The 54229-nt window shown below is 68.3% G+C and carries 59 protein-coding genes (2 of these 59 running past the window's edge); 33 read left to right on the forward strand and 26 right to left on the reverse strand.

The annotated features are described in order from the left end of the window. The 3 genes from recJ to KB221_10095 all read right to left on the reverse strand — a co-directional run. Positions 1–1242, reverse strand: the 5' portion of a protein-coding gene (gene recJ, locus KB221_10085) for a single-stranded-DNA-specific exonuclease RecJ (GenBank protein WIY68445.1). 561 nt of this gene lie to the left of the window's left edge; 1242 of the gene's 1803 nt are visible here — the first part of the coding sequence; the start codon lies at positions 1240–1242; its stop codon lies off the left edge, out of view. After that, positions 1242–2198 carry a class II fructose-bisphosphatase gene (glpX, locus tag KB221_10090; GenBank protein WIY68446.1) on the reverse strand — a complete coding sequence of 319 codons (957 nt, stop codon included), beginning with the start codon at positions 2196–2198 and terminating at the stop codon, positions 1242–1244. Before glpX ends, recJ begins: the two co-directional genes overlap by 1 nt. A gap of 63 nt (positions 2199–2261) precedes the next feature. Next, positions 2262–2705, reverse strand: a complete 444-nt coding sequence (locus tag KB221_10095) for a hypothetical protein (GenBank protein WIY68447.1) — start codon at positions 2703–2705, stop codon at positions 2262–2264. An 88-nt stretch (positions 2706–2793) separates the two neighbouring features. Between KB221_10095 and phaC the strand changes: the two genes are divergently transcribed. The 3 genes from phaC to KB221_10110 are packed head-to-tail and all read left to right on the forward strand — an operon-like array spanning position 2794 to position 6335. Continuing rightward, on the forward strand, positions 2794–4752 hold the full coding sequence (phaC, locus tag KB221_10100; protein WIY68448.1) for a class I poly(R)-hydroxyalkanoic acid synthase: 1959 nt from the start codon (positions 2794–2796) through the stop codon (positions 4750–4752). Next, a complete protein-coding gene (locus KB221_10105) occupies positions 4749–5129 on the forward strand; it encodes a hypothetical protein (protein ID WIY68449.1) in 381 nt (126 codons plus the stop codon). Before phaC ends, KB221_10105 begins: the two co-directional genes overlap by 4 nt. Before the next feature lie 45 nt (positions 5130–5174). Next, positions 5175–6335, forward strand: coding sequence for a serine hydrolase (locus KB221_10110; GenBank protein WIY68450.1), 1161 nt, complete (start codon positions 5175–5177; stop codon positions 6333–6335). Positions 6336–6339: 4 nt separating this feature from the next. On the opposite strand, the gene msrB is transcribed toward KB221_10110, so the two are convergent. The 5 genes from msrB to rplM form a co-directional block, all read right to left on the reverse strand. Next, entirely contained in the window at positions 6340–6834 is a 495-nt protein-coding gene (gene msrB, locus KB221_10115; GenBank protein WIY68451.1) for a peptide-methionine (R)-S-oxide reductase MsrB, read from the reverse strand. 192 nt (positions 6835–7026) lie between these two features. Continuing rightward, positions 7027–7974, reverse strand: a complete 948-nt coding sequence (argC, locus tag KB221_10120) for an N-acetyl-gamma-glutamyl-phosphate reductase (GenBank protein WIY68452.1) — start codon at positions 7972–7974, stop codon at positions 7027–7029. 8 nt (positions 7975–7982) lie between these two features. Then, positions 7983–8363, reverse strand: a complete 381-nt coding sequence (locus KB221_10125; protein ID WIY68453.1) for a VOC family protein — start codon at positions 8361–8363, stop codon at positions 7983–7985. A gap of 100 nt (positions 8364–8463) precedes the next feature. Next, a complete protein-coding gene (gene rpsI, locus KB221_10130) occupies positions 8464–8985 on the reverse strand; it encodes a 30S ribosomal protein S9 (protein ID WIY68454.1) in 522 nt (173 codons plus the stop codon). Between the two features lie 2 nt (positions 8986–8987). Next, positions 8988–9464, reverse strand: a complete 477-nt coding sequence (gene rplM / locus KB221_10135) for a 50S ribosomal protein L13 (protein WIY68455.1) — start codon at positions 9462–9464, stop codon at positions 8988–8990. Between the two features lie 264 nt (positions 9465–9728). On the opposite strand from rplM, the gene KB221_10140 reads away from it, so the two are divergent. Then, positions 9729–10187: a RidA family protein gene (locus tag KB221_10140; GenBank protein WIY68456.1), complete on the forward strand. Its 459-nt coding sequence runs from the start codon at positions 9729–9731 to the stop codon at positions 10185–10187. Next, positions 10184–11332, forward strand: coding sequence for a GNAT family N-acetyltransferase (locus tag KB221_10145; protein ID WIY68457.1), 1149 nt, complete (start codon positions 10184–10186; stop codon positions 11330–11332). Before KB221_10140 ends, KB221_10145 begins: the two co-directional genes overlap by 4 nt. A 3-nt stretch (positions 11333–11335) precedes the next feature. Here the strand turns inward: KB221_10145 and KB221_10150 are convergent, their stop codons facing one another. Continuing rightward, positions 11336–11698 carry a phage holin family protein gene (locus tag KB221_10150; GenBank protein WIY68458.1) on the reverse strand — a complete coding sequence of 121 codons (363 nt, stop codon included), beginning with the start codon at positions 11696–11698 and terminating at the stop codon, positions 11336–11338. A gap of 103 nt (positions 11699–11801) precedes the next feature. Between KB221_10150 and KB221_10155 the strand changes: the two genes are divergently transcribed. Then, positions 11802–12239, forward strand: coding sequence for an HIT family protein (locus tag KB221_10155; protein ID WIY68459.1), 438 nt, complete (start codon positions 11802–11804; stop codon positions 12237–12239). 61 nt (positions 12240–12300) lie between these two features. Further along, positions 12301–13344 (forward strand): 2OG-Fe(II) oxygenase, encoded by a 1044-nt coding sequence (locus tag KB221_10160; protein WIY68460.1) that lies wholly within the window; start codon positions 12301–12303, stop codon positions 13342–13344. Here KB221_10160 and KB221_10165 read toward each other — a convergent pair. Beyond that, on the reverse strand, positions 13341–15191 hold the full coding sequence (locus KB221_10165) for an ABC transporter transmembrane domain-containing protein (protein WIY68461.1): 1851 nt from the start codon (positions 15189–15191) through the stop codon (positions 13341–13343). The genes KB221_10160 and KB221_10165 overlap by 4 nt on opposite strands. Before the next feature lie 132 nt (positions 15192–15323). On the opposite strand from KB221_10165, the gene rpmE reads away from it, so the two are divergent. Next, positions 15324–15548 (forward strand): 50S ribosomal protein L31, encoded by a 225-nt coding sequence (gene rpmE, locus KB221_10170; GenBank protein WIY68462.1) that lies wholly within the window; start codon positions 15324–15326, stop codon positions 15546–15548. 208 nt (positions 15549–15756) lie between these two features. Continuing rightward, positions 15757–17280, forward strand: a complete 1524-nt coding sequence (locus tag KB221_10175; GenBank protein WIY68463.1) for a L,D-transpeptidase family protein — start codon at positions 15757–15759, stop codon at positions 17278–17280. A gap of 12 nt (positions 17281–17292) precedes the next feature. On the opposite strand, the gene KB221_10180 is transcribed toward KB221_10175, so the two are convergent. From KB221_10180 to KB221_10190, 3 genes are all read right to left on the reverse strand, one after another. Beyond that, positions 17293–17655, reverse strand: coding sequence for a hypothetical protein (locus KB221_10180; GenBank protein WIY68464.1), 363 nt, complete (start codon positions 17653–17655; stop codon positions 17293–17295). Further along, positions 17652–18167, reverse strand: a complete 516-nt coding sequence (locus tag KB221_10185) for a DUF1465 family protein (GenBank protein ID WIY70905.1) — start codon at positions 18165–18167, stop codon at positions 17652–17654. The genes KB221_10180 and KB221_10185 overlap by 4 nt, the downstream gene beginning before the upstream one ends. Positions 18168–18274: 107 nt before the next feature. Then, positions 18275–18478 carry a DUF1192 domain-containing protein gene (locus tag KB221_10190; protein WIY68465.1) on the reverse strand — a complete coding sequence of 68 codons (204 nt, stop codon included), beginning with the start codon at positions 18476–18478 and terminating at the stop codon, positions 18275–18277. An 83-nt stretch (positions 18479–18561) separates the two neighbouring features. Between KB221_10190 and KB221_10195 the strand changes: the two genes are divergently transcribed. Continuing rightward, positions 18562–19533 (forward strand): NAD(P)H-quinone oxidoreductase, encoded by a 972-nt coding sequence (locus KB221_10195; protein ID WIY68466.1) that lies wholly within the window; start codon positions 18562–18564, stop codon positions 19531–19533. 3 nt (positions 19534–19536) lie between these two features. Here KB221_10195 and KB221_10200 read toward each other — a convergent pair whose 3' ends face one another. Next, a complete protein-coding gene (locus KB221_10200; protein ID WIY68467.1) occupies positions 19537–20139 on the reverse strand; it encodes a beta/gamma crystallin-related protein in 603 nt (200 codons plus the stop codon). Positions 20140–20356: 217 nt separating this feature from the next. Between KB221_10200 and KB221_10205 the strand changes: the two genes are divergently transcribed. Beyond that, the gene (locus tag KB221_10205) at positions 20357–21031 is read left to right on the forward strand and encodes a DUF1013 domain-containing protein (GenBank protein WIY68468.1); all 675 of its coding nucleotides are present in this window, start codon (positions 20357–20359) and stop codon (positions 21029–21031) included. A 73-nt stretch (positions 21032–21104) separates the two neighbouring features. On the opposite strand, the gene KB221_10210 is transcribed toward KB221_10205, so the two are convergent. After that, positions 21105–21278 carry a DUF465 domain-containing protein gene (locus KB221_10210; GenBank protein ID WIY68469.1) on the reverse strand — a complete coding sequence of 58 codons (174 nt, stop codon included), beginning with the start codon at positions 21276–21278 and terminating at the stop codon, positions 21105–21107. Between the two features lie 173 nt (positions 21279–21451). Between KB221_10210 and KB221_10215 the strand changes: the two genes are divergently transcribed. The 3 genes from KB221_10215 to KB221_10225 are packed head-to-tail and all read left to right on the forward strand — an operon-like array spanning position 21452 to position 22743. Beyond that, positions 21452–22021, forward strand: a complete 570-nt coding sequence (locus tag KB221_10215; protein WIY68470.1) for a UbiX family flavin prenyltransferase — start codon at positions 21452–21454, stop codon at positions 22019–22021. Next, on the forward strand, positions 22018–22482 hold the full coding sequence (locus KB221_10220) for a TIGR02444 family protein (protein ID WIY68471.1): 465 nt from the start codon (positions 22018–22020) through the stop codon (positions 22480–22482). Before KB221_10215 ends, KB221_10220 begins: the two co-directional genes overlap by 4 nt. A 36-nt stretch (positions 22483–22518) precedes the next feature. After that, positions 22519–22743, forward strand: a complete 225-nt coding sequence (locus KB221_10225; GenBank protein WIY68472.1) for a DUF465 domain-containing protein — start codon at positions 22519–22521, stop codon at positions 22741–22743. 7 nt (positions 22744–22750) lie between these two features. Here the strand turns inward: KB221_10225 and KB221_10230 are convergent, their stop codons facing one another. Beyond that, positions 22751–23314, reverse strand: a complete 564-nt coding sequence (locus KB221_10230) for a GGDEF domain-containing protein (protein ID WIY68473.1) — start codon at positions 23312–23314, stop codon at positions 22751–22753. 125 nt (positions 23315–23439) lie between these two features. Between KB221_10230 and purE the strand changes: the two genes are divergently transcribed. Both purE and KB221_10240 read left to right on the forward strand, forming a co-directional pair. Beyond that, entirely contained in the window at positions 23440–23931 is a 492-nt protein-coding gene (purE, locus tag KB221_10235; GenBank protein WIY68474.1) for a 5-(carboxyamino)imidazole ribonucleotide mutase, read from the forward strand. A gap of 91 nt (positions 23932–24022) precedes the next feature. Further along, the gene (locus tag KB221_10240; protein ID WIY70906.1) at positions 24023–25036 is read left to right on the forward strand and encodes a 5-(carboxyamino)imidazole ribonucleotide synthase; all 1014 of its coding nucleotides are present in this window, start codon (positions 24023–24025) and stop codon (positions 25034–25036) included. Here KB221_10240 and KB221_10245 read toward each other — a convergent pair. Next, positions 25033–25719: a COQ9 family protein gene (locus KB221_10245; GenBank protein ID WIY68475.1), complete on the reverse strand. Its 687-nt coding sequence runs from the start codon at positions 25717–25719 to the stop codon at positions 25033–25035. The two genes, KB221_10240 and KB221_10245, sit on opposite strands and share 4 nt — an antisense overlap. Positions 25720–25907: 188 nt before the next feature. On the opposite strand from KB221_10245, the gene rpsU reads away from it, so the two are divergent. Next, complete coding sequence (gene rpsU, locus KB221_10250; GenBank protein WIY70907.1) at positions 25908–26162, forward strand: 30S ribosomal protein S21; 255 nt, start codon at positions 25908–25910, stop codon at positions 26160–26162. A gap of 246 nt (positions 26163–26408) precedes the next feature. Here rpsU and KB221_10255 read toward each other — a convergent pair whose 3' ends face one another. Continuing rightward, on the reverse strand, positions 26409–27797 hold the full coding sequence (locus tag KB221_10255; protein ID WIY68476.1) for an ABC transporter permease: 1389 nt from the start codon (positions 27795–27797) through the stop codon (positions 26409–26411). Beyond that, positions 27794–28753 (reverse strand): ATP-binding cassette domain-containing protein, encoded by a 960-nt coding sequence (locus KB221_10260; protein WIY68477.1) that lies wholly within the window; start codon positions 28751–28753, stop codon positions 27794–27796. Before KB221_10260 ends, KB221_10255 begins: the two co-directional genes overlap by 4 nt. A gap of 146 nt (positions 28754–28899) precedes the next feature. Here KB221_10260 and KB221_10265 point away from each other — a divergent pair, with 146 nt between their 5' ends. From KB221_10265 to phoB, 6 genes are all read left to right on the forward strand, one after another. Continuing rightward, positions 28900–30303, forward strand: coding sequence for an ATP-binding protein (locus KB221_10265; protein ID WIY68478.1), 1404 nt, complete (start codon positions 28900–28902; stop codon positions 30301–30303). Positions 30304–30440: 137 nt separating this feature from the next. Then, positions 30441–31883 carry a phosphate ABC transporter permease subunit PstC gene (gene pstC, locus KB221_10270; GenBank protein ID WIY68479.1) on the forward strand — a complete coding sequence of 481 codons (1443 nt, stop codon included), beginning with the start codon at positions 30441–30443 and terminating at the stop codon, positions 31881–31883. Continuing rightward, entirely contained in the window at positions 31876–33162 is a 1287-nt protein-coding gene (gene pstA, locus KB221_10275; protein ID WIY68480.1) for a phosphate ABC transporter permease PstA, read from the forward strand. Before pstC ends, pstA begins: the two co-directional genes overlap by 8 nt. Before the next feature lie 4 nt (positions 33163–33166). Then, the gene (gene pstB, locus KB221_10280; GenBank protein ID WIY68481.1) at positions 33167–34030 is read left to right on the forward strand and encodes a phosphate ABC transporter ATP-binding protein PstB; all 864 of its coding nucleotides are present in this window, start codon (positions 33167–33169) and stop codon (positions 34028–34030) included. Further along, complete coding sequence (gene phoU, locus KB221_10285) at positions 34030–34752, forward strand: phosphate signaling complex protein PhoU (protein ID WIY68482.1); 723 nt, start codon at positions 34030–34032, stop codon at positions 34750–34752. The genes pstB and phoU overlap by 1 nt, the downstream gene beginning before the upstream one ends. 16 nt (positions 34753–34768) lie before the next feature. After that, entirely contained in the window at positions 34769–35458 is a 690-nt protein-coding gene (gene phoB, locus KB221_10290) for a phosphate regulon transcriptional regulator PhoB (protein ID WIY68483.1), read from the forward strand. Here the strand turns inward: phoB and KB221_10295 are convergent. After that, positions 35434–35790 (reverse strand): hypothetical protein, encoded by a 357-nt coding sequence (locus tag KB221_10295; GenBank protein WIY68484.1) that lies wholly within the window; start codon positions 35788–35790, stop codon positions 35434–35436. The genes phoB and KB221_10295 overlap by 25 nt on opposite strands. 173 nt (positions 35791–35963) lie before the next feature. Here KB221_10295 and KB221_10300 point away from each other — a divergent pair, with 173 nt between their 5' ends. Together KB221_10300 and KB221_10305 are read left to right on the forward strand one after the other, a co-directional pair. Next, positions 35964–37796, forward strand: coding sequence for a gamma-glutamyltransferase family protein (locus KB221_10300; GenBank protein ID WIY68485.1), 1833 nt, complete (start codon positions 35964–35966; stop codon positions 37794–37796). Then, positions 37796–38212 carry a hypothetical protein gene (locus tag KB221_10305; GenBank protein WIY68486.1) on the forward strand — a complete coding sequence of 139 codons (417 nt, stop codon included), beginning with the start codon at positions 37796–37798 and terminating at the stop codon, positions 38210–38212. Before KB221_10300 ends, KB221_10305 begins: the two co-directional genes overlap by 1 nt. 3 nt (positions 38213–38215) lie before the next feature. Here KB221_10305 and KB221_10310 read toward each other — a convergent pair whose 3' ends face one another. Continuing rightward, the gene (locus KB221_10310) at positions 38216–39142 is read right to left on the reverse strand and encodes an Hsp33 family molecular chaperone (GenBank protein WIY68487.1); all 927 of its coding nucleotides are present in this window, start codon (positions 39140–39142) and stop codon (positions 38216–38218) included. Between the two features lie 150 nt (positions 39143–39292). On the opposite strand from KB221_10310, the gene KB221_10315 reads away from it, so the two are divergent. The 5 genes from KB221_10315 to KB221_10335 all read left to right on the forward strand — a co-directional run bounded on the left by KB221_10315 (position 39293) and on the right by KB221_10335 (position 47728). Beyond that, on the forward strand, positions 39293–40699 hold the full coding sequence (locus tag KB221_10315; protein ID WIY68488.1) for an SDR family oxidoreductase: 1407 nt from the start codon (positions 39293–39295) through the stop codon (positions 40697–40699). A 53-nt stretch (positions 40700–40752) separates the two neighbouring features. After that, positions 40753–42645 (forward strand): phosphoglycerate dehydrogenase, encoded by a 1893-nt coding sequence (gene serA, locus KB221_10320; GenBank protein WIY68489.1) that lies wholly within the window; start codon positions 40753–40755, stop codon positions 42643–42645. Positions 42646–42735: 90 nt separating this feature from the next. Further along, positions 42736–44547, forward strand: a complete 1812-nt coding sequence (locus KB221_10325) for an SGNH/GDSL hydrolase family protein (GenBank protein WIY68490.1) — start codon at positions 42736–42738, stop codon at positions 44545–44547. Positions 44548–44761: 214 nt separating this feature from the next. Then, on the forward strand, positions 44762–45376 hold the full coding sequence (locus tag KB221_10330; GenBank protein ID WIY68491.1) for a M23 family metallopeptidase: 615 nt from the start codon (positions 44762–44764) through the stop codon (positions 45374–45376). Between the two features lie 69 nt (positions 45377–45445). After that, positions 45446–47728, forward strand: coding sequence for a response regulator (locus KB221_10335; GenBank protein ID WIY68492.1), 2283 nt, complete (start codon positions 45446–45448; stop codon positions 47726–47728). A 9-nt stretch (positions 47729–47737) separates the two neighbouring features. Here KB221_10335 and KB221_10340 read toward each other — a convergent pair whose 3' ends face one another. After that, positions 47738–47947 carry a hypothetical protein gene (locus KB221_10340; GenBank protein WIY68493.1) on the reverse strand — a complete coding sequence of 70 codons (210 nt, stop codon included), beginning with the start codon at positions 47945–47947 and terminating at the stop codon, positions 47738–47740. A gap of 11 nt (positions 47948–47958) precedes the next feature. Continuing rightward, complete coding sequence (gene aceA, locus KB221_10345; GenBank protein WIY68494.1) at positions 47959–49239, reverse strand: isocitrate lyase; 1281 nt, start codon at positions 49237–49239, stop codon at positions 47959–47961. Between the two features lie 154 nt (positions 49240–49393). Here aceA and KB221_10350 point away from each other — a divergent pair, with 154 nt between their 5' ends. Further along, positions 49394–50821, forward strand: a complete 1428-nt coding sequence (locus tag KB221_10350) for a short-chain fatty acyl-CoA regulator family protein (GenBank protein WIY68495.1) — start codon at positions 49394–49396, stop codon at positions 50819–50821. A 36-nt stretch (positions 50822–50857) separates the two neighbouring features. On the opposite strand, the gene KB221_10355 is transcribed toward KB221_10350, so the two are convergent. Next, positions 50858–51121 carry a hypothetical protein gene (locus tag KB221_10355; protein WIY68496.1) on the reverse strand — a complete coding sequence of 88 codons (264 nt, stop codon included), beginning with the start codon at positions 51119–51121 and terminating at the stop codon, positions 50858–50860. A gap of 185 nt (positions 51122–51306) precedes the next feature. On the opposite strand from KB221_10355, the gene KB221_10360 reads away from it, so the two are divergent. Both KB221_10360 and KB221_10365 read left to right on the forward strand, forming a co-directional pair. Then, positions 51307–51543 carry a hypothetical protein gene (locus KB221_10360; GenBank protein ID WIY68497.1) on the forward strand — a complete coding sequence of 79 codons (237 nt, stop codon included), beginning with the start codon at positions 51307–51309 and terminating at the stop codon, positions 51541–51543. A 344-nt stretch (positions 51544–51887) separates the two neighbouring features. After that, the gene (locus KB221_10365) at positions 51888–52328 is read left to right on the forward strand and encodes a hypothetical protein (protein WIY68498.1); all 441 of its coding nucleotides are present in this window, start codon (positions 51888–51890) and stop codon (positions 52326–52328) included. A gap of 251 nt (positions 52329–52579) precedes the next feature. On the opposite strand, the gene KB221_10370 is transcribed toward KB221_10365, so the two are convergent. After that, entirely contained in the window at positions 52580–54010 is a 1431-nt protein-coding gene (locus tag KB221_10370; protein WIY68499.1) for a M1 family aminopeptidase, read from the reverse strand. Between the two features lie 216 nt (positions 54011–54226). Then, on the reverse strand, positions 54227–54229 hold the 3' portion of the coding sequence (locus KB221_10375; GenBank protein WIY68500.1) for a WYL domain-containing protein. Its footprint extends 981 nt past the window's final position; the window shows 3 of its 984 coding nt (coding positions 982–984); its start codon lies beyond the right edge, outside the window — the gene reads right to left on this strand; its stop codon occupies positions 54227–54229.

Here is a 54229-nt window from a genome sequence, read left to right on the forward strand (position 1 = left end):
GAGGCCATTCACCGCATCGACGCCGATCACCACCACAGGCTTGCGCCAGCGTTCGCGCAGGCGGCCCGCCACGATGCCGACCACGCCCGGATGCCATTCGTCGCCCGCGATCACCACGACAGCCGAGCCGTCGGCATGGGCACCGGTCGCCTCGACCATGCGGGTGGCCTGATCGGTGACCTGTTTCTCCACCTCACGGCGGGCGATGTTCAGGGCATCCAGTTCCTGCGCCAGCGCCGCGGCCTCGACGGGGTCGTCGGTCGACAGCAGGCGCGCCCCGAGGTCCGACTTGCCGATCCGTCCGCCGGCATTGATGCGTGGTCCGAGGATGAAGCCCGCATGGTTCGACTTGGCCGGCCCCGGCTCGGCGCCCGCTGCCGCCAGCAGGGCCCTCAGCCCCGGATTGCCCCAGTCCGACATGACCCGCAGCCCCAGACTGGTCAGGGCCCGGTTGAACCCGGTCAGGCCGGTGACGTCGCAGATCGCGCCCATGGCGGCCAGATCCAGCCACTGGCGGATGTCCGGCTCCTTGACGTCCGCAAACATCCCGCGCCGACGCGCCTCGCGGTTCAGCGCCGCCAGAAGGACGAACACCACCCCCGCCGCGGCCAGATTGCCCTGCCCCGAGTTGCAGCCGGGCCGGTTCGGATTGACCACAGCGGCGCAGACGGGCGGATGTTCGCGCATCATGTGGTGGTCGATGACCACGACCTTCAGCCCGATCGCCGCCGCATGGGCCACGGCCTCATTGGCCGCCGCGCCGCAATCGACCGTGATGACCAGATCGGCACCCGAGGCCTTCAGTGTGTCGAAGGCCCGCGCGCTGGGTCCGTACCCCTCCGTCACGCGGTCCGGCACATAGATCGGCAGCTCGGCACCCAGCGCCCGGAACCACCGCACCAGCAGGGCCGCGCTGGACGCCCCGTCGACATCATAGTCGGCGAAGACGTGGATCGAGGCACGCGCCTGGAGGGCGTCGAGGATCGCCTCGGCCGCTGCATCCATGTCCATGAAGCTGGACGGGTCGGGGAACAGGGCCTTCAGCGTCGGCGTCAGGAAGTCCGCGCCCCGGTCCGCCCGCACGCCGCGCGCCGCCAGCGCCCGCGCCAGCGGCTCTTCCAGGTTCAGCGTCTGCATATGGGCCCGGATCAGCCCGGCCTCGGCGGGCCTCTGCCGCCATTCGCGGCCGGACAGGGAGCGGGAGACGCCCAGGAAGGCTGGAACGGCGCCGCCGTCCGCCATCAGAGCGGCCGGATCGTGCGGATGCGCTGGACCGTGCGGGTCGAGGAATCCATCACCAGCGTATGGGTCGAGACGAAGCCGTCGGCGACCTTGACCCCATCGAGCATGGCCCCCTTGGTCACGCCCGTGGCGGCGAAGATGGCGTCCTTGGACACCAGTTCGTGCAGGTCGTATTTGCGATCCAGATCGGTCACGCCCGTCTTGGCGGCCCGCGCCCGCTCGTCATCGTTGCGGAAGATCAGCCGGCCCTGGAAATGGCCGCCGACGCATTTCAGCGCCGAAGCCGCCAGCACGCCTTCCGGTGCCCCGCCCGAGCCCAGATAGAGGTCGATACCGGTCTCCGGCTCGGCCGTATGGATCACGCCGGCCACGTCGCCGTCGGTGATCAGTACCACCTTGGCCCCGACCTCGCGCAGCGCGGCAATCAGATCCGCGTGACGGGGCCGGTCCATGACGCAGACGGTGATGTCGGACGGCTTCACACCCTTGGCCGAGGCCAGCGACCGGACATTGTCCTGGGGCTTCATGTCCAGATCGACCGTGCCGGGGGCGAAGCCCGGGCCGATGGCGATCTTGTCCATATAGGTGTCGGGCGCGTGCAGCATGCCGCCGCCCGGCGACATCGACAGCACGCACAGGGCGTTGGCCATGGCCTTGGCGGTCAGGGTGGTGCCTTCCAGCGGGTCGAGCGCGATGTCGATGGCCGGGCCTTTGCCGGTGCCGACCTTCTCACCGATGTAGAGCATCGGTGCCTCGTCGCGCTCGCCCTCGCCGATGACGATCTTGCCATCGATATCCAGCGCGTTCAGCGCCGTCCGCATGGCGTCCACGGCCAGCTGGTCCGCCGCCTTCTCGTCACCACGACCGATGCCGGCATAGCTGGCGATGGCGGCCAGTTCGGTGACCCGCGCGGCGTCAGCAGCCAGCGTCGAGGCGTAGGGAGCCGGATGGGCCATGAGATGTCTCCTGAGACGATGTTTCCCGGAGTCTACCGTCCGGGCGAGCGTATGATGAGGGTATCAGCGGCGGTCCACCGGCGGCGGGGCGCGGCCCCGCTCGCGCGTGCGACGCACGAACTCTTCGATTTCCGCGAGCGTTTCGGCCGTCACCGGAGCGACCTCGACCGAATCGATCCGGGCCTGCACGCCCGCAGCGAACGCCGCGGGATCCCCCGTGGTCTGCCAGTCGATGCGCGAGACCTCACCGGCCAGCGCCCCGCCCGTCACCCGCAAGGTGTTGACCTGCGACGCGATCGCGACCGGTTCGGGCAGCGGCTCGACGCTGCGGGGAAAGTCCGCCCAGCGCGGATATTCGCGGTTGGCCTCGGCCAGGGCCTGCACCCGCGGCGCGATCGGCGACGTGGCGTCTGTGGCCGGATCGAAGGAGCCGACGCAGGCCGTCAGACCACCGCCCGCGAAGACGGCGGACAGGACGACTGCAATTTTCCGGCGCGACGCGTTCATTTCAGGGGCTGTCTTATGCGATGATCGCGACAGGCGGAAGGGCGCGCGCGGCGCTTGCGACCGTTCCTGACGACATCCGGAGCTCACCATGGCCAAGCGTCCAAGCCCCCCGACCGCTGAAGCGCCGCCCCGCGCGCCGCGCAAGGCCGGACGCCCCACCTCGGCCAAGCCGCCGCGGCCCCGCGCCGCCAAGGCCGCCCCGCCCCCCGAACCGACGCCGCCTCCGCCGCCTTTGCCCGAAGCCGAAGCCCCCGCCGCCGACGCCTTCGCTTTCCCCGGCGACGACCAGCGGCAGATGCTGGAGACCCTGTCGATGAACCTGGCCAAGGCCGCCATGACGGCCCAGTCGGCCATCGCCGAGGCCGCCCTGTCCCAGGCCGACCGTCCGGCGGCCCTGTCGCCCGACCCCTTCCATGTCGGCCCGGCCATGAACTCGGTCATGACCAGCCTGGCCTCGCGTCCGGACAAGCTGTTCGCCGCCCAGGCCGACCTGTTCAACCGCTACATGGACCTGTGGGCGTCCACGACCCGCCGTGCCGCCGGCGAGGAAACCGCCGCGGCACCCTCGAAGGACAAGCGCTTCAAGGACCCTGCCTGGTCCGAAAACCCCGCCTTCGACGTCATGCGCCAGTCCTATCTGGTCACCTCGGACTGGATGAACGGCCTCGTCTCCAGCGTCGAGGACGTCGACCCCCTGACCAAGCGCCGTGCCGAGTTCTTCACCAAACTGCTGACCGACGCCTTCTCCCCGTCCAACTTCCTCGCCTCCAACCCGGTCGCCCTCAAGGCCCTGGCCGACAGCAACGGCGAATCGCTGGTGAAGGGGATGCAGAATTTCGCCGCCGACATGGAGCGCGGCGCCGGCAAGCTGAAGATCAGCCAGGCCGACTATGGCAAATTCGTCGTCGGCGAGAACGTCGCCACTGCGCCCGGCCAGGTCGTCTGGCGTGACGAGCTGTTCGAACTGATCCAGTTCGACGCCACCACCGACAAACAGCGCGCCATTCCGCTGCTGATCTTCCCGCCGTGGATCAACAAATTCTACATCCTGGACCTGCAGCCCGAGAACTCGATGATCCGCTGGCTGTCCAGCCAGGGCTTCACCGTCTTCGTCTGCTCCTGGGTCAATCCGGACGTCGACAAGGCCGGCCTCGGCTTCGACGACTATCTGGAAAAGGGCATCTACCGCTGCGTCGAGAAGGCGCTGGAGCAGTCGAAGGCCGAGCACATCAACACCGTCGGCTACTGCATCGGCGGCACCCTGATGGGCGCGGCCCTGGCCCATATGGCGGCGAAGGGCGACAAGCGGGTCACCGCCAACACCTTCTTCGCCGCCCAGCACGACTTCGCCGAGGCCGGCGACCTGCTGCTGTTCACCGACGAGCACTGGCTGGGCGAGGTCGAGCAGCAGATGGATGCTGCCGGCGGCGTGCTGCCCGGCGCAGCCATGGCCGAGACCTTTAATGCCCTCCGGGCCAACGACCTGATCTGGTCGTTCTTCGTGTCGAACTACCTGATGGGCAAGTCGCCGCCCGCCTTCGACCTGCTGTTCTGGAACGCCGACCAGACCCGCATGCCCAAGACGCTGCACATGGACTACCTCCGCTCCATGTACGGCCAGAACAAACTGGCCCGCGGCGAGTTCACCATCGGCGGTATCAAGGTCGACCTGTCGAAGGTCACCATCCCCCTGTATTTCCAGGCCAGCCGCGAGGATCACATCGCGCCGATGAACTCGGTCTATCGCTCGGCCCGCGCCTTCTCCAACGCCGCCGTGACCCTGACCCTCGCGGGATCGGGCCATATCGCCGGGGTGGTCAATCCGCCCTCGGCGCACAAATACCAGCACTGGACCAACCCCGCCCTGCCCGCGACGCTCGCGGAATGGCAGGCGCAGGCCGCCGAACACCCCGGCAGCTGGTGGAACCACTGGGCCGACTGGCTGCATGAGAAGTCCGGCGACTGGATCGCCGCCCGCGATCCGAAGACCGGCCCCCTCAAGCCGATCGAACCGGCCCCGGGGTCTTATGTGAAGGTGAAGAGTTGAAGCGTCTCGAACCGAACCTGCTGCTGGCCGTCACCACCGGCTTCGCCCTGGTTCTCGTCACCCTGACCGCCAGCGTCTATGGCGCGGGAGAGCCGCTGCGGAACCTGCTTCTGGCGGTGATCTGTTCGGGCGGTTTCGTCCTGCTCAACCCGATCCTGATGCGGACGATGAAGAGCCCGGAGCGATCGCCGCTGATCCATCCCGACAGCCGCGGCATGGCGGCCTGGGCCAGCCTGTTCCCGATGGTGGTGATCCTTTGCGCCGCCATCCCGGTCTTCTGGCCCGGGCCCGACTACGGCCTGCTGATCATCATCGCCGCCGTCTGGTTCGGGGTGACGGTCGAGTCGGCGCTCAAGGCCAGGGGCCGCAGCCTCTAGCCGGCCGGCATTTACACCCGCCCTCCCACTGCTAAGGCTGGGTGCATGAAGCTGCTCCGCACACTCGCCATCGTCGTCCTGTCCGGTGCCATCGCCGCCCCGGCCCTCGCCCAGCAACCCACGCCGGAGAACAACCCGGCCGGCGTGCTGTTCTGGTCGCCTGTGGATCGTGAGCGCGCCTTCCGTCAGATGGAAACCATCTCACCGCACGCGTCCGTGGCGCGCGACGAGACGCCGGTGCGGGCCCTGCCGCCGGGCGAGCCGATCGCGCTTGATCCCTCGGCCTATATGGCCGCCGAGAACGTTGCCGGCGTGCTGGTCATCCAGGACGGGCGCGTCCGACTGGAACGCTATGGCCTCGGTCTCGGCGAGCGGGACCACTGGGTCTCCTTTTCCATGACCAAGAGCCTGACCTCGACGCTCGTCGGCACGGCGCTGAAGAGCGGCGCAATCGGATCGCTGGAGGACCCGGTCACCCGCTATCTGCCGGCCCTCGCCGGAGGTGGCTACGACGGCGTCACCGTGCGTCAGCTCCTGACCATGACGTCCGGCGTGCGCTGGAACGAGGACTATTTCGACCCCAACTCCGACGTCGCCCGCTTCCTGCAGGAGCCCGCCCGCGCCGGAGAGGACCCCGTCGTCGCCTATATGGGCCGGCTGCCCCGCGCAGCGGTGCCCGGAACGCGCTGGAACTATTCGACCGGCGAGACAAACCTCGTCGGATCGCTGATCGCCGCCGCCGAGGGTCGGCCCCTGGCCCAACTGTTGTCAGAGCGGATCTGGTCCCGCGCGGGCATGGAGGCCGACGCCTTCTGGGCGCTGGATCAGGGCGGGCGCGAGATGGGCGGCTGCTGCGTGTCCGCCACCCTGCGCGACTGGGGCCGTATCGGCCTGATGGCTCTGGAGGACGGCCAGCTGGGCGGCGAGCGCATCGTGCCCGACGACTGGTTCGCCCAGGCCGTCGTCAAACAGGCCGAGACCGGACAGCCGGGCGAAGGCTACGGCTTCCAGTGGTGGACCCAGGACGACGGCGTCTACGGTGCCTACGGCATCTTCGGGCAAGCTGTCCGTGTCGATCCCGAGCGCCGGCTCGTCATCGTCCTGTTGTCGTCCTGGCCCCGCGCGGTGGGCCGGACCCACAGGGTTGCCCGCGAAGCCTTCTTCCAGCAGGTGGCCGCCGCCGTCGACGCCGCCCCGCAGCGCTGACGCGTCAGGCCGGACGGAAGGTCAGGGCTACGCCGTTGTTGCAGTAGCGTTTTCCGGTCGGCCGGGGTCCGTCCATGAACAGATGCCCCTGGTGCCCGAGGCAGCGGGCGCAGTGATATTCGGTGCGCGGAATGCCGATGGCGAAGTCGGTCTTGGTGCCGATATTGGCGGCGATGACCTCATAGAAGCTGGGCCAGCCGGTGCCTGAGTCGTACTTCCAGCGGGACTGGAACAGCGGCAGGTCGCAGCCGCGGCAGACAAAGGTCCCGCTGCGGTGCTCATTGTTCAGCGGACTGCTGCCCGGCCGCTCGGTCGCCTCGTGGCGCAGCACATCATAGGCCGCCCGCGGCAGCCGCTCGCGCCACTGGGCGTCGGTGATCCGGCGGAACGGCGAGTTGGCGTACTGCCGCTCAGAGGCCGTGGCCTCCTTCGGCGTACAGGCCGAGACGGCGACGGCGCCGACGGTGGACAGAAGGGCGCGGCGGGAAAGCTGGGTCATGGGACTACATACGTCGGCAAGACGGCGGAGGTTTCAACCAGCGACACACACAAAACTCCGCTCATCCCGGCGAAAGCCGGGACCCAGTGCTTTGGGTGATGGGGCGGCTCCGGTGATCTCCCGGCTGCTAACCCGGAACATCGGCGTCAAGCTGGACAGAACTGGGTCCCGGCTTTCGCCGGGATGAGCGGGCTATTGGAGGCCCGTGTCTTCCGCCAGCCCCAGCATCAGGTTCAGGTTCTGCACCGCCGCCCCCGAGGCACCCTTGCCGAGGTTGTCCAGCAGGGCCACCAGCCGCACCTGCGCCCCGCCCCGGTCGCCGAACACATGCAGCCGCATCCGGTTGGTCCCGTTCAGCTCCTCGGGGTCGATCCCGGTCATGGCCTCGGTCGTCTCCAGCTCGGCCACCTCGACGAAGCGGCAGCCGGCGTAGGCCTCGGCCAGTGCGCCATGCACCACCTCGACCGACGGCGACGACGGCAGGGCCGCCAGTTGCAGCGGCACCTCGACCAGCATCCCCTGCCGGTAGGCCGCCACCGCCGGCGCAAACAGTACCGGCCGCTCCAGCCCTGTGTGCAGCGTCATCTCCGGTACGTGTTTGTGCTTGAGCGACAGGCCATAGGCGCGATACGCCCCGGCCCCGCCAGCCTCGAACTCGGCGATCATCGCCTTGCCGCCGCCCGAATAGCCCGACACCGCATTGACCGTCACCGGCCAGCCCGCCGGAATGATCCCTGCGCTGACCAGCGGCCGCACCAGGCCGATGAAGCCCGTCGGATAGCAACCGGGGTTCGACACCCGCGTCGCGCCCGCGATCTTCTCACCTTGCGTCATCCGGCCCGGCGCATGGGCCATCTCGGCGAAGCCATAGGTCCAGGCCGGATCGACCCGGTACGCCGTCGAGGCGTCGATCACCCGCACCGACGGATTGTCGATCATCGCTACGGCTTCCTTCGCCGCGTCATCGGGCAGGCAAAGGATCACCGCATCGGCCGCGTTCAGCGCCTCACGCCGCGCCTCCACGTCGCGCCGCCGGTCGCCGAGCAGGATCAGCTCGAGATCGCCGCGTGCCTCCAGCCGCTCGCGGATCTCCAGTCCCGTGGTCCCGGCCTCGCCGTCGATGAAGATGGTGTGGGTCATTTCAGTCCTCAGTCGACCACGTCAATGCCGGGCGGATACCAGCTGATCTCGACCCGCATGCCGTCCGGGTCCTTCAGAAACAGACACTCTGCACCGCCCAGATGCTGGATCTGCGCCTCATGTCCGGCCTTCGCCATCTCGTCCCGGATGCGCTCGACGGTCGCCATGTCAGGCGCTCCGAATCCCATATGGTTCAACCCCGCGCCATGGCGTTCATAAGGGCGCGAACCCGCCCGGGCTTCCAGGAACTGGAAGAAGAAGCCCTTTCCGTCCGTCCAGTTTTCACGGGTCGTGCGGGAAAATCCCAGAAGCGGAAGCAAGGTCTCATAGAAGCTCCGGCTTCCCTCGATCGAACCGACCAGGATCGTCAGGTGATCCAGTCTCAGCATACGTGTGGTCTCCACAGATATGGTCTTTGCAATCGGACAAGAAAAAGGGCGCTCCGGTTTCCCGAAGCGCCCCCATCCATAACCGCTTTCGCGATACGCCTTAGCGCTTCGAGAACTGGAAAGACTTGCGGGCCTTGGCGCGGCCGTACTTCTTGCGCTCGACGACGCGGCTGTCGCGGGTCAGGAAGCCGTGCGGCTTCAGGACCGGGCGCAGCGCCGGCTCATAGTGGGTCAGGGCATGCGACAGGCCGTGGCGGATGGCGCCGGCCTGGCCCGACAGGCCCGAGCCCTGCACGGTGCAGTCGACGTCGAACTGGGTCAGGCGGTCGGTCACTTCCAGCGGCTGGGCGATCATCATGCGCAGGATTTCGCGGGCGAAATACTGCATCTGATCCTTGCCGTTGATGGTGATCTTGCCCGAGCCGGGCTTGATCCACACGCGGGCGATCGCGTTCTTGCGCTTGCCGGTCGAATAGGCGCGGCCCTGGGCGTCCAGCTTCTGCGTATAGACCGGAGCGTCGTTGTCCGAGGACACGGTGCCGAGGCCCTTGAGGGCGTCGAAGCCGGTCGCGGCGGGGGCGTCGTTCTGCGGGGCGGAGGTTTCAGCAGTCACGTCGGTCATGCTCAGACGCTCCGGGTGTTCTTGGCGGACGCCGACTTGAAGTCGATCGTTTCCGGCTGTTGGGCTTCATGGGTGTGCGCCGCGCCGGCGAACAGGCGCAGGTGCGTCATCTGCAGGCGAGCCAGCGGGCTCTCCTTGGGCAGCATGCGCTCGACGGCCTTCTCAAGGACGCGCTCGGGGAAACGGCCGTTCAGGACCTTCTCCGGGGTCGTCTGCTTGACGCCGCCCGGGTGACCGGTGTGGCGGTAGTAGATCTTGTCGGTGTTCTTCTTGCCGGTGAACACCACCTTGTCGACATTGGTCACGACGACATAGTCGCCGCAATCGACGTGCGGGGTGTAGTCGCCGCGGTGCTTGCCGCGCAGACGGTTGGCGATGAAGGTCGCGAGACGGCCCACCACGACGCCTTCAGCGTCGATATGGATCCATTTCTTCGTGACCTCGGCCGGCTTCAGCGAAGCCGTGGTGCTCTTCAGCATTTCAAGGGTCCTGGGAGACGATCGGGTGCCCCTCCCGATGACGGGGACGAGCGGAAGGCGCGCTGATAGAGGATAGGGGGGATGGGGTCAAGGCGACTGCGATGCACGATATGGCATCATGTTATTGAAATAACTGATTTATTTAATAACGGTATTAAAATACCGCATGAATTCGCACTCTTCTCCGCGGTTTGGGCGGAAGGAAGACATGACGAGGCCCCTCACCCGCGCTAAACCGCCGCCGAACCTTCAGGAGCCCTGCCCATGACCGTCGCCGCCCGCCTCGCCGAACTCGGCATCAGCCTGCCGGAACCCGCCAAGGCGGTGGCCAACTATGTGCCCTACGTCCAGACCGGCAACCTCGTCCACATCTCGGGCCAGCTGTCGAACGACGCCGCCGGCGGGATCAAGGGCACGGTCGGCGCCGACGTTTCGCCGGAACAGGCCAAGGACGGTGCCCGCATGTGCGGCGTCAACCTGCTGGCCCAGATGTCGGCCGCCTGCGACGGCGACCTCGAGCGCGTCGTCCGCGTCGTCAAACTGGGCGGATTCGTCCAGGCCGCCGGTGACTTCGAGGCCATCCCGGCCGTCATCAACGGCTGCTCCGACCTGATGGTCGAGGTCTTCGGCGACAAGGGCCGCCACGCCCGCTCCGCCGTCGGCGTCTACAAACTGCCCCTCGGCTTCGCCGTCGAGGTGGACGCCATCGTCGAGGTGCGGTGAGCTTCACCCTCCAGGTCCACGATCGGGTCGCCGACATAGGCCGCGAGGCCTGGGACGCCTGCGCGACGCCCTCCGGCGACCCCTTCCTGTCCTTCGACTTCCTCGACGCCTGCGAGGCCTCAGGCAGCGCGGTCCCGGCCGAAGGCTGGGCCGGCCGCCACCTGTCGCTGCGCGACGCTGACAGTCGCGTCCTCGGCGTCATGCCCCTCTGGCTCAAGGGCCACAGCCAGGGCGAATATGTCTTCGACCACAGCTGGGCCGACGCCTATCAGCGCGCGGGCGGGCGCTACTATCCCAAGCTGCTGTCCGCCGTGCCCTTCACGCCGGTGACCGGCCCCCGCTTCCTCGCCCACCCCGACGCCGACGCAGCCACGGTGCGCCAGGCCCTGCTGCAGGGCGCGATCGCCCTGACCGAACGGCTGGGTGTCTCGTCCCTGCACGTCAATTTCCCGACCCGGGACGACTGGGACGCCATGGGCGGGGCCGGCCTGCTGCAACGTCAGGACATGCAGTACGTCTGGCGCAACGACGGCTATGCGACCTTCGACGCCTTTCTCGCCGCCCTGTCCGCGAACCGGCGCAAGACCATCCGCCGCGAACGCCGCGAGGCGCAGGCGGGGCTCGACATCCGCGTCCTGACCGGCGCGGAGATCGCCGACGCCCACTGGGACGCCTTCTTCGCCTTCTACATGGACACCGGCGCGCGCAAATGGGGCCGGCCCTATCTGACGCGCGACTTCTTCACCCGCCTCGGCGAGACCATGGCCGACCGCATCGCCCTGGTGATGGCCTTCCGCGACGGCGAGGCCATCGCCGGCGCCCTCAACCTGATCGGCCGCGACGCCCTCTACGGCCGCCAGTGGGGCGCGCTGGAGGAGGTCCCCTTCCTCCATTTCGAGCTCTGCTACTATCAGGCCATCGAGTTCGCGATCGCCCGCGGCCTGTCGCGCGTCGAGGCCGGGGCCCAGGGCGAGCACAAGATCGCCCGCGGCTATCTGCCCTCGCCCGTCTATTCTGCCCACTTCATCGCCGACCCGGCGCTGCGCGAACCGGTCGCCCGGTATCTCGACGGCGAGCGTCCGGCGGTGGCGGCCGAGATCGAGGCCATGACGGCGGACCTGTCGCCGTTCAGGAAGTCGCAATAACCGTCAGTCGGCGGCGCGCTTCGGGCTCTCGCCGATGAACCAGCCGGCGATCCAGCTGACGATGCCGGTGACGATGGCCGCGCCGATGCCGGCCCACAGTCCTGCGACCACGAACCCGCCCAGCAGGCTGGCCACCAGGCCGATCATGGCCGCGTTCACCACCAGCAGGAACAGGCCGAAGGTGATGATGGTCAGCGGGAAGGTCACGAAGGTCAGGATCGGCCGCACGATGGCGTTGGCGATCCCCAGCAGCAGCGCCGCCGCCAGCAGCGATCCGGTCGACAGGAAGTCCACGCCACTGACGACCCGCGACGACAGCCACAGGCCGAAACAGGTGACCAGAAACTGGACGATGAAACGAAGCATGGCACTCTCCCGACTCGCGCGTCCACGATAACGCGAAACCGCGCGCCGGGCTCCCCCCGTCCGCCGCCGGTTGCTAGGGTGGTCGGGATCCACGGAGCCCCCGATGAGCCTGCACGCGCCCTATGACCCCGACAACATCTTCGCAAAGATCCTGCGCGGCGGGATTCCCGCGGTCAGGGTCTGGGAAGATGACCATGTGCTGGCCTTCATGGATGTGTTTCCCCAGTCCGAAGGCCATGTCCTGATTATATCGAAGACCTCGACCGCCCGGACGCTGCTGGAGATCGAGCCCGACGCCCTCGCCCGCCTGACCGCTGCCGTCCAGCGCACGGCGCGCGCGGTGGAAAAAGCCCTTCAGCCGGACGGCTTCCAGATCATGCAGTTCAATGGCGAGGCCGGCGGCCAGACCGTCTTCCACCTGCATTTCCACATCATTCCGCGCTGGAGCGACCGGCCGATGAAGGGCCATGGCCATGCGCCGATGGCCGACGCCGCCGCCCTGCGGCCCTTGGCCGACCGGATCGCCGCCGCGCTTGACTGAGTGGCGCACCGCCCGCTCGCACCCTTGAACCCGGAGCGGTTTCCCGTGCACCGTGCGGCCCATGGCCCTTCTGTACGGCGATCCTGCTCCCACCTTTGCGATCCCGGGGATCAGCAACCCCCGCTATGTCTTCGACTCGGCGGCGGGCCGGTATCTGCTGCTCGCCATCGTGCCGGCCGGTTCAGCGGTCGCCCGCGCCCTCGCCACCCTCGAGACGCAACGCGAGGCCTTCAACGACCTCCACGCCAGCGCCTTCATCGTCATCGTCGGCAAGGACAGGAGCCGAGGCAAACGTCAGGACAGCCTGCCGGGCCTGCGCTTCCTTTTCGACGAGGACGGCGCGGTCGCCGCCCGCTATGACGCGACCGGCGTCGAACGCTGGTGCCTGGTCGACCCGGCCCTGCATGTCATGGCGATCGTCGGCGCGGATCAGGCCGGGGCGCTCGTCGACCGCGTGCACACCCTGCCCCCGCCCGCGCGCCACGGCGGTCCCGAAGGGATCGCGCCCGTCCTGCTGACGCCGCGAATCTTCGAACCCGCCTTCTGCGAGCAACTGATCGCCCTCTATCGCGAGATCGGCGGAAAACCGTCCGGCTTCATGCGCGAGGTGGACGGCGTCACCACCCTGATGACCGACACGGACCACAAGCGACGGTCGGATGTCATCATCGAGGATGAGATGTTGCAGAAGCAGGCCGTCGCCCGCCTGAACCGCCGCCTGATCCCGCAGATCCAGAAGGCGTTCAACTTCAGGGCCACGCGGATCGAACGCTATCTGGTCGCCCGCTATGACGCGGAGACCGGCGGCTTCTTCCGGCCCCATCGCGACAACACCACCCGGGGTACAGCGCACCGGCGGTTCGCGGTCTCGATCAATCTCAACGCGGACTATGAGGGCGGCGACCTGCGCTTCCCCGAGTTCGGCCCGCGCACGTACCGCCCGCCGCCCGGCGGCGCAGTGGTCTTCTCCTGCTCGATCCTGCACGAGGCCACGGCGGTCACACAGGGCGAGCGGTTCGCCTTCCTGCCCTTCCTCTACGACGAGGCGGCGGCGGAAATCCGTACAGCCAATCTCAAATATCTGGACCCCGCGCTGAGCGCCTAGTCAGGCCGGAACTGGAGCTCGGCCAGATGGGCGTACAGGCCGCCCTGGGACATCAGCGACTGGTGGGTGCCTTCCTGCACCACCCGACCGTCCTCCATCACCACGATCCGGTCGGCGCGCAGGACGGTGGCCAGGCGGTGGGCGATGACGATGGTCGTCCGCCCCTGCATGGCCTGATCCAGCGCCGCCTGCACCAGCCGTTCGTTCTCGGCATCCAGCGCCGAAGTCGCCTCGTCCAGCAGCAGGATCGGGGCGTCCCGGACCAGCGCCCGGGCGATGGCCATCCGCTGCCGCTGTCCACCCGACAGGCTCTTGCCGCGCTCGCCCAGAGGCGTGTCGAACCCTTCAGGCAGGGCCTCGACAAAGCCCAAGGCCTGGGCCTCCTCGGCGGCCGCGCGGACCTCCTCATCGCTGGCGAGTTCACGGCCGAAGCGGATGTTTTCGTTCGCTGATCCGGAAAACAGTGGCGCTTCCTGTGACACCCAGGCGAAGCGGCCTCGCACCGCCACCGGATCGGCGGCGCGCACGTCCACGCCATCCACGGAAACGACACCGGCCTGCGGGTCATAAAAGCGCAGCAGCAGACGGAAGACCGTGCTCTTGCCGGCCCCCGAGGGCCCGACGAGGGCGACGGTCTCGCCCGGCCGCACGGTCAGCGAGAAGCCTTTCAGCGCCGGCAGGTCGGGCCGGCCCGGATAGGCGAACTGGACCGCCGACATCGACACCTCGCCCGTCGGCGGCTCGGGCAGGGTCACCGGCGATTCGGGTGGCCGGATCGCGGCCTCGCTCCGCATCAGCTCGTCGATCCGCTCCATCGCCCCGGCGGCCTTCTGCACATCGCCCCAGCTCTCGCCGAGAGCCCCGACCGCACCGGCCACGAATACGGCAAGCAACACGAACTGCAGCAGTGCGCCCGGCGTCATCCGCCCGCCGATCACATCCTGCGCGCCCAGCCAAAGCACCAGGCTGACGCCGCCGAACATGACCACGATGATCATGGCGGTCATGAAGGCCCGTGCCCGCATCCGCACCAGCGACACGGTAAACGCCGCCTCCACCGCCGCGCCGAAGCGGGCGATGGCGCTCGCCTCGCGCCCGAAGGCCTGCACCGTCTCGATCGCGTCCACGCTTTCGCCGGCAAAGCCCACGGCGTTGGCGAACCGGTCCTGCGACGCGACCGTCAGCTTTCGCACCGTACGGCCGAACAGGAAGATCGGCCCCAGCAGAAGCGGCACCACCAGCAGGACCAGGCCGGTCAGTTTGGGACTGACCACGAACAACAGGATGGTCCCGCCGATCAGGGTCAGGAAATTCCGCAGGGCGAACGACACGGAAGTCGTCAGCAGGGTCTCGACCAGGGCGATGTCGGTGGTCAGGCGCGACAGCACCTCGCCGGTTCGCATCGAGGCATAGAAGGCCGGATCGAGCGTCAGGATGCGCCCGAACAGCCCCTTGCGCAGGTCGGCGACGACCCGCTCGCCGGTCTTGGTGACGAAATAATACCGTACCGCCGTGGCGAAACCGAGAAACAGGGCGTTGGCGCCGAGGAGCAGGAACCACAGGTTCAGCTGCGCGCCGCCGTTCTCGAACCCATTGTCGATGGCCCCGCGGGCGGCCGCTGTCAGGGCCAGGGAGGCCGAGGTGGACAGGATCAGCCAGACCGCCGCCATGGCCACATGGCCCTTGTGTCGCATGGCGTAGGGGAACAGCCGTCCCAGTGGGCGAACGTCCCGGCGGCGGGCCCGGCGTTCGCCGGCCTCGCCCATCTGTTCGGCCAGTTGGGCCCCTGCGCCCGGCCGCCCCCGGATGTCGGCGGCGGCGTCGGGATTGGCGGTTGCATCTGTCATGGCGCGCGCCTCTTGCCCCGGAACGGCCCCCGGTGTAAACGCCGCCGCTCATTCCCGCCCCAGATGGCGGGATTTCTCATTTTCGCGCTCCGACGGTCGGCATCGTCATCGCGCAGAGACCGGACCAGGACCATGAAGGCGGATACGCACCCCGACTACCACTTCATCACCGTGACGATGACCGATGGTACGAGCTACCAGACGCGCTCGACCTACCAGAAGGAAGGCGCCGTCCTGAACCTGGACATCGATCCGCTGACCCACCCGGCCTGGACGGGCGGCAACGCCCATCTGATGGATCGCGGCGGCCGCGTTTCGCGCTTCAACAACAAGTTTGCCGGCTTCATCAAGAAGTAGGCCTTTCCGTACGGGTCGGGCTTTCGGGCCACACCCTGCGGCAAGACGATCACAAAGGCGTCGGTCTCCGGACCGGCGCCTTTCTGTTTGCCGGGAACGCCGATAACATGGCGGCGTTGGCTTCGGGGGCGTGGACGTGGGGTCCCGTGTCGAAGCGGGCGAAGAGATCGTGACGATGAATCGACGGCAACTCGGACTTGGCGCGGCCGTGTCGGCTTTCGCGTCGACGATTGGACTGGCGGCACGGGCCCAGACCCGCGACCCCGGCGCTGTCGCCTTCTATGACAGTTTCAACGACCAGCTGGCCCGCCTGCCCGCAACGATCCAGCCCGATGTGCGCGCCTTCTACGAGCTGAACGGCTGGCGTCCCGTCTGGACCGCCGAGCGTCTCCGCGCCCTCCAGGCCGCCGCCGGCCGCGCCGAACGCCACGGTCTGTCCCAGAACGACTTCTTCGATTTCGAGGCCCTCGCTGCGTCGCGTGACTCGGCCGAGATGCGCACCACCGCCGCCGCCCTCGGCTACGGCCGCGTTCTGGCCGAAGGCCGGGTCCGACCCGAGGCCGTCGAGGATCTGTGGGAGATGCAGAAGAACCGCGTCGACCTGCCCGTCGGGCTGAACGACGCCCTGGCCCAGAACCGTCTCGTCGACTGGTTCGAGGCTCTGGCTCCGACCGATATCGGCTATTCCAACCTGTCTGCCGGCTATGTGCGTTACCGTCGTCTGATCCGCGAGGGCGGCTGGCCCGCCTTCCGTCAGGGCCCGACCATTGAACCGGGCATGAGCGATGCACGCGTTCCCGTGATGATCCGGCGCCTCGTCGCCGAGGGCGACCTGTCCGCCGCCGACGGCGCACGCCTGATGGCCCAGGGCATTGTCTATGGTCCCGAGCTCCAGGCCGCGATGCGTGGTTTCCAGGCCCGTCACGGCCTCGTTGCGGACGGCCGCATCGGCACGGGCAGCCAACGGTCCCTTTCGGCCTCGGCCGAGGACCGCGCCCGCCAGATCGCCCTGAACCTCGAACGCCGCCGCTGGCTCAAGCGCGAGGTCTCGCCGGAGCGGATCGAGGTCAACACCGCCGCCGCCATCATGGTCTACTGGAAGGACGGCCGTCCCGTTCACTCCAACCGCGTCGTCTGCGGCGCGCCGTCGACCCAGACGCCCAGCCTCGAGAAGCCGTTCGCCTCGGTCGTGGCCAATCCGCCCTGGTATGTCCCCGCCTCGATCGCGCGCAACGAGATCCTGCCGCGCGGCCCCGGCTATCTGGCCAGCCAGAACATGTACATGTCGAACGGTCAGGTCATCCAGCGCGCGGGTCCGACGGCCGCGCTCGGCTATGTGAAGTTCGAGCTGCGCGACAGCTACGCCATCTTCCTGCACGACACCCCGTCCAAGGGGGCCTTCAACCTCGCCATGCGCCAGCGCAGCCACGGCTGCGTACGGGTCCAGGGCGCGGTCGATTTCGCCCGCCTGCTGCTGTCGCCCGACCCCGCCCTGCTGGAGCAGTTCGACAACGCCCAGGACTCCCGCGAGACCAAGCGCATCTCGACCGGCCGCGAAATCAGCGTCCGCCTGCTGTACTGGACGGCCTTCGTCGACGGCCAGGGCCGCGTCGCCTTCCGCGAGGATGTCTACGAGCGGGACGCCAAACTGGCCGAAGCCCTGGGCATCGCCCTTAGCCTGCCCAAGGCCGTCGATGACGGCGCGCGGGTCGCGAACGACGTCGGGCCGTAGTCTCAGACCGTACTAGAAATCGACTTTGGTTGAGACGTCCGCGCATCCGTTGACCCGAATGGTCACGACTTGTGGCGGGCCGTTGGTCACATAGCCGCCCTCATGGGTGCGCTCGCCACCGGCGTCCCGGCATGTGATGCGGAAACTGTTGTCGGAGAAGCGCGCCAGTTTGACCGCGTGTTCACCCGGCCGCAGTCGGCCTCGCCAGGAAAATTGCCGGGCGTTCACGACCTCCACGGCCACGTCCGCATCCTGATGGCCGACGTTTTCGATGATCACCGCCGACCGTTCGGAAAAAAGGATGACAGCGGCGAGAAGCAACAGGACGCCAAGGGCGACCGCGACAATGATCGCGATCCGCCGCGAGGCTTTCACTGCCTGAAGGCAGCCGTCAGCCGATCGAGCTGGCTCTGGACCGGATTGACCGCGTCCTCTTCCGGCTCATCCAGATACATGCGGCGGTCCAGGTGCAGGACCCGGTCGTAAAGCTTCTCGGTGCGGACCAGATATTCGACCAGGGCGATCGGAAGCTCCGGATGGCTGGGCTCGGTCGCGGCCGTACGTTCGGCCAGGCGGTAGCGGGCCTCGCAGGCGGTTTCCGCCGTCATGTCCCCCTCGCGCACGGCCCGCTGGACCAGCAGCCACGAGGCAATCTGCATCAGCCGGGTCGTCAGCTTCATGCTCTCGCCGGCGTAAAGCAGGGCCGTGGAGCGCGACAGCAGCTTGGATTCCCGCCGCCCGTCGCCATCCAGATAGGCGGCGGTCTCCTCGACCAGCTCCATCCCCTCCTGGAAGGTGCGGTCGAACAGTTCCGAACGGGCGAAATCATCCACGACCGCGGTGCGGCTGCGGCCCGTTGGCGAAAGCGTGGTGGCGTCAACAGGCATGAACTCAACCAGACTCATGGGACAGGCGCATCCGTATCACGACCGGCACGGCGTGGCGCGGCGCATCCACGGACTGCAATGGCCATGCCAGACGGAGACAGACAGGGTCAGGACCGGAAGTTGAACATGGCATCGGCTGCATTGCGTTGCGACGACTTGCCTTCGATGGCGGCCCTCGAGCGGTCGATCTCGGCCTGCAGCCCCTCGATCCGCTGCTTCAGATCCTCGACCGAATAACCGTCCAGATCCTCGCGCGTCAGGGCGATCAGTGGCGCGCCGCGCGCCGGACGGGGCTCCAGATCCTCGAACATCACCGCCTCCTTCGTGGCCATCCTCACCGCAACACCCTATTTCAACGCCCGGATACGGACGATTGCAAGAACAGGACGGGCGAATGCGGGTAGTCGAGATCACGGGCGGTGCCGGCTCCGCGGATTCCCTGACCCTCTCCGAACGGCCCGATGCCGCCGCTGGCCCGGGCCAGATCCGCATCCGAGTCCGGGCCGCCGGGATCAACCGGCCCGACATCCTGCAGCGGCTGGGCCGCTACCCGGCCCCGCCCGGCGCATCGGACATCCTCGGTCTGGAGGTCGCGGGTGAGGTCGATCAGGTCGGTGCCGGCGTGACACGCTGGTCTGTCGGAGACCGCGTCTGCGCGCTTCTGGGCGGAGGTGGTTACGCGGACCTCGCCGTCGTCGACGCCCGTCATGCCCTGCCCGTCCCCGCCGACATGGACTTCATCCAGGCCGCCGCCCTGCCCGAGACGGTCTGCACCGTCTTCGCCAATGTCTTCGAGGCCGGCGCGCTCAAGGCGGGCGAGACCCTGCTGATCCACGGGGCCACAAGCGGCATCGGCGTCACCGCCATCCAGATGGCCAGGGCCGCGGGCGCGCGCGTCATCGCCACCTCCCGCGGAGCCGCCAAGGCAGACGCCGCGCGCCGCCTCGGTGCCGACCTCAGCCTCGACGCCGCCGCGGACGACATGGAGGCGCAGATCCGGGCGTTCGGCGGCGCGGACGTGGTGCTGGACATGGTCGGGGCCGACTACGCCGACCTCAATCAGGCCGCGCTGAACCCCTTCGGCCGCTGGGTGGTTATCGCCACCCAGTCGGGCGCGCTGGCGCAGGTCGATCTGGCGAGGCTGATGATGAAGCGGATTGTCCTCACCGGCTCGACCCTTCGCCCGCGGCCGGCCGATGAAAAGGCCCGGCTGATCGCTGCGGTGGAAGCCCTGGCCTGGCCCTGGGTCGCATCCGGTGCGGTCCGGCCGCCGGTCGAGGCGACCTTCCCGCTGGAACAGGCATCGGCCGCCCACCTCCGGCTGGAGGCGGGCGGCCATGTCGGCAAGATCGTGCTGACGGTCTGACGCCTACCAGCGCCCGCCGCCGCGGACCGGACGCAGCGAGGAGATCCGGTCGTTCATGCCCCAACGCTGCAGATTGCGGACGTCGTCGCGGAAGGTCTGGCAGAAGCCGCGGTAGTAGGCGTCCGTGCAGGCTTCCCACTCGCCCCGGAACTGCATCGAACTGATGGCGTCGTTGAAGCCCGTATTGGCCAGGTTCGGTATCTCGTTGTCGAACCGGAAACTGGCGCCGCGGAACTCGGAATCGCGGAAGACGGTCACGGAGTTGCGTCCGCCGCCCCAGCCGCCGCCGGGCCGGTCCGGCCGGCCGCCGCCACCGCCCGGGCGATCTTCGTATTCGCCGCGGTTGGGCCCGCAGACCAGCAGGCCGTCGTTGTTGCGGATCTCGTAGTTGGCGCAGCGGTTCAGCTCGATCGAGGTCTCGCGAATGTTGCCGCGATTGTTGCGGCAATCGGCGTAGAGCCGGCCGCGGTTCACATATTCACCGCTGCAGCTGTCGCGATAATCGCCGCGCGGAGCGCCCCGCTCGGGACCACCGGGGATCTGCGGCGCGAAGTCCTGTCCGGTGGCGGAGACGACCGCCGCGGCGGCCAGCATTTCGATCAGCATGGAAGTTCCTCCCAGAAAGTCTTTCCCGACGCACAACGCGTCTGTGAAGCCAGTGTTGCGCCGTGTGGATGAACCTTGGCTGTATAGCCTTGTCGGGTTCCGTTTTCTTTTCCGGCGAATAGGACTATATCGCGATCATCAACGCCCGGTCGAAAGGCCGGGCGCCGTCGTATCCAGAGCCCGGTTTTCGGGTTCGAACAAGCACCGGAACGCCCCCATGACCGACATCCTGATGCCCAAGGCCACCGCGGTCTGGCTGGTCGACAACACCTCCCTGACCTTCGAGCAGATCGCCGACTTCTGCGGCCTGCACCCGCTGGAAGTGCGCGGCATCGCCGACGGTGACGTGGCCAGGGACATCCGCGGCGCAGATCCGCTGGTCAACGGCCAGCTGACCCGCGAGGAGCTGGACAAGGCCCAGAACGACGACGCCTACCGCATGCACGCCGTGGTCAGCCGCCACGCCGAGCTGCTGAAAGTGCACAAGGCACCGCCGAAATACACGCCCGTCTCGCGCCGCCAGGACCGCCCGGACGCCATCATGTGGTTCGTGCGTAACCACCCCGAAGTGACCGACGCCCAGATCGCCAAGATGCTCGGCACCACCAAGTCGACCATCGAGAGCGTGCGCAACCGCACCCACTGGAACAGCCCCAACATCAAGCCGGTCGACCCCGTGACCCTCGGCCTGGTCGGCCAGCTGGCCCTGGACGAACTGGTCAGGAAGGCCGCCGACAAGAAGGCCAGGGACGACGCGAAAAAGGGCGGCGGCGCGACCCTGCAGGCCGTCGACGCCCCGGAAGAGCCCGTCGAGGAAGAATTCGTGCCGGAAGCCCGCGAACGCCGCGGTGCCGAGCCGACCGCCGCCTCGGTGTTCGGTTCCAAGGACTGAGCTTTCGACACCGGACAACAAAAAAACGGCCCCGGGATCGCTCCCGGGGCCGTTGTTCTTTCGGGAGGCCTCGCTAGTGCGCCGAGGCCTCCAGACTGGTGATCTGTTCCTTAAGTCGGAGCTTCTGCAACTTGAGCTCCCTCACGCGAAGCGAGTCCGTGGCCGGGTGGGTCGTCTCTCTCCGGATGGTCTCATCCAGATTGCGATGACGGTTTCCCAGTTCGCGGATACGAGCTTCGATGGTCATGGCTTGCGCCTCCATGTCTAAGGGACCAGTACAGTCAGCGCCGGGTCTGACCGGCTGTAGAATCACATTCCAGTGAACTGCCGACCGTCCTGATACGGACCACCCTGGAGCCCGAATTGGCCGAAGATGTGAACAGAGCCGTACGGAACCCTTCCGCCTCGGCCCCTGCGAGATTGATCGTCGGAATTTCCGGAGCGTCCGGCGTTACTTACGGCGTTCGGGTGCTCGATGCCCTGCGCGAACTGGGCGTGGAGAGCCACCTCGTCGTCACCCGCGCCGCCCTGCTGACCCTGTCGCAGGAAACCGAGCTGTCCGCCGACGACCTGATGGGCCGCGCCGACGTGACGCACCGGCTCAACGACGTCGGTGCCTCGATCGCCTCGGGCTCGTTCCGGACCATGGGCATGATCATCGCCCCCTGCTCGGTCCGCACCATGGGCGAGATCGCTACCGGCGTGACCTCAACCCTCCTGACCCGCGCCGCCGATGTGGCGCTGAAGGAGCGCCGCCGGCTGGTTCTGATGGTGCGCGAGACGCCGCTCCATCTGGGCCATCTGCGCACCATGACGGCCCTCGCCGAAATGGGTGCGATCATCGCCCCGCCCCTGCCCGCCTTCTACGCCAAACCCGCCTCCATCGCCGAGATGGTCGACCAGTCGGTCGGCCGCGCGCTGGACCTGTTCGATCTCGACTGGTCCGCAGTGCGGCGCTGGGACGGCCTCAAGGGACCCGCGGCCGAATGAGCCTGTGGGACTGGGCGCTGACGGCCTACGCCGCCGAAGGAGTCCCCGACGCCTGTCTGGAGCTTCAGGACGCTGCCGGCCAGAACGTGCCCCTGCTGCTGTGGGCCGCCTGGTGCGCCGCCGAGGGTCGAGCGCCGGACGAGGACGCCCTCGAGGCCGCGGGCGACACCGCACGGGCCTGGCAGGAAACCGCCATCGCCCCGCTGCGCGCCGTGCGCAAGGCACTCAAGGCCCGTGCTCCCGACCTCGACGACGCCGACCGCGAGGCCGTCCGGGCCCAGGTCAAGGCGGTCGAGCTGGAGGCCGAGCGCCGGCTGCTGTCGGCGCTGGAGGGTCTCGCCCCCGCGCCGTCCGGCCCGGCGCGCCCGCCGATCGACACGCTCGTGGCCGCCGCCCGCGTCTGGTCGCCGATGACGCCGCGCGCGGGACTGGTCCGGCTCGCAGACCGCCTTCCGGCCTGACGCGACGCACAGTATGATGAGCCGGCGGGGCCCCACATGAACGATGACGAACCTTTTCTGACCGAAGAAGAGCTGGCGATGCGCGCCCGGCTCAAGGTGCTTCAGCTTGAGCACGCCGACCTCGACGCCTCGATCGAGGCCCTGGGTCACATGCCCGTGCCGGATCAGCTGATGATCGCGCGCCTGAAGCGGAAGAAACTGCTGCTGCGCGACGAGATGGCCAAGATCGAGGATCGCATCCTGCCGGACATCATCGCCTAGGTTCGCCTCAGCGCCCCTTCTTGCGCACCCACATGGCCGCGTCGGCCTCGGCCAGCCAGACTTCGGGGTCGGTGTGGCCGGCGAAGGCCCGGACGCCGAACGAGCCGCCCAGCGGTGCCTGCTCCCCGGCCCATACGAAGCCGTCCGCCTCCAGCGCCGCAGCCAGCCGCCGGGCCTTGTCGCGGCCCTCGTCGAGGCCGGCGTTGAGCATCAGCAGGGCGAACTCGTCCCCGCCCAGCCGACCGACCGCATCCGACTCGCGCAGATTGGCCCGCAGCAGTTGGGCCACCTGCACGAGAGCGGCGTCGCCAGCGGCATGACCAAGGGTGTCGTTGACGTTCTTGAAGCCGTCGAGATCGAGATACAGCAACACCGCCGGCACCTCATGGCGCTGGCAAAAGGCCATGGCGCTGCGCAGGACCGAGACGAAACCGCGGCGGTTCAGGGCCGGCGTCAGCGCGTCGTGATCCGCTGCCGCCTCGGCCGCCTCGGCGCGCAGGCGCAGGGCCTCGACCTCCGCGCGCAGGCGCTCGATCTCGGCGTGGGGGTCGATGGCGGCCGCGTCGTTCACGAGCGAAAAGGGCTCCCCTGCCGGCGACTCAACACGTCGGGCTGCGACAGAGCCTAACGCGGTCGGTTGCGGGCGCAACGCGAGTCCTGTATCGCGCCGCTTTCCCGCGAAAAGGGCGAGCCTCCATGACGACCGGGACACCACCAGTGGCGATCATCATGGGCAGTCGTTCGGACTGGCCGACGATGAAACACGCCGCCGACGCCCTCGACCGTCTGGGCGTGGCCTGGGACGCCCGGGTTGTCAGCGCGCACCGTACCCCCAAACGCCTGTTCGACTTCGCCACCGGAGCCCGCGCCGCGGGCTTCAAGGTCATCATCGCCGGAGCCGGCGGCGCCGCCCACCTGCCCGGCATGGCCGCCTCCATGACCGAGCTTCCGGTCCTCGGCGTCCCCGTGGAATCGAAGGCGCTCAAGGGCATGGACAGCCTGCTGTCGATCGTCCAGATGCCCGGCGGCATTCCGGTGGCCACCCTGGCCATTGGCGAGCCGGGTGCCAAAAATGCCGGCATCCTCGCCGCCCAGATCCTCGCCCTCTCCGACCCGATCCTGGCCGGCCGCCTGACCGCCTTCCGCGAGGCCCAGACCGAGGCCGTGCACGAAACCGTCGAGGACTGAATTGGTCGACGCCGCGCCCGACGTGACCCCGCCCCCGCCCCTGCCCCCCGGGTCGACCCTGGGCATTCTCGGCGGCGGTCAGCTGGGACGGATGCTCAGCCAGGCCGCCTCGCGCCTCGGCTTCAATGTCGTCATCCTCGATCCCGAAGAAAACAGCCCCGCCGGCCGCGTCTCGCAGGGTCAGATCGTCGCCGCCTATGACAACCCCACGGCCCTCGGTGTCCTGGGCCAGACCTGCCAGGCCGTAACCTTCGAGTTCGAGAACGTTCCCGCCGGCTCGGTCGAGCGTCTGCTAGAGGGCGGCGCCGTCGTCGCGCCGGGACCAAAGGCCCTGGCCGTGGCCCAGGATCGGGTCGACGAGAAGACCTTCCTCAACGGCGTCGGCGCTCCGACGGTCGCCTTCACCGCCATCGACACCCTTGAGGACCTTCGCCATGCCGTGGACCGGCTGGGTGTCCCGGTCCTGCTGAAGACGCGGCGCGAAGGCTATGACGGCAAGGGTCAGGTCTGGATCAAATCGCCCGCCGAGGTCCTCAAGGCCTGGACCGCCATCGGCGAACGCCCGGCCATCCTCGAGGCCCGGGCGTCGTTCGAGCGCGAACTGTCTGTGATCTGCGCCCGTGGCCGTGACGGGTCCATCGCCGTCTATCCGCTGGGCGAGAATGTCCACAAGGGCGGCGTCCTCAAGACAACGCAGGCCCCCGCCCAGGTCGACGCCAAGACCGCGACGCGCGCCCACGCCATCGCCGTCGCCATTCTCGAGGGGCTGGACTATGTCGGCGTCATGGGGATCGAACTGTTCGACCTCGGGGCCGGCCTGCTGCTGGTCAATGAGATCGCGCCGCGCGTCCACAACACCGGCCACTGGACCCAGGACGGCTGCGTCTGCGACCAGTTCGAACAGCACATCCGCGCCGTCGCCGGCTGGCCGCTCGGCCCGACGACCGCCCATGCCCGGATCGAGATGACCAATCTGCTCGGCGACGATGTGAAGAAATGGGCGGCCCTGTCCGCCAAACCCGACGCCCGCCTGCACCTCTACGGCAAGGCCGAGGCCCGAAAGGGCCGCAAGATGGGCCATGTGAACCGGGTGAAGCCGCTCTAGCCCTCTTGGGGAACCTTCGCCCCGTACCGCATCCGGCTGAGCACATCCGTGACCGTCTTCAGCGGTGCGTCGAAATCCTTGCCGGCCTTCCACTTCTCGAAGGCCATGACGTTCTCGATGCGGGCGGCGACGAAGGCCTCTGCCGCCTCACGGCCGTCGAACCAGCGCAGGGTCAGGGCCGGGATCAGGATGCCCGACAGGATCGTCCGCTTGGAATAGTGGTTCCAGTCGGTGGCGTTATCCCCGGCCCAGTTCCAGAGATGGTCGGCGCTCTCCCACGCCATCTTCAGCCCCAGGTCGGCGTTGGGCGGCAGGGCGAGGAAGGCGGCGCAGCGCCGCGTGGCCTCCAGATCGGAGGCCCCGGCCTCCATCCGCGCCGAGACGGCCGCCGCGATTCGCTCGCGCATCTTCAGGGATTTCGCATCGATATCGGCCAGTGCGGCCAGCGCCCGGTCATCGTGACGCCGCGACAGCAGGGCCGCCAGGTCGCGCGCGCCGTTGGGCAGCAGCAGTTCCTCGTCGCCCTGCGACAAGCCGCAGGCCTCGCAGGCGGCCCTGACCATCCGGCTGTTCCAGCCCATACGGGGCGCGAGGCCCAGGGCGGCGTCCAGCACGGTCTGTTCCATGCGGTCGGCCCAGTCACCTTCGGGCGCGGCGTTCGACAGGTGTGGCGCTTCGGTCATGGCCGCAGCATATCCCCGTCCGGCGGGCGTTTCGAGGCTTCAGATAGAAGCGCGACGATCTGGACACGAGGGGGGCGAACGTGTATCAGCCCGCCTTCATCCGCGGACCCTGTCTGTGGACCGAGATTTTATTTGTCTGCCCGTCTCCCTTTCGAGGTGCGCGGCGGGCGGCCAAAGGAGAGTTCAACCTGGTACAGATTTTCGTTCGCGATAATAACGTCGATCAAGCGCTCAAGGCCCTCAAGAAGAAAATGCAGCGTGAAGGCAGCTTCCGCGAGATGAAGCGCCACGTGCACTACGAGAAGCCCTCGGAGAAGCGCGCCCGCCAGAAGGCCGAGGCTGTTCGCCGCGCCCGCAAACTGGCCCGCAAGCGCATGCAGCGCGAAGGCCTGCTGCCGCCTCCGAAGCCCCGGGTTCCGGGCGTGGGCGGCCCGCGCTCCTAAGCGCGAACGACCGAACGAAACGATCAAGGGCCGCCCCGGAAAACCGGAGCGGCCCTTTTTCTATGCCTCCTCCCCACATCGTGGGGAGGGGGACCGCCGCGCCTCCTGGCGCGGGGGTGGAGGGGTCGAAGCAGGGAGCGCGGTTCGGCACCCCTCCACCATGCTTCGCATGGTCCCGTCGTCCGGCCGCCTCCGGCGACCATTCCTACACCCCATCGCTTCGCGACAGGGAGGAGACGGCCGTGATTACTTCCCGCCGCCCCGGATCGCGCCGGCGAAGCCCCGCCAGCTCAGCTTCACGTCCGACAGCGCGCCCGCCCGGAAGGCCCGGCCAGCGATCCAGACCATCAGCAGGGCGAAGACAAACATGCCCGCCATGGTGCCGACGACCTCGATCATCGGCGGTTCGGATGGGGCGCGGGCACTCATCAGGAAGGGGGTAAAGAAGGGGATCCACGACAGGATCTGCACCACGGGCGAGTCGGGCGTCTGCGCGGCCATGACCATCACGAAGATCGGCACCGTCAGGACCATCATGATCGGCCCCATCAGCGTCTGCGCATCGCGGGGGGTCTCGCAGAAGGCCCCGATCGCCGCGAACAGTACGGCGTACATCAGATAGCCGCCGACGGCATAGGCGATGAAATAGCCCAGCATCCCGCCCTGGAGCAGGACGTCGCCCACCATGGCAGCCGTCTCCGCATTCGCCGCCAGCAGGCCGAAGGCTCCGATCCCGCCCCAGACCAGCATCACCGTACCGGTCAGCATCGCCACCCCCAGCACCTTCCCCGTCAGGATTTCGGTGGCCGAGGCCGAGGACAGCAGGACTTCCAGGATCTTGTTGGCCTTTTCCTCCATCACACTGTTCAGCAGGATGGAGGCCCCGGTGATCACCAGCGACCACAGCAGGAAGCCGGAGACGAGGCCGATGATCATGGGAAGCCGGTCCCGGAACGACACTTCCCCCCCTGTGGCGGACTTCGGCGACAGGGCGGTTATGTCCGGGCGGAACCGCTCGGTCTGCTCAACCACGGCCGCATTGATCCCGGCCTGTTCAAAGGCTTCGCGCCGGTTGGCGTCCTTCAGGGCACCACGGACGAAGTCCTCGACCGTGTCGTCGGTGGCCCGGCGCGTCCAGACCCGCGCGGTCGGCTTGCCGTCGATACGGTTCAGCAGCACCACCGAATCCAGCTGGTCGGCCTCCGGCACCGCGTCTCCGAGATAGCGGCGCACGATCGCCTCCCGCGCCTCGCCCGGCGCGGCCGCGGCCAGATCCGCCGGGGCTGCCACGATCCTCAGACGTAGCCCGGCCAGCCGGTTCAGGGCCTGTCCGGCGGCCGAAGCCCCCGCCTGGCCGCCCTGTTTCTCCGCCTCGGCCGCGGCCTCAGCCATCCGCGCCTGCCGCCGTTCCTGTTCCAGCCGCACGGCCCCCTGGACGGCAGCCGCCAGTCCCTGCGCCTGCGGCCCCTCCTCCAGCACGACCACACTGCGCACCGGCTCGGCCGACATCATCAGGGCCGGCAATACACCGCCCAGCACGGCAAACAGCGGAAAGGCCAGCAGCGAGAGCCAGAACCCCACGGTCTTGGCATAGGCGGCGTATTCACGCCGCGCGATCAGGAGGATGCGTTTCATCGGGCGGCCTCCGCGCCGGCCTTCACCGACTGGTCGATATCGGGATGGTCGCCGGTCAGGCTGATGAAGGCGTCATGCAGGCTGGGCTCGCGCAGTTCGAACCGCCGCACGTCCAGCCCGCCGAGGAAGGCCGCTTTCAGGGCCTCCTGACCCCGACCGCCCTGCCCCAGCGCCGCCTTGAGCACCCGCACCCCGTCCTGTTCGGACACCACCTCGACGCCGCTGACGCCCGGCAGGGCCGCGGCCTGGGCGGCCTCGATCGCGCCTTCCAGTTCGAGGAAACGCTGCGTCGTGGCCTGGGCCTCTGCCACCGTGCCTTCGAACGCCTTGCGGCCCCGCGCCAGCAGCACGACCTTGTCGCACAGCCGTTCGGCATGCTGCATCACATGGGTCGAGAACAGCACCGTGGCCCCGTCCGTCGCCAGTTGACGGATCACCGCCTCCAGCCCCTGCTGGTTGACCGGATCAAGGCCCGAGAACGGTTCATCGAGGATCACGAATTCCGGCCGGTGCACCACCGACGCGATCAGCTGGACCTTCTGGGCCATCCCCTTGGACAGCTCCTTCATCTTCTTGTTTCGGGACGCCCCCAGGCCCTGGGCCTCCAGCATCTCGCGCGCCCGCTTGCGCCCCTCCCCCGTCGGCAGGCCCTTCAGGGAGCCGAAGAAGGCGATCGCGTCGACGGGAGTCATCTTCTTGTAGAGCCCGCGCTCCTCCGGCAGGAAGCCGATCCGGTCCCGCACCTTGCGGCCGTCGTCGGCGCCGAGGATGCCGATCCGGCCGGCGCTCACGCCCTGCAGGCCCAGGATCATGCGGATGGTCGAGGTCTTGCCGGCTCCGTTCGGGCCGAGGAAACCGCAGATCGTTCCCTTCTCGACCTGAAAGCTCAGATCGCGCACGGCCTGGAAGTCGCCGTACCGTTTGCTCACCCCTTCGAGCGTCAACGCCGCCGCCATGATGTCTTCCCTGCCCGTGTCCGTTCTGCTCAGGATTAGGTTTGTAAAGGACGTTTGACAAGCGCCGCTGGACCTCCCGGCGCCCGACTGTCATGAATTCCGTGTCATGTTCGTCGCAATGAGTCGTGCGCCCGACGAAAGCGTGAATGCCCTACGAAGATTCCCTTTCTCCTGTGACGCCCCGGACCGGTTCGCGCCTGTGGACGGTCGGCGCGAGCGCAGGCATCGCCATCCTCGCCCTGATCGGCGCGGCTGCGCTGGAGCCCGACAACGCCCTCTGGCTTCTCGGTGCCGCGGCGCTGGTGGGAGTGAGCGCCTGGACCCTCAACCGCACGCCGGCGTCCGCCGCCGGTCCGGCCCCGGCGCTGGAAACCCCCGCGCCCGATACGGATGCGGCCCTGCTGGAAAGCGTGTTCGAAGCCCTGGCCGACCCTGTCCTGGTGGTGTCCGGCGGCGAGGCGGATGACATCGCCGGGCGGCGCATCGTCCTGGCCAACACCGCCGCCCGTGACCTGCTGCGCATCCAGCGCGAGGGCGGACTGCTGGTCCCCGTGCTGCGCGACCCGGCCGTGCTCGAGGCCGTGGACGAGGCTCTGTTCGGCGGCCTGACCCGTACCACCGACTACGCCGGCGTGGGGGCCCAGACCCGTCACTGGCGGGCGGTCACCCAGCCCTTGAACGATGCGCAGTCCGGGCCGCTGGCCCTCGTGGTCCTGCGCGACGAGACCGACGTGCGCCGCATGGAGCTGATGCGCGTCGATTTCCTCGCCAACGCCAGCCACGAGCTGAAGACGCCGCTGGCCTCCCTGTCCGGCTTCATCGAGACGCTCAAGGGCCACGCCCGCGACGATCCCAAGGCGCGCGACAAATTCCTCGACATCATGGCCACCCAGGCCGACCGGATGAGCCGGCTGGTCTCGGACCTGCTGTCGCTGAGCCGGATCGAGCTGAACGAACACATCCCTCCGGCGGGCCGGGTCGACCTCGCCCGCGCCGCCGCCGATGTGGTGGACGCGGTCAGCGTCCTGTCGGCCGAACGCAATGTCGTCGTCCTGCTGGAGGACCGGGATACCAGCGCCCCCGTCAACGGCGACCGGGACGAGATCCTGCAGGTCGTCCAGAACCTGGTCGACAACGCCATCAAATATTCTCCCGCCAGCGGGACGGTCGAGATCGTGATCCGGCCCGATATCGCCCTCGACGAGGCCGCAGCGCCCTGGTCCGGCGGCAATCGGGGTGCCGGCGCGACGCGCTTGCCGCTGGTCACGCCCGATCGCGAAACCGGCCAGCGCTTCGCTGCCGTCACCGTGCGCGATCACGGTCCGGGCCTGGCGCGGGAGCACCTGCCGCGCCTGACCGAGCGCTTCTATCGGGTCGAGGGCCAGAAGAGCGGGGAACGACAGGGCACGGGCCTCGGCCTCGCCATCGTCAAACACATCGTCAACCGGCATCGCGGCGGCCTGACCGTGGAAAGCGCGCCGGGACAGGGTGCCGTCTTCACAGCCTACTTCCCGGTCGCCCCGCGACGGGACGACGTGACACCTTCATGACGCGCACCCCACGCTGGGCCTTACGACGTAACAGAACTGTCATCCCCCCGTCGTAATCCGCTGACCATTCCGGGGCAGTTATCGCCGCGGGACAAACCGGGCGACCGGCCAGTCCGATTCTGCTCTCCCGGACGTCCATGACCTGGCTTTTCCTGCCGATCCTGATCGCCGCAGCCGTCGCCGCCTATGTCGGCGGCCGCGCCGTGGCGAGTCGTCGTGCGCGGACCCTGCCGGCCGGCGAACGCTCGCATTCGCGTCCGGGCCAGCACGGTGCCTATGCCCTGATCTGGACCGCGGTACCCGCCCTGATCATGCTGGTGGCGGCGAGCGTTCTCGCACCCGACATTGAGCGGCAGCTGACCGCGTCCGGCGCGCCCGAGGCGGTGCAGCAGCTCGAACCCTTCCGCCGCGAGGCCTTCTTCGCGGACGCCCGCGCCGTCGGCGACGGCCGCGCCGCCGTCCAGATCTGGCCGGCCCCCTACGCCGAACTCCTCCCCGCCGAGGGCCAACGCGCCGCGCGCATCAGCCAGATGCTGTCCCTGGGCGGCATCGTGAGCGCGGCACTGGCCGCCTTGCTGGGTGCCCTCTTCGTCTTCAGCCAGATCCGGCCGGGCATGCGGGCCCGCAACCGGGTTGAGGGCTGGATCGTCGGTCTGCTGTTCGCCTGTTCGGCCGTCGCGGTCCTGACCACGGTCGGCATCATCGCTTCGCTCGTCTACGATTCCATGCGGTTCTTCGCCTCCGTGCCGATCGCCGAATTCCTGTTCGGAACCCAGTGGAGCCCGCAAACCGCGATCCGCGCCGACCAGGTCGGTTCGACCGGTGCCTTCGGCGCCCTGCCCCTGTTCGCGGGGACCTTCCTCATCATGCTGATCGCCATGGCGGTGGCCGCGCCCGTGGGTCTGTTCTCGGCCATCTATCTGTCGGAGTACGCCGGGCCGGTGTTCCGCGCGACGGTCAAGCCGGTGCTGGAGATCCTCGCCGGCGTCCCGACCGTGGTCTACGGCTTCTTCGCCGCCCTGACCGTCGGCCCCGCTTTCCGCGCATTCTTCAACGGCCTCGGGGCCCTGATGGCCGGCGGACCGCTGGACGGCCTCGGCCAGTATCTGATGCTGGTCCAGAACCAGATGGCGCTCGTCGCCGGCATGGTCATGGGCATCATGCTGATCCCCTTCGTCAGCTCCCTGTCGGACGACATCATCAACGCCGTGCCGCAGAGCCTGCGTGACGGTTCCTATGCCATGGGGGCCACCAAGTCCGAGACGGTGAAGCGTGTGCTGCTGCCCGCCGCCCTGCCCGGCGTCGCCGGGGCCATGCTGCTGGCCATGTCGCGGGCCATCGGCGAGACCATGATCGTCACCATGGCCGCCGGCCTCGCCGCCCGCCTGACCCTGAACCCGCTGGACACCGTCACCACCGTCACGGTGCAGATCGTCACCCTGCTGACCGGCGACCAGGAGTTCAACAGCCCCAAGACCCTGTCCGCCTTCGGCCTCGGCCTGACCCTGTTCGTGGTCACCCTGATGCTGAACATCGTCGCCCAACGCATCGTCCAGACCTACCGGCAGCAGTATGACTGATACGTCTGTCACCCCGGAAATTCGCGCCCGGCGCCTGCGCGCGGGTCTGAAGCGGCGCTATGCCCGCGAGGGCCGGTTCAAACTCTATGGCCTGCTCGCCATCGGCGTCGCGGTCGGCTTCCTGCTGCTGCTGCTCGGCCGGATCATCGAACAGGGCCACACGGCCTTCTACACCCACACCATCACCGTGCCGGTCTATATGGATCCCGCCCGGGTCGATCGCGCCTATCCGCAGGGCACCAATTTCGAGTTGCTGGTTGCCGAGCAGCAGCTTGTACGCATGGGCGTCGCCGACGATGCCGCGGGCACCAAGGCCGCCGCCATGCGCAGCCTGTTCTCCTCCGAGCTCAAATTCGCCGCCGCCGCCCGCATCCAGAGCAATCCTGATCTGATCGGCCAGACCGTGCCGATCGCCGCGCCGGTGTCCGACGACGCCGACCTGTTCTTCAAGCATGAGATTTCGCGGGACACGCCCGCCGACCAGCGCCGCATCAGCGACGAACAGATCGACTGGCTGGACCGGATGAAGGCCTCCGGCCAGGTCGCTGCCCACTTCAATACCGGCCTCTTCACCAAGGGCGACTCCACCGAGCCCGAGCTGGCCGGGGTGCTCGGTGCCGTGGTCGGCTCGGCCCTGATGCTGCTGGTCACCGCCTTCATCGCCATTCCGCTGGGCGTCGGTGCGGCCCTGTATCTGGAAGAGTTCGCGCCGCGCGGCCGGATCACCGACCTGATCGAGGTCAACATCAACAACCTCGCGGCCGTGCCGTCGATCATCTACGGCCTGCTGGGTCTGGCCCTGTTCATCAACTGGATGCACCTGCCCCGCGCCAGCCCGCTGGTCGGCGGCCTGGTCCTGGCCCTGATGGCCCTGCCGACCATCATCATCGCCACCCGCTCCTCGCTGAAGGCCGTGCCGCCCTCGATCCGCGAAGCCGCCCTGGCCATGGGCGCGTCGAAGACCCAGACGGTGTTCCAGCACACCCTGCCGCTGGCCATGCCCGGCGTCATGACCGGTGCCATCATCTCCATGGCCCACGCACTCGGCGAGACCGCCCCCCTGCTGCTGATCGGCATGGTCAGCTTCATCCCGGGCATCCCCGCCTCCTTCGGCGAGCCGACCGGCGCGTTGCCGTCGCTGGTCTACATCTGGGAGAACGCGTCAGAGCGCGCCTTCCACGAACGGACGGCCGCGGCCATCCTCGTCCTCCTCGCCTTTATGATCGTCATGAACGCCGCCGCCATCTTCCTGCGGCGACGCTTTGAACGCCGGTGGTAAGATAATGAAGTTCACCCTCTTTCGCGCAGCGGACGGAACTGAGGGCGGTTCGCCCGCCGGTCCGCCCGTGATCGCGGCCCCGCCCGTCGTGCACAACTCCGCGCCGATGGGCCCGACCAAGATCGCCGCCCGCGACGTGTCCGTCTTCTACAGCGGCAAACAGGCGCTGTACGACGTCTCGCTGGACATTCCGGACAAGACCGTCACCGCCCTGATCGGCCCGTCGGGCTGCGGAAAGTCGACCTTCCTGCGGACCATGAACCGCATGAACGACACGATTACGGGCTGCAAGGTCACCGGCCGGATCGAGATGGACGGGGACGACATCAACGCGAAAGCGGTTGATCCCGTGCTGCTGCGCGCCCGGGTCGGCATGGTCTTCCAGAAGCCCAACCCCTTCCCCAAGACCATCTACGAGAACGTCGCCTACGGCCCCCGCATCCACGGTCTGGCGGCGTCGAAATCGGAGCTGGACGGCGTCGTTGAGGCCTCGCTGAAGCGCGCGGGTCTCTGGGAAGAGGTCGCCGACCGCCTGCACTCGCCCGGCACCGGCCTTTCCGGCGGTCAGCAGCAGCGTCTGGTCATCGCCCGTGCCATCGCCGTCGAGCCCGAAGTGATCCTGATGGACGAGCCCTGCTCGGCCCTGGACCCGATCGCCACCGCCCGGATCGAGGAACTGATCGACGAGCTGCGCGAGCGCTACTGCATCGTCATCGTGACCCACTCCATGGCCCAGGCCGCGCGGGTCAGCCAGCGCACCGCCTTCTTCCACATGGGTCGGCTGGTCGAGACCGGCGACACCGAGGACATCTTCACCAATCCCCGCGAGCGGCGCACGCTGGACTACATCACCGGACGATTCGGCTGATGCCCCAGCACACCGTCAAGGCCTATGGCGACGAACTCAACCAGCTGACGGCAGAGGTCGCCCGCATGGGCGGTCTCGCCGAGGCCCAGGTCGCTGACGCCGTTGATTCCGTGGCCCGGCGCGACGTCGCCCTGGCCCGCGCCGTCGTGGAGCGCGATGGCCGTCTGGACTCCATGCACCGCGACATCGAGCGCAAGGCCATCCGCCTGATCGCCCTGCGCCAGCCGGTCGCCTCCGACCTGCGCCGGACTCTCGCCTCCATGAAGCTGGCCATGGATCTGGAACGCACCGGGGACCTGGCCAAGAACATCGCCAAGCGCGGCCTGATCCTCGCCGAGGGCGAGCCGATGCAGCCCCTGACCCGTTCGATCGAGCGGATGGGCAAGCTGGTGTCCATGCGCCTGCGCGACGTGCTCGATGCCTATGCCGCGGCCGAGATCGACCGCGCCATCGCCGTCTGGAACACCGACGACGAGGTCGACGAGCACTACAACGCCCTGTTCCGCGAGCTGCTGACCTACATGATGGGCGACCCGCGCACGATCACGGCCGGGACCCACCTGCTGTTCATGGCCAAGAACCTCGAGCGGATCGGCGATCACGCCACCAATATCGCCGAAACCATCTACTACGAGATCACCGGCCAGGAGTTCACGGGCGAGCGCCCGCGCTGGAACCCCGACGCTGCCGAAGCCGCCCCCGAAACGCCGACGCCCGTCTGAACCCGGAGAATATCCCGTGCAGCCCTATGTTCTGGTGATGGAAGACGAGGACGCCCTGGCGACCCTCCTGTCCTACAACCTTGAAAAGGAAGGCTATCGCGTCGTGGTCGCCTCCGATGGCGAAGAGGGGATGCTGCAGATCGAGGAGCGTCTGCCCGATCTGGTTCTGCTGGACTGGATGCTGCCCAAACTGTCGGGGATCGAGGTCTGCCGTCGCATCCGCGGCAAGTCCGAGACCCGCAACATGCCGATCATCATGCTGACCGCGCGCGGCGAGGAAAGCGACCGGATCCGCGGCCTCGACACGGGTGCCGACGACTATCTGACCAAGCCCTTCTCGATGAGCGAACTGATCGCCCGCATCCGCGCCGTGCTCCGCCGCATCCGCCCGGGCCTGGCCGACGATCGCCTCAACCACGGTGACATCGTCATCGACCGCGTCGCCCACCGCGTCCGCCGCGCCGGCAACGAGATCCACCTGGGCCCCACCGAATTCCGCCTGCTCGACCACCTGATGCAGCACCCCGGCCGCGTCTTCAGCCGCGAGCAGCTGCTCGACGCCGTCTGGGGCTCGGACGTCTATGTCGAGGCCCGCACCGTCGACGTCCACGTCGGCCGCCTGCGCAAGGCGCTGAACGTTGAGGGCACGGTCAATCCGATCCGGACGGTCCGGTCGGCGGGCTATTCGCTCGATCTGGGCGGCTGAATCCGAACCAGCGGCGCAGTGCGCCCCAGTTCGCGGATGAGGCCGTCCTGCCCGCCCGGAAGGGCATATGAAATCGGGGCCGGGCAGCCCCGGACCGTTCGATCCAGCAACAGATAGCGCCGCACCTCCCCATCCGGCCTGTAGATCATGTCGAGCCGAAGGTCGGCCGTCCCGGACGGCTCAGCGATCCTCTGAAATCGATCGACGTCACAGAGAGTCGTGGCGGGGCCATCGGCCTCGATCACCTGCAGGCGAATCGGAGGCGCGGGCGGCGGGACAGGCCCGGTCAGCGTGGAAGGGTCCTGTATCAGCATCAGTATAAGCGGCAGCATGACAACGTCTCCGTGCGTGACCGCTATACTCCAGATCGCGAGACGCGTCATCCGGGGGCGGCTCACGGGACGAGCGAGCTGCAGCATCTCGTTCTGCCCTTGCGGGAGAACGAACGCACTTCCCTCGACGGATGAAGCGGCTAGGGTCGCCTTTCCCTGACAGGAGCCCGCTCATGCGTCGTCGCACATTCCTTTCGACCCTGCCCGCCGGTGCCCTTCTCGCCGGCGCCGGGACCGCCACCGCGGGCGCGCCTCCGGCAGCCGCACGCGCCCCGCTTCGTCAGTCCGCCCCCACCGACCCCTACGCCGGCATTGGCCCAGGCAACCGCAACAGCGGTGTCCAGTTCGTCGGTCGCTCCACGGTCTGGGGCGCGCACGGCGCCGCCGCCACGGCCCACCCCCGCGCCACCCTGATCGGCATCGACACCCTGCGGCGCGGCGGTTCGGCCATCGATGCGGCCATCGCCATCAACGCGGCCCTCGGCTTCCTCGAGCCGACCGCCAACGGCATCGGCGGCGACGCCTTCTGCATGCTGTGGGACCCGGCGCAGCGGAAGGTCGTCGGCTTCAACGGTTCCGGAAACAGTCCCCTCGCGTTGTCGCTGGAGACGGCCCGGTCGAAGAAGGCCGAGGACGGCTATCTGCCGCCCTATGGCGCGGTCACGGTCAATGTCCCGGGCACGGTCGACGCCTGGTGGAGCGCCCACCAGCGCTACGGCAAACTGCCCTGGGCCGACGTCCTGCTGCCCGTCGCCGAGCTGTGCGAGGAGGGCGTGCCCATGCCCCAGCTCATCGCCTGGTACCTTCAGCGCAACATGGCGGGGTTCGATCGCCGCGCGGGGATCATCGAGGAGAACGACAACCGCAAGCGGGTCTACGCCCCCGACGGCCGTACGCCCGCGGTCGGCGAAGTCTTCGCCAACCCCGACCTCGGCCGGACCCTGCGCCTGATCGCCGAGGGCGGTCGTGACGCCTTCTATGAGGGGGTCATCGCCGACCACATCGAACGCTATTTCCGTCGCATCGGCGGCTGGATGACCAAGGCCGATCTGGCACCGCACCGCACCGAATGGGTCGAGCCGATCCGCACCGACTATCGCGGCGTCGAGGTCTATGGGCTCGGGCCGAACACCCAGGGCCTGTCGACCAATCAGATCCTCAACATCTGTGAGCGGTTCGACCTCAAGGGCATGGGTTTCCAGTCCGCCGCCTCGATCCACCACCAGGCCGAGGCCAAGCGTCTGGCGTTCGAGGACCGGGCCAAATGGTTCGCCGACGACCGTTTCAGCCGCACGCCGGTCGAATGGCTGAACTCCAAGGCCTATGCCGCCGAACGCGCCGCCCTGATCCGCCCCGACCGGGTCATGGACCGCGCCTTCCCCGGCGACGCCCCGACGCAGGGCGACACGACCTATTTCAGCGTCGCCGACAAGGACGGCATGATGGTCAGCTGGATCCAGTCCAACTATCGCGGCATGGGCTCCGGCCTCGTCCCCGACGGCCCCGACGGCCGGACGCTGGGCTTCATGTTCCAGGACCGCGGCGAGCTGTTCGCCCTGACCGACGGCCATCCCAACGTCTACGCCCCCGGCAAGCGGCCCTTCCACACCATCATCCCCGGCTTCGCCTGTAAGGACGGCGAGCCCTGGATGGCCATGGGCGTGATGGGCGGCGGCATGCAGCCGCAGGGGCAGGCCCAGATCATCATCAATATGGTCGACTACGGCCTCGACCCGCAGGAAGCCGGCGACGCCCCGCGCTGGCAGCATGAAGGCTCGTCGGAGCCGACGGGCCATCCGTCCGAAGGTGTCGGCACCCTGTTCCTCGAGACCGGGGTCCCGGCCGCCACCAAGGCGCAGCTGGCGGCCATGGGCTGGGTCCTGGGCGGGCCGAACGGCGGCTTCGGCGGCTATCAGAATGTGGTGCGGCAGGTGAACGGGCGCGGGCCCTGGACCTATGGCGCGGCGACGGAGATGCGCAAGGACGGCATCGCCCTGGCCTACTGATGGCGGACATGGACCTCACGGGCCGGTGGACCGGCGTCTATTTCTACCCCACGGATCCGGTTCAGAATCCCTTCGATGACTGCCCGCCGACGCCGTTCACAGCCGAATTGAGGGATACGGCGGGCCTCGTAACGGGCACGACATCGGAGCCGGACGTGATGTACGGCAACGCTGATATTCCATCGATCATCGACGGCAGTCACGACGGCAGCACCCTTCGCTTCGTCAAGTTCAGCGAAGCGCCAGAAGGGTTCGAAGACGCAATCAACTACGACGGGGCGATCTCGAAGGATGGCCTGACCATTGACGGTGGGTGGAGCATCCCGGGAGGGTGGTCGGGGACATTCCGCATGCAACGCCAGTCCGGCGCGGCTGCAAGTCGCGAAGCCGAGGCGGCGGACAGCATCACCCGATAGAGGTCAGCCCGCCGCGATCTCTTCCGGCTCCAGCTCATAGACCGTCGCGCAGTATTCGCACGTCACGCGGATCTTGCCGTCGGCCTCGACCATGTCCGCCCGCTCGGCCGCGTCGAAGGAGGTCAGCACACTGGCGATCCGCTCGCGCGAGCAGCGGCACTGCGCCACCAGCGCCCGGGCGTCCTCCAGCCGCACCCCGTCCTCGTGGAACAGTCGGTACAGCAGGGTCTCGGGCGTGATCGTCGGGTCCAGAAGCTCATCATCGGCCAGGGTCTGGAACAGGGCCCGCGAGCGGTCCCAGACCTCCTCGGTCGAGCCGCGGGCGTCGTCGCCGGCGATCAGCTGGATCAGCGCCCCGCCGGCGCGCCAGCCTGCGCCCCCGCCGGTGACCACCGACCCGACCGCCAGCCGCACCTTGGTCGGGATCTGCTCGGACTGCTGGAAATAGTGTTCGGCCGCCAGCGACAGGCTCTCGCCCTCAATCGGGGTGATGCCCTGGGTCCGCTCGAAGTCCGGGCCGCGGTCGAGCGTCATGACGAACACCCCCTGCCCCAGCAGCGAGCGCGCGCCCGGCCGGGCGAAGCCCTGCGACGCCGCCGCGACCTCGTCCTCGTCGAAACGGCAATAGCCGCGCATATGGCCGTTGGTGTCATAGTCGGCCACGACATAGCGCACCGGCCCGTCGCCCTGCGCCTGGACGATCAGCCGGCCCTCGAACTTCAGGCTGGAGCCCACCAGCGCCGCCAAAGCGCAGGCCTCGCCCAGAAGGGCGGCCACGGGCTCGGGGTAGGCGTGGGCCGACAGGATGGCATCGATCGTCTCGCCCAACCGCACGATACGACCGCGCACGGGCCAGCCCTCGATCTGGAAGGCGGCGGCCAGATCGTCGACGGGCGCGGGGGCGGCGTGGTCATGCGCGTGATCGGTCACGGGCGGTCCTCGAAACAGCGAAACAGGGGAAGCGCCGTCAGATAGGCGCACCAGTCGCGAATGGTAAGGCCTGCGTGCTACAGCAGGAGCCGGCGGGGTTTCGGCCCCGTTCCCAGCAGCCCGATCCGAACACACCGACCCGGCGGTTTCATGACCAAAGCGACGCTCAAGCCCCTGAACCAACAGTCCATCGTGATCACCGGCGCCACCTCCGGCATCGGACTGGCGACGGCGCGCCGGGCGGCGCGGGCCGGAGCCTGCGTCTTCCTGATCGCGCGGGGCGAAGCCGACCTGAAGGCCCTGTGCGAGGAACTGCAGGCGACAGGCGCGCGGGCAGCCTGGGCCGTCGCCGACGTCGCCGACCACGCGGCCCTGTCCGAAGCAGCCGAAAAATGCGTCCGCCTGTTCGGCGGCTTCGACACCTGGGTCAACAACGCCGGCGTCTCCATCTACGGCGCGATCAGCGCCACAAACCTGGACGACCAGCGGCGGCTGTTCGAGACCAACTACTGGGGCGTGGTCAACGGCTCGCTGGTCGCGGCCGAGCACCTGCGCAAGCGGTACAACGGCGGGGCCATCGTCAATGTCGGCTCGATCCTGTCCGACGCCCCCCTGCCGATCCAGGGCGTCTATTCCGCCTCCAAACATGCGGTGAAGGGCTTCACCAACGCCCTGCGCATGGAGCTGATGCGCGAGGACGCCGCGATTACCGTCAGTCTCGTCAAGCCGGCGGCGGTCGACAGCCCCTACAGCAAACACGCCCGCAACCTAACCGGCTATGCGACCCAGAACCCCCAGCCGGTCTATGCGACCCACGTCGTGGCCGACACCATCCTCTACTGCGCCAGCCATCCGATCCGCGAGATCACCGTCGGCGGCGGCGGCCGGCTGATCGCCAGCTTCTATTCGGTCCTGCCCGGTCTGGCGGAACCACTCTTCGCCCGGTTCGCTCCTTCCCTGATGCGGGACAGGAGTTCCGCCTATGAGCCGTACGACGACGGGCTGTACGACCCGAGCGACGACGGCCTCGCAGAAGAGGTTCACTATCCGATGGTCCGTCAGTTCTCCGCCCTCGCCGAAGTCCGCAAACATCCCGGCGTCGCCAGCGGTGTCCTCGCCGTTCTCGCCGGCGTCGGCATCGCCGCCCTGCTGCTGAACCAGCGCAGTGGCCCGACGCGCTACGAGCGCATCCGCGGCCGCATCGACCCGCGTGGCTGGATCGATACCGACGCCCTGCGCGACCGTTTCGGCGGCCTGGCCGACACCGTGCGACACAGCCTGTCCGAAGCCGGCGAGCGCGCCTCCGATCTGGGCGAGGACGCGCGGCATCGCGGTGAGAAATTCATCCACGGCGCGCGACATTCCTCGCGCAAGGCCTTGAAGAAGCACGGCAAGACCGCTCGTCGCTACGCCCATGACGCCGGCGACTACGCGCGCGACCATGCGAAGGAAGGCGGTGCCCTTCTGGCCGTCGCGACCATCGCCGCCGCCATCGGTGCCGCCGCGCTTGACGTCCGCCGCCCCGACAGCCGCATCCGCAGCCTCGGCAAGTTCTAGGGCCCGGCCACTCTCTTATTGCTGCAAGTGCGAAGGTCGGCCAAGGTCAGCGCATGGCTGAGCCGACCACCTATGTCTTTGACTTCGACTCGACGCTCGTGCGCATCGAGACACTGGAGGTTCTGGCCGACATCGCCCTGGCCGGCGCGCCCGACGCCGCCGCGATCCGCGCCGAGGTCGCCGCCCTGACCGATCAGGCGATGGCGGGGGATCTTCCCTTCGGCGAGGCGCTGCGCCGCCGGCTCGCCCTGCTCCCGCTGACGCGCGCCCATCTTGCGGAGCTGGCGAACCGCATCCTCGACGAGGGCACGCCCTCGGTGCGCCGCAACCTGCGCTTCTTCCGCGAGAACGCCGGCCGGATCGTCATCCTGTCAGGCGGCTTCCGCGAGATCATTGCCCCCCTCGCCGCCCATCTGCACATCCCGGCGGACCAGGTGTTGTGCAACGACCTGCTGTACGACGCTGAAGGCCGGGTCGCGGGCGTGGATCAGGCCAATCCCCTGTCGCAGGCAGGCGGCAAGCCGGCCGTCATCCGCGCCCTCGGCCTGCCCGGCCCTGTAGTCATGATCGGCGACGGCTGGACCGACGCCGAGGTCAAACTGGCCGGAGCCGCCGACCGCTTCCACGCCTTCACCGAAATCGTCCGCCGCGAGCGCGTCGTCGCCGCCGCCGACGCCGAGGCCCCGTCGATAGACGAGTTCCTGCACGCCGAAGGCCTCGCCGGCCGCTGGTCCTATCCGCGCAGCCGCATCCGCATCCTGCTGCTCGAAAACATCCACCCCGCCGCCGTCGAACGGCTCGAGGAGGCCGGCTACACGGTCGAATCGCAGAAGGGCGCGCTGGACGAGGACGCCCTGATCGAGGCGATCCGCGGCGTCCATGTGCTGGGCGTCCGCTCCAAGACCCAGGTCAGCGCCCGCGTGCTGGAGGCCGCCGACCGGCTGATGGCCGTGGCCGCCTTCTGCATCGGCACCAACCAGATCGACCTCGACGCGGCGGCGGCCAGGGGCATCGCCGTGTTCAACGCCCCGTATTCCAACACCCGTTCGGTCGTCGAACTGGCCGTCGGCCTGACCATCGCCCTGCTGCGCGACGTCGCCGACAAGTCCGCCGCCATGCACCGCGGCGTCTGGAACAAGTCCGCGACCGGCTCTCGGGAACTCCGGGGCAAGACCCTTGGGATCGTCGGCTACGGTGCCATCGGCTCGCAGCTGTCCGTGCTGGCCGAGGGTCTGGGCATGCGGGTCATCTTCCACGATCTGACCGAGCGGCTGTCGCTCGGCAATGCCCGCCGCATGGCCTCGCTGGACGCCCTGCTGGCCGAAAGCGACGTCGTCAGCCTGCATGTCGACGGCCGGACGGAAAACACGGCGCTAATCGGCGCAGGCCAACTGTCCCGGATGAAGGACGGTGCCCTGCTGCTGAACCTGTCACGCGGCCATGTCGTCGACGTCGGTGCCCTGGCGCAGGCGTTGGGGTCCGGCCGTATCGGCGGGGCGGCCGTGGACGTCTTCCCCGAGGAGCCCGCCACCAACGCCGACCCGTTCGACAGCCCGCTGCGCGGCCTCGCCAATGTGATCCTGACGCCGCACATCGGCGGATCGACCGAGGAGGCCCAGGAGGCCATCGGCGCCTTCGCCGCCGAGCGGCTGCTGGCCTATCTGAACCGGGGCGACACCACCTTCTGCGTCAACCTGCCCAATGTGCAGCTCGCCGAGGTCGACGGAGCGCACCGTATCCTGCACATCCACCGCAACCAGCCCGGCGTCCTGGCCGAGCTGAACCGCGCCCTCGCCGCCGCCGGCCTGAACATTCTCGGACAGCATCTGAAGACCGACGAACGCACCGGATATGTCATCACCGACGTCGACCGCGACTACGATCCAGAGGCGCTGCAGACCCTGCGCACTGTGGCCGGAACGCTGCGGTTCCGGATGTTGCACTAGAAGCTTCCCCAGCGGCATCTTGCGCAGGCGAAAAACCAGCCCACAGTGGAATCCAACGGTCGCATGATGACGGCCGAGGGAGGATCATCGATGTCACGTTTCCTGCGCAACGCGGCGCTTGCCGCACTGACTGTGGCCGCCGTGGGCGGTGTCGCGTCAGCCGCCAGCGCCCAATCCTACAATCGCCTCGTCGTTTTCGGCGACAGCCTGAGCGACAACGGCAACCTGTTTGCCGCGACAGGCGGCGCCAGCCCGACTGCGCCCAATTTCCAGGGCCGGTTCTCGAACGGCCAGGTGTTCACTGAACTGCTGGGCTTCAACGCCGGACGTTCCGCGGCCGGGGCTTCCGTGACCGGCAGCATCAACTACGCCTACGGTGGCGCGCGGACGGACAGCTCCGCCTTCCCGCCCGGAATGCGCAACCAGCTGCTGGCCTATACGGGCGCCGGCGGCACCTTCCGCTCCACCGACCTGGTCAGCATCCTCGGCGGTGCCAACAACATCTTCCAGGGCCTGCCGGCCGCCGGCGCCTCGCCGAACCCGACCGGTGCCATCGCGCCCGTCATCTCGGCCGCGGCCGCTGACATGACGTTCCTCGTCAACAGCATCGCCGCTGCCGGTGCCGGCACCATCCTCGTCGGCAACATCCCCAGCCTCGGAGGCGCGCCGGCGTTCCGCGGCACCGCTGCCGCTCCGCTCGCGGAGTTCGCCGGCACCTCGTTCAACAGCGCCCTGCTGGCCGGACTGATGACGACGGCCGCGGCCCGTCCGGGCACCAACATCATCCTGTTCGATATCTACAAGATCGGTGCGGCCCTGACTGCGAACCCCGGGGCCTTCGGCCTGACCAACGTCACCGACGCCTGCTTCAACGGCATTACGGTCTGCGCGACGCCCAACACCTATCTGTTCTGGGACGGCGTTCACCCGACCGCCGCCGGCCACCAGCTGATCGCCCGACTGGCCAATGACTATCTCTACTACGGCGACATCGGTGCCCAATCGACCGTCCAGGCCGAAACCGGCTTCCGCCAGCGTGAAGACCTGCTGGATCTCTCCAGCGAAGGCATGTCGGGTCGCGCGGACTGGCAGGCCGGGACCCACCTGACCTTCGGCGCCATCGGCGACAGCGTCGAAACCGACGCCCGGGGATCCGTGGCGGCCTCCGACACCACCGGCTACGGCATCCGGGCCGGGCTGGACCACGTCATGTCCCCGAGCGCGCGCTTCGGCTTCGCCGCAACCTACCGCACCGCCGACGTCGAGGCCGGTGCCATGGCCTTCGACGTCCAGTCGTATGCCTTCGACATGTACGGCGGCTGGCGCTCGGGCGGCACCTTCATCAACGCGACCGCGGGCGGTTCGGTCGAACACTATGACGACATCACCCGCATGACGTCGCTGGCTCCGGTCATCCACACCGGCGACACGACGGGTGGCAGCATCGGCGCCCGCGTCCAGGGTGGTTTCTGGATGGACATGGGCGGCATCGCCCTGTCGCCGCGCGTCGCCGTCAACTGGGTCTCGACGGACGTCAACGGCTATATCGAACAGGGTCCGGCGGCCCAGTACAGCTACCAGGACCGCACGGTCCAGGCCGCCAGCGGCGAGTTCACCCTCCGGGCCGAAGGCGGCGGCGAAGGCATGAGCTTCTTCGTCGAGGGCGGCTATCGCGACAGCTTCGCTGACAGCAGCGACGCCGTTCGCACCGGCATCGCCGGCAACCCGGCGCAGATCCTGGCCCGCGAGATCGAGGACCCGTTCGGCGGTTCCCTGATCGCCTCGGCCGGTGTCGATGCCGATCTGGGCCCGGTGAAGATGACCGTGGGCTACCGCGGCCGCTTCGGCGACACCGCCAACAGCCATGTCGGGGCCATCTCCTTCAGCCTCCCGCTGCAGTAGACCCTCCACAGCCTGAAAACGGGGCGCGCGATCTTCGGGTCGCGCGCCCTTTTTCGTTCCCGGCCTGCGACGTCCTGCCGCCCCCGCCTGCCCCAAAGTCGCCCCACGGAGTCTTAGAACGGCGCTCTTCCGGTCGCTGGCCGCAGTGTGTCGCTCGTTGCGGCCGCCGGCGCCCCCTCCCGCTCGTTGAGCCGAAGACGGAGCCGACGCCGCCATGCGACGCCTGTTGCCGACCGCCCGGTCGTTCCTCATCCACTCCGGCCAGGCCGCCAGCCTCGCCGCCGTCGCCGTGCTGGCCATGGCCGCCGCGCCCCTGACCGACGCCCCTCGTGCGGCACGGGTCGAAGCCCCTTCCGTGCCGGAAGCGCCGCCGATGACCGCCGTCGCAGAGCCGGCCGGGCCCGTCACCCGGCTGATCGCCTTCGAGGCCCCGGTCCGGAACCATGAGATCAACTCGCCCTTCGGCCTGCGCCGCCTGCCCGGTCAGGCCGCCCGCAACCACGAGGGCGTGGATATCGCCGCGCCCTGGGGCACAGGCGTCTATGTCGCCGCCGAGGGATCGGTCCTGCGAACCGGCTATGATCCGGCCGGCTACGGGCGCTTTGTCGAGATCCGCCACCCGAATGGCATGACCACCCTCTACGGCCACCTCAGTCGGCTGGACGTGGCCTCCGGAGACGCCGTCGAAGCCGGCGCACGGATCGGTCTGGTCGGGTCCACGGGCCGCTCGACCGGGCCCCACCTGCATTTCGAGGTCCGCCGCGGCGATCGTCAGGTCAATCCGGTCAAGGTCATGGGCCGCGCCTTCGAAGTCGTCGTCGCCGCCTGACGACAAGCCTGACCGTTGCCCACGGTTTCTTCACCCCTTGGTGCCAGACTGGCGCTCGAAGGGGGCGTTTTGGACCACATCCTGTACTCCATCACGACCGAGCATGACGCCCGCTGGCTGCTGGCCGCGGCGCTGATCTGCATCATCGGGCTGTCGACAGCCATGCAGTTGCTCGGTGTCGGCCGGGAACAGACCGGAACCCGGCGCCGAAACACGACCCTGCTGGCCGCCTTCATCTCGGGCCTGGCTGTATTCACCACCCATTTCGTGGCCCTTCACGGCTATCAGCCCGGACAGGAGATCCGCTACGCCGTCTGGCCGACGGTCGGGTCCTTCGTCCTCGCGCTCGGCAGCTTCGGCCTGGCCGCCGCAATCGTGATGGTTCGCCCGAACCGCCTCTACCGTGGCCTCGCGGCGCTTGTCGCCCTGGCTGGTGTCTCGGGCATGCATTTCGCCGGGATCGCCGGTCTGCAGTTGGCCGGCAGTATCAGCTGGCAGCCCGGCATGGCCGCCCTCGCGATCGGCGGAGCCCTGGCCATTGGCCTGGTGACCGGCGGCCTCGTCTATGGCCCTGGACTGCTGCGCAGGCTGCTGACGGCCTCCGGTGGCGCGGTGGCCGTGGCCTTCCTGCACTTCACGGCGATGAGCGGGATCGTGGTCACGCCCCGGGCCCAGGTCGACACAGCCCTGACCGTCTCTGGCGTCGTCATGGCGGGAGTCATCGTGGCCATGGTCGCGGCCATCATTGGCGTTACCGCCGTTGTCGCCTGGATGAGCTGGGCCTCGCAGTCCGGTGCCCTGAGGCGGCTCCGTGAGGCGATGGACGCCATGCCGGACGGCATGGCCTACTATGACGCCGAGGACCGGCTGGTGCTGTGGAACCAGCGCTATGAGGAGCTGGTTCCGGAACTGTCCCCGTCGCTCAGGGTTGGCGCGACCTTCCGCGAGCTCATCGAGATCGGCCTGGCGCAGGACCTTTATTCCGACGCACGCGGGCGGCAGGCCGAATGGTTCCAGGACCGGCTATCCTCGCGCCAGGCCCTGACCACCACAAAGGAACAGCAGCTGGCTGACGGCCGCTGGATTCGGGCCTCAGACCGCCGCACCGCCGCCGGCGGTATCGTCACCGTCTGCACCGATATCACCGACCTGAAGAACGACGCCCGCGCCCTGGCCGAGGCCCGTGACGTGGCCCAGTCGGCCAGCAGCGCCAAGAGCCAGTTCCTCGCCAATATGAGCCACGAGATTCGCACGCCGCTGAATGGCGTCATCGGCGTGGCCCAGGCCCTGGCGAAAACGCCCCTGTCGTCCCAGCAGGAAGAAATGCTGGAGCTGATCCACTCTTCCGGCCACACGCTTCAGGTCCTGCTCAGTGACATCCTGGACCTCGCCCGCGTCGAATCCGGCCGTCTGGAACTGTCCAGTGACACCTTCCATCTCGGCCGCGCCGTGCGCGAGGCGGCGCAGCTCTATGAGACGTCCGCGGAGGCCAAGGGTCTGCAATTCTTCGTCGAAATCGCGCCCGAGGCGGACGGCTGGATCATCGGCGATGTCGTCCGCATCAAGCAGATCCTGACCAACCTCGTGTCCAATGCGGTCAAGTTCACCGGCACCGGCTTCGTCAGCATGACCGCGGCTCCCGGGCCCGAACGGGCCGGTTCACCGACATTGCGCTTCTCGATCGAGGACACCGGCATCGGCTTCGACAGCGAGACCCGCGACCGTCTGTTCAGCCGTTTCGAACAGGCCGACGGTGCCATCACGCGTCGCTTCGGCGGTTCGGGCCTCGGCCTCGCCATCTCGCGTCAGCTGGCGGAGATGATGGGCGGTTATCTGGACTGCGAGAGCGAGCCCGGTGGTGGTTCGGCCTTCATCCTGACCATCCCGTTCAACGCCGCCGAAGCGCCCGCCGCCAAGGTCGATGAAATCTGCCAGCCGACGGACGGCGAAGCCGCCACCGTCCGCGTGCTCCTGGCCGACGACCATCCGGTGAACCGCAAGGTGGTCGAGATGATCCTGGCCCAGGCAGACGTCGAGCTGACGTCGGTCGAAAACGGCGCCGAGGCGGTCCAGGCCTGCCAGGACGGCGATTTCGACATCATCCTCATGGACATGCAGATGCCGGTGATGGACGGCCTGACCGCGACCCGCGAGATCCGGCTGAACGAGGCGGCGATGGGTCTGTCGCGCACGCCCATCGTCATGCTCACCGCCAACGCCCTCGCCGAACACATCGCGGCCGCCGAGGCCGCCGGCGCGGACCGCCATCTGGCCAAGCCGTTCGACGCCGCCGAACTGCTCCAGCTGGTCGCGACCCTGCCGCTGGCCGCCGCAGCCGCCATCGCCGCCTGATCCCACGCCCTATTCGTAGCCGTGCGCGGCCTCGTTGATGACCTGCGAGGGCATGCGCGAGAAGTCGACGCTGACCGGCTGCGCCGCCCGGGCGCGGAAGGTCTTGATGACGTGCTCGAGGCGGCGACGCACCTCGCGCTCGGCCTCGGTGCCGGTATCGAGATTCAACGGGGCGAGGCAGAAATCGATGATGGCCGTAGGGCTGCTCAGGGGCTGCATGGTCTCTCTCCTTACTCGGCCGCCACGAACTGGGCGGTCTCGGTGGAATCCTTCAGGGCGGTGGTCGACGACTGGCCGTTCGAAATGACGGTGGCGACCTGGTCGAAATAGCCGGTGCCGACCTCGCGCTGGTGGCGGGTGGCGGTGTAGCCGGCGGCCTCGTTGGCGAACTCGCGCTGCTGCAGCTCGGAATAGGCCGCCATGCCGCGGTCGCGGTAGCCGTCGGCGAGTTCGAACATGGCGTTGTTCAGGCTGTGGAAGCCGGCGAGGGTCACGAACTGGAATTTGTAGCCCATGGCCCCCAGCTCGCGCTGGAATTTGGCGATGGTGGCGTCATCCAGCTTGGCCTTCCAGTTGAACGACGGCGAGCAGTTGTAGGCCAGCAGCTTGCCGGGATGCTCCTTGTGCACCGCCTCGGCGAAGCGGCGGGCGTCGTCCAGATCGGGGTGGGAGGTCTCCCACCAAAGGACGTCGGCGTATTTGGCGTAGCTCAGGCCACGGGCGATGCAGTGGTCGAGACCCGTGCCCTCCTTCAGGCGGAAGAAGCCCTCCGGCGTGCGGTTGTCGCGGTCGATGAAGGGCCGGTCGCGCTCGTCCACGTCCGAGGTGATCAACTGGGCGCTCTCGGCGTCGGTGCGGGCCACGATCAGGGTCGGGGCACCCATGACGTCAGCGGCCAGGCGGGCGGCGATCAGGTTCCGCTCATGCGCCTGGGTCGGGATCAGGACCTTGCCGCCGAGGTGGCCGCACTTCTTCTCCGACGCCAGCTGGTCCTCGAAATGGACGCCCGCGGCTCCCGCCTCGATGAAGGCCTTCATGATTTCGAAGCTGTTCAGCGGCCCGCCGAAGCCGGCCTCGGCGTCGGCCACGATGGGGACGAACCAGTCACGCTTGGCTCCGCCCTCGGCGTGTTCGATCTGGTCGGCGCGTTGCAGGGTGCGATTGATGCGGCGGCACAGTTCCGGCGCGGCGTTGGCCGGGTAGAGCGACTGGTCCGGATACATGGCCCCGGCGGTGTTGGCGTCGGCGGCGACCTGCCAGCCCGACAGATAGATGGCCTTCAGCCCGGCCCGCACCATCTGCATGGCCTGGTTGCCGGTCACGGCACCAAGGGCGTTCACGAACGGCTCCTCGTGCAGCAGCTCCCACAGGCGGTTGGCACCGCGCTCCGCCAGGGTGTGGGTGATCGGCACCGACCCGCGCAGGCGACGCACGTCTTCCGGCGTATAGGGCCGTTCAATGCCGTCGAAGCGACCGACGGGCGACGGAACGAGATGGGCGAAGCTGGTCATGACGGTCTCGGCTCGGGAATGCGGTCATCGCCGCGGGTCTCGAGGAGCAGAACACGCCCAAGTCACGAATGACACAGACCCGGTCGAGCCATTCGTGTCATTCAGTCATGATGTGACATAGACCGTTAAGTCATTTTGTGACTAACATGCGATCATGGACGCCGCCGCCGATCGCAAGCTGTTCCTCGGAGGCCGCCTCAAGCGGCTCCGGCGTGATCTGGCCCTGACCCAGACCGCCATGGCGGGCGATCTCGGCGTCTCGCCCTCCTACCTCAATCACATCGAGCGCAACCAGCGGCCCGTCTCGGCCCAGTTGCTGCTGCGGCTGGCCGACACCTATGACGTCGACCTGCGCACTCTCGGCCAGTCCGCCGGTCCCGCCTCCGAGGCCGAACTGGCCGAGGCCTTCGCCGATCCGGTCTTCCAGGGCCTGGCGGTGCCGCGGCACGAGATCGTCCAGCTGGCCGAAGACCAGCCCGCCGCAGCCGACGCCCTGCTGCGGCTGTACCGCGCCTTCTCCGACCGCCGCGCCCGCGAGGGTGCCAAGGCGGGCGGAGGCGACGACAGCCCCTCCGACTGGGTGCGCGAATACATCCAGTCGCGCCGCAACCATTTCCCCGAACTCGACACGCTCGGCGAAGGCCTCGCCGAGGCCCTCCTCGCCGAGACCCCGGGTGAGCCGTTCGAGACCCGGGTTCGCGCCCGCCTCCAGACCCGCCACGGCCTCAGCGTCCGCACCCTGCCGGCCGAGGTCATGGTCGAATGGACCCGTCGCTATGACCCGCACCGCAAACGGCTGCTGCTGTCCGAGACCCTCGGCCCCGCCTCCCGCGCCTTCGCCGTCGCCTTCCAGCTGGCCCTGTCAGAGCATGACGTCGCGCTGACCGCCCTCGCAGACGCCGCCTCCGCCCCCGACGAGCCCACGCGCCGCCTGCTCAAGGTGTCCCTGACCAACACCCTCGCCGCCGCCATCCTGATGCCCTACGGCCCCTTCCAGCGCACGGCGGAGGAGACCGGCTACGACCTCGGCCGACTGCAGGCCCGCTTCGGCGTCAGCTACGAACAGGCCGCCCACCGCCTGACCACCCTGTCGCGCCCGACGGCGCGCGGCGTGCCCTTCTTCCTCATGCGAGTCGATCAGGCCGGCAACATCTCCAAGCGGTTCGCCTCGGGAGCCTTCCCCTTCTCCCGCTTCGGCGGGGCCTGCCCCCGCTGGCGGCTGCACTCCGCCTTCCGCACGCCCGGTCGTGTCATCACCCAGATCATCGAGACCCCGGACGGCGGCCGCTGGTTCACCCTCGCCCGCACCGTCGACCGCCAGGGCGCCGGATCGTCTTTTGGCGCCTTCACCGAGGGCCAGGACCTCGCCATCGGCCTCGGCTGCGAGCTGAAGCACGCCCACCGCCTGACTTATGCCCGCGGCCTCGACTTGACCGCGCCCGAGGTCACCCCCATCGGCCCGGCCTGCCGCCTGTGCCACCGCCACCCCTGCGCCGAACGCGCCGCAGCGCCGATCGACCGCCCTCTGGTGGTCGACGACTGGGCCAAGTCGGTCAGTCCGTATCCGTTCGCGGGGGGATGAGGCGGACGTCCGCTTTGGGTGGTTAGCGGACATTTTTTACCGCTGGCCCGCGTCCATCTCTGAGCCGCCCATGTGCCGGACGAACGCCTCGCGCACACTGGAACGGAAAGTTTGGGCCTCTGAGCCATCCGGGTCCCAGCCCTCCGCCTTGAATAGGGCGTCGGCGAACTCCTCATTGGTCAAGACGCCGGACTGAGGGAGGAACTGGTCAACGTGCAGGGGTTGGCCATCGACAACGGAACCGCAGAACCCGAGGCGGACGCAGACTTCTTCCAAAAGCTTGTCGTAGGCGGCTCTCATCTCTCAACCGTAGCGGAGCCGGGAAGGTCCGCAATGGGTCGTTAGCGGACGGTCGGCTCTGGGGGAAAGCGGACTTTCGGACGAGCGTTTGATTTCTGCTCTCGGCACACTTCAGCGGTCTACCAACGCCCGCCTGGACGCCGCCCCGGGTGATTGAGAGGTAAAGCGGCCCGATCGTCTGGCACATGAATGTTGGCGAACCATCGCATCAGAACGCGATCCCCGGCGACTGGCCGAACACTGGCGTTCGTAAAGGCAGCCTGTCCAAACTCAGGCGGGATCCCGATATCAACCGCGACCAATGCGACATCGTCGCCGACAGCCCCATCGCAATCGGGGCGGTCGCTGGTTCGTTCATAGACCTCGATACGACCACGGTGCGTAAGGGCTGGTTCGTCGAACTGGACGGGGGGACCCTGTAGGCGGCGCACTGTGATTGTTCCGCACTCGCTCTCGAACATCACAATTTCGCCCATCACATTCATCCGACCATCTCGCCCGCCCTCGACACGCTGATCGACCAAAAAAGGGTCGACAGCCGGCGGTGCCTGCCAGTCGCGATAATCATAAGGGCGCGCGGCGCACGAGGCGACGAGGCCGCCTGCGACTAAGACTTGTATCCAACGAAACGCATGACGGTGAGACATTCGGCTAGCTATGCACCGTGGTCGCCAAACCGCAACGGCTCGCGCCAACGTCCGCTATGGGTCGATAGCCGCCCGTCGCCTGAGGATAGGAAGCGGACATTGAAAAGTCGCTGCTCAAGATGCACCGTGAGCTGCCTCAAGGGGTGGAGAAGTCTGTCATCGCTACCAAAATCACGCCCTCAAAAGCCGTCAGCCGTGGCAACCTGACCGTCAACGGCGCGGTCATGTCGATGATGTTTGGCGTCCCGGCATTCGCTTTTGCGGTGCCCCTGCTCCTTGGACTTGATGTGCAAACAGCCGGTGCGGCGGCAGGGCTCGCCTTCTTTGCAAGCTGGCCCTTGGCTTGGCTCACATGGTCCGTTCTCGTCGTCCGGTGGAGGGTTTGGGCTTACGAGCGAGTTGACGATCTGGATGAGCTAAAGATGCACGCGGTGGCCGCCGGTCTGATCTGGCGCGACGGGCACTTCTTCGAGCGAACGGAAATCCGCTCGCAGCTTCAACGCAAACGTATTCGCGAACTTGAGCAGGCTTGGGTAGCTAAGCGTGGAGACCGGGGCTAGCCTGCCCTCTCTCTGGAGAGGTCCGCTTTGGGTCGGAAGCGGACAGTTGTCTCAAGCTGGTTACCCGACCTCGATCCTCCATGCTAAAGTGAGGAGTACGGCGGAGGGCAGAGGAGACCCGAAAGGGTACCAGAGGCTAACGCTGACCGCGCCCAGGGACTTGGGCACCGCCCGCGTTAAGCCTATGCGCGGGCCTTAGCTCCGCCGTACACCGGACGTCCGCTTTGGGTCGAAAGCCGACCTCTCCCGCCCTACTCCAGCACCACCCGGCCCGCCTCGCGCCGCATCGCCACGCCCGACCGCCCCAGCAGTCCCGCGACCAGCTCCGCCGCCAGCGGCGATCCCTCGTCCAGCAGCGTCTCCATATCCTGCCGCAGCAACCGGTCGCCCGACACGGCGTCCAGCGCGTCCAGCCACTCATCCCGCGTCAGCACCCCGTCCGCACGGCTGGCGTCGATCAACGGCTTGAGGAAGTCGAACCAGTCCCCACCGGTCGCCCGTCGCTGGGCACTCTCGGCGACCATGGCGAACACCGCCCCGCAGGCGTAGTTCGCCCGATGCTCGCCGCGTTCGGCGGCCTCGACCACCGGCTGATCGGCCAGTCGGATGCAGTCGTCGACCTCCTTCTGCAGTTCCGCCCGGGCGTCCCAGGCGGGGTCGATCACCTTGACCGCCCGGATCGCCATCAGATCCGCCCCGCCTTCGGTGATCCAGGCGTCGCGGGCGCGCTCATAGGTAACCACCCCTCCGAGCCAGAAATGCGCGCTCTCGTGCCCGATGAACCAGCGCGCCATCGACAGCACCCGGGCGCTCGGCTCAACCACGCCGGCACCGTCGAATTTCATCACGACCAGACCGGGCAGGACGCTGCCCCCCATCGAGGTACGACCGGGGGTCGGGCCGTTCCAGCTGATCATGACCGTCGGACGATCGCTTTGTCCCGGCCCCAGGCGGCGGGCATAGACCTCGGCGATGCTCGGCGCGAAATCCTTGACGGCCGCGCCGATCCACGGCGGCAGCTGCGGGTCGATCACGGTGACCAGGCCATCGCTTTCGGCCAGTTCGACCTGACCAAACAGGACATAGGTCTCCGCCGCCACGGCCGTCGCGGCGGCCACGCGCTGGCCCCGGAACAGGACCGGCCCGGCCCGGTCACGCCAGGTCACCGAGGACGGCCCGGTCTCAAGCGGATAGTCGGTCAGATCGTGCGGGACCTCGGCCACCGCGGCGACCGACGCGAGCGGAAACACGTCGAAAAGGCCGCTGGGCATGGCCACCGAGCCGTCGGTGAAGACCAGTACCTCATATTCGGCCTCAAGGTTCTCGGGCTTCGAGGTAAAGGCGATCTGCACCCGGCGCGGAACGGGCCCGCCGTCGGTCATGCGCAGGATATCGCGGGCGGCGGAGCGCTCCAGAACCACCCCCGGCGTGACGACCCGCCACTGGTCCGGCCGCCACGGAAGGTGGGTTTCCTCGAGCAGCGCCGAGTTGAAGAAGGCCCAGACCGGGGCGTCGCGGTCCAGCTCATACTCGGCTGTCCAGGCGTCGCCGTCGCGGGTGACGGTCACGGCGGGCCTTGAGCCCCCGGCGTCCTGCGATGCCGCCGGCGGGCGCGCCTCCGCCGACGATACGGCGGTCGCGAATGCCAGACCGGCCAAGGCTGCAATCAACAAAGGACGCATGAAATCCCCCCGCTTCAAATCCGGAACTACGCAGTACGGCGGCCAGCGTCAGCTTAAGCTTTGGTCACGCTTGGGACCGATCGGTGCCCGCGACGGGTTAGGCCCGGCCCCCCGGATCTGGTCCGGCCCGGGACGCGGTTCGTCGTGAACCTGCCTGTTGGTCTCATCAGGCGCGCCCTTCGCCGCCCGGTTCGCCGCGAGGTGGGCCGCTGCGGCTCA

This window comes from Aquidulcibacter paucihalophilus (assembly GCA_030285985.1).
GTDB lineage: Bacteria > Pseudomonadota > Alphaproteobacteria > Caulobacterales > Caulobacteraceae > Brevundimonas.

Bases quoted from the DNA above. Each gene is read 5' to 3' on its own strand.
- glpX (WIY68446.1), bottom strand. From the start codon at position 2,198: ATGGCCCATCCGGCTCCCTACGCCTCGACGCTGGCTGCTGACGCCGCG.
- KB221_10095 (WIY68447.1), bottom strand. From the start codon at position 2,705: ATGAACGCGTCGCGCCGGAAAATTGCAGTCGTCCTGTCCGCCGTCTTC.
- phaC (WIY68448.1), top strand. From the start codon at position 2,794: ATGGCCAAGCGTCCAAGCCCCCCGACCGCTGAAGCGCCGCCCCGCGCG.
- KB221_10110 (WIY68450.1), top strand. From the start codon at position 5,175: ATGAAGCTGCTCCGCACACTCGCCATCGTCGTCCTGTCCGGTGCCATC.
- msrB (WIY68451.1), bottom strand. From the start codon at position 6,834: ATGACCCAGCTTTCCCGCCGCGCCCTTCTGTCCACCGTCGGCGCCGTC.
- argC (WIY68452.1), bottom strand. From the start codon at position 7,974: ATGACCCACACCATCTTCATCGACGGCGAGGCCGGGACCACGGGACTG.
- KB221_10125 (WIY68453.1), bottom strand. From the start codon at position 8,363: ATGCTGAGACTGGATCACCTGACGATCCTGGTCGGTTCGATCGAGGGA.
- rpsI (WIY68454.1), bottom strand. From the start codon at position 8,985: ATGACCGACGTGACTGCTGAAACCTCCGCCCCGCAGAACGACGCCCCC.
- rplM (WIY68455.1), bottom strand. From the start codon at position 9,464: ATGCTGAAGAGCACCACGGCTTCGCTGAAGCCGGCCGAGGTCACGAAG.
- KB221_10140 (WIY68456.1), top strand. From the start codon at position 9,729: ATGACCGTCGCCGCCCGCCTCGCCGAACTCGGCATCAGCCTGCCGGAA.
- KB221_10150 (WIY68458.1), bottom strand. From the start codon at position 11,698: ATGCTTCGTTTCATCGTCCAGTTTCTGGTCACCTGTTTCGGCCTGTGG.
- KB221_10155 (WIY68459.1), top strand. From the start codon at position 11,802: ATGAGCCTGCACGCGCCCTATGACCCCGACAACATCTTCGCAAAGATC.
- KB221_10160 (WIY68460.1), top strand. From the start codon at position 12,301: ATGGCCCTTCTGTACGGCGATCCTGCTCCCACCTTTGCGATCCCGGGG.
- KB221_10165 (WIY68461.1), bottom strand. From the start codon at position 15,191: ATGACAGATGCAACCGCCAATCCCGACGCCGCCGCCGACATCCGGGGG.
- rpmE (WIY68462.1), top strand. From the start codon at position 15,324: ATGAAGGCGGATACGCACCCCGACTACCACTTCATCACCGTGACGATG.
- KB221_10185 (WIY70905.1), bottom strand. From the start codon at position 18,167: ATGCCTGTTGACGCCACCACGCTTTCGCCAACGGGCCGCAGCCGCACC.
- KB221_10190 (WIY68465.1), bottom strand. From the start codon at position 18,478: ATGTTCGAGGATCTGGAGCCCCGTCCGGCGCGCGGCGCGCCACTGATC.
- KB221_10195 (WIY68466.1), top strand. From the start codon at position 18,562: ATGCGGGTAGTCGAGATCACGGGCGGTGCCGGCTCCGCGGATTCCCTG.
- KB221_10200 (WIY68467.1), bottom strand. From the start codon at position 20,139: ATGCTGATCGAAATGCTGGCCGCCGCGGCGGTCGTCTCCGCCACCGGA.
- KB221_10205 (WIY68468.1), top strand. From the start codon at position 20,357: ATGACCGACATCCTGATGCCCAAGGCCACCGCGGTCTGGCTGGTCGAC.
- KB221_10210 (WIY68469.1), bottom strand. From the start codon at position 21,278: ATGACCATCGAAGCTCGTATCCGCGAACTGGGAAACCGTCATCGCAAT.
- KB221_10220 (WIY68471.1), top strand. From the start codon at position 22,018: ATGAGCCTGTGGGACTGGGCGCTGACGGCCTACGCCGCCGAAGGAGTC.
- KB221_10225 (WIY68472.1), top strand. From the start codon at position 22,519: ATGAACGATGACGAACCTTTTCTGACCGAAGAAGAGCTGGCGATGCGC.
- purE (WIY68474.1), top strand. From the start codon at position 23,440: ATGACGACCGGGACACCACCAGTGGCGATCATCATGGGCAGTCGTTCG.
- KB221_10240 (WIY70906.1), top strand. From the start codon at position 24,023: ATGCTCAGCCAGGCCGCCTCGCGCCTCGGCTTCAATGTCGTCATCCTC.
- KB221_10245 (WIY68475.1), bottom strand. From the start codon at position 25,719: ATGACCGAAGCGCCACACCTGTCGAACGCCGCGCCCGAAGGTGACTGG.
- KB221_10255 (WIY68476.1), bottom strand. From the start codon at position 27,797: ATGAAACGCATCCTCCTGATCGCGCGGCGTGAATACGCCGCCTATGCC.
- KB221_10260 (WIY68477.1), bottom strand. From the start codon at position 28,753: ATGGCGGCGGCGTTGACGCTCGAAGGGGTGAGCAAACGGTACGGCGAC.
- KB221_10265 (WIY68478.1), top strand. From the start codon at position 28,900: ATGCCCTACGAAGATTCCCTTTCTCCTGTGACGCCCCGGACCGGTTCG.
- pstC (WIY68479.1), top strand. From the start codon at position 30,441: ATGACCTGGCTTTTCCTGCCGATCCTGATCGCCGCAGCCGTCGCCGCC.
- pstA (WIY68480.1), top strand. From the start codon at position 31,876: ATGACTGATACGTCTGTCACCCCGGAAATTCGCGCCCGGCGCCTGCGC.
- pstB (WIY68481.1), top strand. From the start codon at position 33,167: ATGAAGTTCACCCTCTTTCGCGCAGCGGACGGAACTGAGGGCGGTTCG.
- phoU (WIY68482.1), top strand. From the start codon at position 34,030: ATGCCCCAGCACACCGTCAAGGCCTATGGCGACGAACTCAACCAGCTG.
- KB221_10295 (WIY68484.1), bottom strand. From the start codon at position 35,790: ATGCTGCCGCTTATACTGATGCTGATACAGGACCCTTCCACGCTGACC.
- KB221_10300 (WIY68485.1), top strand. From the start codon at position 35,964: ATGCGTCGTCGCACATTCCTTTCGACCCTGCCCGCCGGTGCCCTTCTC.
- KB221_10305 (WIY68486.1), top strand. From the start codon at position 37,796: ATGGCGGACATGGACCTCACGGGCCGGTGGACCGGCGTCTATTTCTAC.
- KB221_10315 (WIY68488.1), top strand. From the start codon at position 39,293: ATGACCAAAGCGACGCTCAAGCCCCTGAACCAACAGTCCATCGTGATC.
- serA (WIY68489.1), top strand. From the start codon at position 40,753: ATGGCTGAGCCGACCACCTATGTCTTTGACTTCGACTCGACGCTCGTG.
- KB221_10325 (WIY68490.1), top strand. From the start codon at position 42,736: ATGTCACGTTTCCTGCGCAACGCGGCGCTTGCCGCACTGACTGTGGCC.
- KB221_10330 (WIY68491.1), top strand. From the start codon at position 44,762: ATGCGACGCCTGTTGCCGACCGCCCGGTCGTTCCTCATCCACTCCGGC.
- KB221_10340 (WIY68493.1), bottom strand. From the start codon at position 47,947: ATGCAGCCCCTGAGCAGCCCTACGGCCATCATCGATTTCTGCCTCGCC.
- aceA (WIY68494.1), bottom strand. From the start codon at position 49,239: ATGACCAGCTTCGCCCATCTCGTTCCGTCGCCCGTCGGTCGCTTCGAC.
- KB221_10350 (WIY68495.1), top strand. From the start codon at position 49,394: ATGGACGCCGCCGCCGATCGCAAGCTGTTCCTCGGAGGCCGCCTCAAG.
- KB221_10355 (WIY68496.1), bottom strand. From the start codon at position 51,121: ATGAGAGCCGCCTACGACAAGCTTTTGGAAGAAGTCTGCGTCCGCCTC.
- KB221_10360 (WIY68497.1), top strand. From the start codon at position 51,307: ATGAATGTTGGCGAACCATCGCATCAGAACGCGATCCCCGGCGACTGG.
- KB221_10365 (WIY68498.1), top strand. From the start codon at position 51,888: ATGCACCGTGAGCTGCCTCAAGGGGTGGAGAAGTCTGTCATCGCTACC.
- KB221_10370 (WIY68499.1), bottom strand. From the start codon at position 54,010: ATGCGTCCTTTGTTGATTGCAGCCTTGGCCGGTCTGGCATTCGCGACC.